A 56190-nucleotide genomic window follows, 5' to 3' on the forward strand; every position below is an offset into this window, starting at 1 on the left:
CGGTCCTCACGTCTCTCCTAGCATATCTGGTCATTTCAGATGCCATTCTCATCAAATTAATGGGTCCTGACCCTAAGTGAATGCTTTCATAATGAAAGCGAAAAAACTTTAAAAAAATACCCGGTCAGCCTTGATGACAAACCGGGTGTTTTAATTTTGTCAGAACCGAAGCTCAGATCAATCAATCATGAAACGGATCGGTTACAAGAATCGTATCTTCACGCTCCGGGCTGGTTGAAAGCATCGATACAGGTGCACCGATCAGCTCTTCAATATGCCGGACATATTTGACCGCCTGTGCCGGAAGTTCATTCCACGAACGCGCACCGGCTGTGGTTTCCGACCAGCCCGGCAGCGTTTCATAAATTGGCTTCACACGCGCCTGCGCGCCCATCGATGATGGCAGATAATCGATACGCTTGCCATCAAGCTCATAGGCAACGCAGATCTTGATTTCTTCAAGTCCGTCAAGAACATCAAGCTTGGTCAGGGCAATGCCGGTAATCCCCGAGGTGCGAACCGTCTGGCGAACGATAACCGCATCAAACCAGCCGCAACGACGCTTGCGCCCCGTGACAACACCAAATTCATGGCCCTTGGTGCCTAGGAATTCGCCGATTTCATCATTCAACTCGGTCGGGAACGGACCCTCGCCAACGCGGGTGGTGTAAGCCTTGGTGATGCCGAGAACATAACCGATTGCTGTCGGGCCAAGACCTGAACCGGCAGCAGCCTGACCCGCAACCGTGTTTGATGAAGTCACGAACGGATAAGTGCCATGGTCATTATCAAGCAATGCCCCCTGCGCACCTTCAAACAGAATGCGATCACCAGCCTTGCGGCGTTCGTCCAGAACACGCCAGACCTGATCAATATAGGGAAGAATCTTGTCGGCAACCGAAGTCAGCTCTTCAAGGATCGTTGCAACCGCAATTTCTTCAAGCCCCATACCGCGACGCAGCAGATTATGATGGGCAAGCAGACGCTCGACTTTCGGCTCCAGCGTATCCGGCTCGGTCAGATCAATAACGCGGATTGCACGACGGCCAACCTTGTCTTCATAAGCAGGGCCGATACCGCGCTTGGTGGTGCCGATCTTGAGTCCTTCGGTAGCACCTTCACGCATCGCATCAAGTTCACGATGAACCGAAAGAATCAGCGGAGCATTTTCTGCAATACGCAGAACATCCGGCGTGATTTCAATGCCCTGCCCGCGCAGTTTCTCGACTTCCATGACGAAATGATGCGGATCAACCACAACACCATTGCCAATCACACTCAACTTTCCGCGCACAAGGCCGGAAGGCAGAAGCGAAAGCTTGTAGCTGACGCCATCGATGACAAGTGTATGACCCGCATTATGACCGCCCTGATAACGCACGATGACATCGGCGCGTTCGGACAACCAGTCAACGATCTTTCCCTTGCCCTCGTCGCCCCATTGCGACCCGACGACAACTACATTAGCCATTGAGAAAACTCCTCGGTCCGGCATTTCAGCCGTAATGATAACCCAAGGATCGCAAGCAGCCCCGACAGTTTGACGCGAGGTGCTGATCCCTCGTCTCTATACAGAGAGAATCCTGCTTGCGCGACTCTTTCATGCGTAAAACACGATTATTTTTAGTAAAAACGTGGAAAACCAGCGTCAGATCGTCTGAGATTCTGGATATGGTGAGGCGAAAATGGTGTTATTCGAGAACCGGAGCGGAGTGTAGTTTTGGGTACATGAGCACCGGAAGTGAAGAAAAATGCCATTTGCAGACCGCCATAGCCGGAATATCGACGATCTAACCGGCTCTGACCATATATAGCGCCTCATCCGAATAGCCTTTCAGCTTTTCTGCAAGTTCGCTCACCTCACGGGTAACAAAGCCTTTTTTCTCCCAGAAACCCCGGGAACCGTTGACTGCAACGAGTGCCATAGTCGCAAAACCATCACGCTCTGCCTGCGCACCCATCAGTTCAACCACCCGCGACGCCTGTCCGCCGGATCGCGCTTCAGGCAGAAGCGCAATATCGTGAATATAATAGGTGCCGACATCTTTGGGCAATTCACCAAGAACAAAATTCAGTGCGGGAACCGAATCAAGCTGCCACGGATGGCTGATACCGTAGCCCAGAATTTCATGGCCATTTGCCAGCACAAAACAACCAGCAGGATAGATTTTAAAGCGGTCCCGGAAGACCGCTTCATCCTCAAAAAAATCGGGATGAACGACATTGGCCACGGCTGTTACCTGCGCTATATCCTGCGCTTGCATCCGCCGCCATGCTGCCTGTTCAATCCCGTCTGTCATCTTGCTCAAGCTTCCTCGATGTTAAATTCCAAAGGTCTTGCCGCCTTGATTGCCTCTTGAGCAATCAGTTCGTCAAGGGCTGCCTGTGGAATCCTGTCATCGACATAAAGCATCGCAATCGCATCACCGCCCGGATGATTACGTCCAAGAGCGAAGTTTGCGATATTGATATTGTGCTTGCCGCAGATCGTTCCAAGCAGACCGATCATGCCCGGAATATCAACATTGGTGACATAAAGCATATGTGGGCCGACTTCCGCATCAAGGTTGATTCCCTTGATCTGGATGAAACGGGCCTTGCCATCCGAGAAGCACGTTCCTGCAATCGAGCGTTCACGTTCGGTGGTCTTCACGGTCAGCTTGATATAGCCATCAAAGATGCCTGACTTGTCACGCTTGATCTCGGAAACGATGATTCCACGCTCTTTGACCATGATCGGTGCGGAGACCATATTCACATCAGCCACCTGCGGACGGATCAGACCAGCAAGAGCTGCACTGATCAAGGCGCGTGTGTTCATGCTGGCGGTGGCGCCATCAAAAAGCACTTCCACTTCCTGAATAGGCTCATCCGTCACCTGACCAACAAAAGCGCCAAGCACTTCTGCGAGCTTGACAAATGGTCTGAGACGCGGCGCCTCTTCCGCCGTGATCGACGGCATGTTGATCGCGTTGGAAACAGCACCCTTGACCAGATAATCCGACATTTGCTCGGCGACCTGAATGGCAACATTCTCCTGCGCTTCGGAAGTCGAAGCACCAAGATGCGGCGTGCAGACCACATTCGGCAGATTGAACAGCTCATTCTCTGTGGCAGGTTCTGTCTCGAAAACATCAATGCCAGCACCGGCGACATGGCCGGATTTCAGCGCTGCAACCAGATCCTTTTCAACAATCAAGCCACCGCGGGCACAATTGATAATGCGAATACCCGGCCTGGTCTTGGCCAATGCTTCTGCATTGATGATACCGCGTGTTTTATCGGTCAAAGGCGTGTGAAGCGTGATGAAATCGGCACGCGCCAGAAGCTCATCAAGCTCGACCTTCTCGACACTAAGTTCCTGCGCCCGCGCTTCCGATAAAAACGGATCAAACGCAACAACATGCATTTTCAGACCAATAGCGCGGGAAGCAACCACTGCGCCAATATTGCCGCAACCGACAACACCGAGCGTCTTGCCGGTAATTTCCACACCCATGAAGCGGTTCTTTTCCCACTTGCCAGCCCGTGTGGAACCATCAGCTTCAGGCAATTGACGCGCCACAGCAAACATCAGTGCAATGGCATGTTCTGCCGTGGTGATCGAATTGCCAAAAGGCGTATTCATCACGATAATACCACGGCGCGATGCTGCCGGAATATCGACATTGTCAACGCCAATACCGGCACGGCCAATGACCTTGAGCTTCGTTGCCGCTGCAATCAGCTTTTCGGTTGCCTTGGTGGCAGAGCGGATAGCGAGACCATCATACTGGCTTATCACTTCCAGCAGTTTTTCTTTGTCCTTGCCAAGATCTGGCAGGTAATCAACTTCAACGCCGCGGTCTTTGAAAATCTGAACGGCGGTCGGCGACAATTTATCGGATACGAGTACGCGAGGTGCCATAAGGGCCTCCTTCGGATTGTACGATAATAAAGGGCAAGCAGGCCATGGCCGTCCCAACTCCGGCCACAGCTCGCTCATCGCTTGCGATCAGGCTGCAGCCTTAAGCGCTGCTTTCTGTGCGTGAAAAGCCCAGTCGAGCCAGGCAGTCAGAGCTTCAAGATCAGAAGTCTCAACCGTTGCACCCGCCCATATGCGCAAGCCCGCAGGGGCATCACGATAGGCACCGATATCAAAGGCTACGCCTTCCTTTTCAAGGGCTGATACAATGCCCTTAACGAAAGCTGCCTGCGCATCCGCAGACAATGCAATCACATCCGGGTCGACAATCGTCACGCATACCGATGTATTTGAGCGTGTTTCCGGCTTTTTCGCCAGATTTGCAATCCATGGCGTCTTCTCGATAAAGCTATTGAGCACGGCAAAATTTGCATCAGCGCGTCCGACAAGCCCATCAAGACCGCCGATTGAACGCGCCCAGCTCAGTGCATCGAGATAATCTTCAACGCAGAGCATGGAAGGCGTATTGATGGTTTCACCGACAAAGATGCCTTCAATCAGCTTGCCACCGGAGGTCAGCCGGAAAATCTTTGGCAGCGGCCATGCCGGCTTATAGCTTTCCAGACGCGCAACAGCGCGTGGCGAGAGAATGAGTATGCCATGCGCACCCTCGCCGCCCAGCACTTTCTGCCAGGAGAAGGTAACAACATCAAGTTTTGCAAAATCAAGACGTTGCGCAAATGCAGCCGAAGTCGCATCGCAAATGGTAAGCCCCTTGCGGGTTGCCGGGATGAAATCTGCATTGGCTACGCGAACGCCGGATGTGGTGCCATTCCATGTAAAAACGACATCACGGTCGAAATCCACTTCGGCAAAATCAACCAGCTCACCATAAGGCGCAACAAAGCTGCGGGTGTCTTCGAGTTTCAGCTGCTTGAGCACATCTGTGACCCAGCCGGAACCAAAGCTTTCCCAGGCAACCATATCAACGCCACGCTCACCAAGCAGTGACCACAAGGCCATTTCCATCGCACCCGTATCAGATGCTGGCACAATACCAATGCGGTAATCTGCCGGAACGCCAAGAATTTCGCGGGTAAGGTCGATGGCTTCTTTCAGCTTGTTCTTGCCGATTTTTGCACGGTGCGAACGGCCAAGTGGCGCATCGGCAAGTGCTTGAAGCGACCAGCCGGGGCGTTTTGCACAGGGACCTGAAGAAAAATTAGGGTTAGCCGGGCGAACTGCCGGCTTCGCAATCGTCGTCATTTTGTTTCCTATCCTCACAGATAGCACGCGCCTCGTTGGGGAGGCGTGGCCCGTGGATGAGCATATCGGAAATCAAAAAAAGAACAATATGGATGGAAGCATATTTTATACAACCCGCCGGACTGATCCGGCGGGTTGAAAACTATTATCACTTTCAATCCGTAGATTTGTCTTTCATGCGTGCATAATAGCTCGCAATCAGCGCGCCGGAAACATTATGCCAGACACTGAAGACTGCACTTGGCACCGCTGCCAGAGGTGAAAAATGTGCATTGGCCAGCGCTGCACCAAGTCCGCTGTTCTGCATACCGACTTCGATACTGATCGCTTTGCGTTTAGCCAGTGACAGACCGGCAAAACGTGCTGCAAAATAGCCAAAGAGCAGCCCGCAACTATTATGCAAAACGACCACAGCAAAGATCAGCAAGCCGGAGTGAGCAATAGCGGTTTTGTTGACAGCAACAACTGCCGCAACAATCAATACAATTCCTATAACAGAAACCAGCGGCAACATCGGAACCGCTGCTTTCACCAATCCAGGCATCAACTTCTGCAAAACAAAACCAAGCGCAAGTGGCACCAGAATGACTTTGATAATGCTGATAAACATGCTCATCGCATCAACCGGCAAATACTGGCTGGCAAAGAACCAGACAAGAAAAGGTGTAACCAACGGAGCCAGCAAGGTCGTAACACTTGTGCAGGCCACGCTTAAAGCGACGTCACCTTTGCTGAGATAAGTCATCACATTGCTGGCCGTGCCACCCGGGCAGCAACCAACCAGAATAACGCCGGCAGCAACCTCAGGTGACATCGGAATCACCCGCGTCAATAAAACCGCCAGAAGCGGCATGATGATAAACTGCGCCAGCACACCAATCAGAACCTCAAATGGCCGTCTCGCAACTTCGGCAAAGTCCTTCGTCGAAATCGTCAGGCCCATGCCGAACATGATGATACCGAGCAAGACCACAATCCACGGTGCAAAAATGCTGAATGTCGATGGCAGCAAGAAACCAAGCACCGCAAAAACGATAACCCAAATAGCAAAAGAGCGTCCGACAAAATCTGACAAGGCTGTAATAGCTTTCATGTCACTACCTTTCCAATATAATACAGGCTGACCAATCTGGTCTGCCCAATCTGGGCCGGCCAATCTAGACCATGCCTGTCTCTTGCGGTCTTCTATGCGCTATTGGAAATATTTGAAACAAAAAATGGGGGATGCACTAATTTATGCATCATCAGCGCAATATATTCAGACATAAAGCAAAAGGCCCGGAAGCCCGGGCCTTTTGAAAACTCTCATATTCAGTATCAACCGCCGAACATATACCGAAGCCCAACCCTTATATCGTGAGCGTTTATTCCTTTATCACTGACAGCGCCAATATCAGAGCCACCTTCAAGCATAGTGCCACCATTCATGTGACGGAAACGATAGCTGGCATCAAGCTTGAGATTATGCGTCAGTTCAACCGATGCACCGGCCATCAGCGCATAGGTAAAACGCCAGTCAGCCTGACCGCTCAGTTCATGGCCATTGGCTGCGACAGCCATATCATCCCACTTCACACGAGTGGCGCCAAGACCGGCGCCAATATAAGGCGTCACACCGCCAAAATTGGCGAGATCAACATAGGCATTTGCCAGAACTGATAGCCCGCTCATCCGGCTTTCATCATAATCAGTCGTGAATTTCGCACGCGTTAAATAATCCAGCGTCAGATCGGTACGCAAGTAATCTGTGATCTGATAACCAATACCGCCGCCCAGCACGAATGAGCCATTCAGATCGCCATCAAACCTGTTGCCGTTTAAATCCGGGAGTTCAAAATCTGCACGTCTGAACCGATTCCACGAATAGCCAATATCCCCACGCAAGTACCAGCCGCTTGTCACCATAGGTGCAACAACCACTTCCGGCACCACTTCCAGATCGTCGGCAGCCAATGCTGCGGAAGTAAAAACCGCCAATGCAGCCGATAAAGCAAGGCTGGCGCAAAGGTTTTTAATAAGACTATTCATTCATATTTCCCATCAGCCTGTCTTGTCGCAAACGCGGCAAAACGGAATTCTGGGAGATAGTCTATCGATGAAAAGTTAAGTACAATTTAACCATATTTATTAAACCTCTTTAAAGTATAAACCTTCCCTCACTGCCACAAAAAAAGCGCGGAAAATCCGCGCTTTTTTTAAAGATATGCCGCTCTGTCAGGCAGCGGCGCTTTCCGAGGCAATCACATTGATAATATCATTAACGACCTTTTCAACCAATGCGCGGTCATCACCTTCCGCCATCACGCGGATAAGCGGCTCAGTTCCTGATGGACGGATGACAAGACGTCCCTGTGCGCCAAGACGATCTGATGCTTCGTCAATTGCACTCTTGACCTTCTTGTTTTCAAGCGGCTTGCCGCCAGCGGTGCGCACATTCTTGAGCAATTGTGGCACAGGTTCAAATTTACGGCACAAATCGCTCAAAGGCTTATTCTCCTGCTGGGCAACAGCAAGGATTTGCAAAGCCGATATAAGCCCATCGCCAGTCGTGGCAAAATCCGACATGACAATATGGCCGGACTGTTCACCGCCGACATTGAAACCATGCTGCCGCATGTGCTCGACAACATAACGATCTCCGACCTTGGTACGGGCGAGTGTCATATTGTGATCATGCAAGAAACGCTCAAGGCCGAGATTGGACATGACTGTCGCAACAATACCACCGCCCTGCAACCGGTCTGATTTCGCCCATGATTCGGCAATCACCGCCAGAAGCTGATCGCCATCAATGACGGTTCCGTTTTCATCAACAAGCAAAACCCGGTCCGCATCACCATCAAGGGCAATTCCGACATCCGCCCGCACCTCATGAACCTTTTTCATCAGACCAATCGGATGGGTCGAACCGCAATCCTCATTAATATTGATACCATTCGGCTCATTATTAATGGTGATAACTTCCGCACCCAGCTCCCAAAGTGCAGATGGCGCAACCTTGTAGCCAGCGCCATTGGCGCAATCGACAACAACGCGCAGACCATTGAGCGAGATATTGCGTGGAAGCGTTCGCTTCGCAAACTCGATATAGCGATAAATATCGCCATCAACGCGCTTGGCCTTGCCCACTTCACCATGGGTCGCAAGATGGGCGGACAAGTCACTGTCGATCAGGCTTTCAATCTGCAATTCAATTTCATCAGAGAGCTTAAAACCATCAGGACCAAACAGCTTGATGCCATTATCATAAAAAGGATTATGCGAAGCTGAGATCATCACGCCAATATCTGCGCGAAGCGAACGGCATAACATGGCAACCGCAGGTGTCGGAATCGGACCAAGCAGAAAAACATCCATGCCCGCAGCAGTAAAACCCGCTACAAGCGCATTTTCCAGCATATAGCCCGAACGGCGCGTATCCTTACCGATCACAACACGCGAAGCCTGCCCCTTACGACGAAAAATATGCCCAACGGCCATGCCAACTTTCATGGCAATATCAGGCGTCATCGGAAAACTGTTCGCCTTGCCGCGAATTCCATCGGTTCCAAAATACTTGCGTGTCATATTCTTAGCCTTGCGTTGCGCCATATAGCTCTCTCGTAGCAATCAATATCTGCCATTTATAAGAATGCGAAACAGCGAAGTTCGACCACCCCATTTCAGAAGTGGAAAATGAATTGCGTTATTATCCCAAATTGACCAGCAATTGCAATTTCACCTTTCAGGCAATCAAATCACCTTGCCTTTAGAACAGTCCTGTTGGTCTCTATGATGCGCTGAAATCCTTAACCGAGCCTTTCAGAGCAAGTGACCATAAAAGGAAAAGCCGGGCATATTGCCCGGCTCCCCGATTTTATCACTTATACTTATTGCGGCTGGGGATTAGGTTCCATCCCGGGTTCGCTACCCGGTTCCTCCCCTTTTTTCTTGCCGGTTCGTCCGGCTTTTGGCACGCCTGAACCGCGCGATGGCGTATCATTGCCCTGATCACGCGATGGCTTGTTGCCTGCAATCAGTTCCTTGATTTCATCACCGCTGAGCGTTTCATATTCAAGCAGACCTTCGGCCAGTGCAATCCAGTCCGCACGCTTCTCAGTCAAGATGCGGGTTGCTTCTGCATAGGCTTCATCAACCAGACGGCGTACCTCGGCATCAATGATCTGCGCAGTTGCTTCCGAAATATTCTGCGTGCGCGAAACCGAATGACCCAGGAAAACTTCTTCCTGATTATCACCATAGGCCACACGCCCAAGCTTGTCGGAATAGCCCCACTGCGTCACCATCGAACGTGCGAGCTTTGTGGCCTGCTGAATATCGGAAGACGCACCGGAGGTGATGTTTTCCTTGCCGAACTTCAGCTCTTCCGCAACGCGGCCACCCATTAAAATCGCAAGGCGCGACACCATCCAGGTATAGGTTGCCGAATAGCGATCGCCTTCAGGCAACTGCATCACCATACCCAGCGCACGACCGCGCGGAATGATCGTGGCCTTATGGACAGGGTCAGACTTCGGTACATTAAGCGCAACAATAGCATGACCAGCTTCGTGATAGGCTGTATTGGCCTTTTCTTCCGGCGTCATGGCAGAGCGGCGTTCCGCACCCATCATGATCTTGTCCTTGGCGTCTTCAAATTCCTGCATGGTCACGAGACGCTTGTTGCGACGCGCAGCCATAAGAGCCGATTCATTGACAAGGTTTGCAAGATCGGCACCGGAGAAGCCCGGCGTACCGCGTGCAACAATCTTGAGATCAACATTGGGTGCAAGCGGCACATTGCGCACATGCACTTTGAGAATCTGTTCACGACCGACAATATCCGGGTTCGGAACCACGACCTGACGGTCGAAGCGGCCCGGACGCAAGAGTGCAGGATCAAGCACGTCAGGACGGTTAGTCGCAGCAATCAGAATGATCGATTCATTGGCTTCAAAACCATCCATCTCGACCAGAAGCTGGTTAAGCGTCTGTTCGCGCTCGTCATTACCGCCACCAAGACCGGCGCCGCGATGGCGACCAACAGCATCGATTTCATCGATGAAGATAATGCAAGGCGCATTCTTTTTGGCCTGTTCGAACATGTCGCGGACACGGCTTGCACCAACACCGACAAACATTTCAACGAAGTCAGAACCGGAAATCGTGAAGAATGGAACATTGGCTTCACCGGCAACGGAACGTGCAAGCAAGGTCTTACCGGTTCCGGGAGGGCCAACGAGCAGAACACCGCGCGGAATCTTGCCGCCCAGACGCTGGAACTTCTGCGGATCACGCAGAAATTCTACGATCTCTTCCAGATCCTGCTTGGCTTCTTCAACCCCGGCAACATCCTGAAAGGTGATACGACCATGCGCTTCGGTCAAAAGCTTTGCCTTTGACTTGCCAAACCCCATCGCACCGCGCGAGCCACCCTGCATCTGACGCATGAAGAATATCCACACGCCGAGAATGAGAATCATCGGCAGCCATGAAAGCAGAATACCGAGAAGTGAGCTGGAGCCGTCGCTTTCAGGACGGGCAGTAATCGTTACGCCCTTCTCTTCAAGGCGGGAAACCAGCCCGGCATCACCTGGTGAATAAGTCTGGAAAGTTGACCCGTTATCGGCAAGCGTACCACTGATCCGCTCACCAGTAATCGTTACCGACTTAACGCGTCCGTTCGACACGTCATCGATAAACTGGGAGTAGGAAATTTCACGGGAATTGGAGCGCTGACCAGGACTCTGGAACAGGTTGAACAACGCTATCAAAAGTAGGGCAATGATCGCCCAGAGGGCGAAGTTGCGATAGTTCGGATTCATATCGGGTCCAATCGATACCACGGCCACCCGAAAAGGGCGGTACGATGTTTCAACCTAACATAGGATCGAAGCATGGCCTTGCCAAGGCGCGAGATGCCCCTCAGCTTCGATTCTTGTAAAACTGGTTTATAAAATTAGGACATTCGCGCCCAAATCGCGCTTCAATGGCCTTAGCCAACCCGAAATCATAACCGTGAAGCACATGATCAAAGATTGCAAAGTGTTTTTCGATAGTGATTCCTGCTGGCAATTGTTGCCCATCAACAGCCGGAACGCACAGCAATTTGCCATTTTCATAAATGGCAGGCAGAACGAGCAAGCCTTCACGCTGCAAGAAATCAACGTCAATTGCGCTCTCTTCCATGAAACCGGCCAGTTCCTGCCTCTCAGGTGCAGCCACTTCAAACATCTTTTCAGTTTCATTCTTCAGGCGATAGCGCCCATCCCAGATGATGGCTTCACCCGGATCAAGCTGCATGACAGGAAGATTGCGGCGCTCACGACGAAACCTGTGTGGCTCACCGTTTTTACCAAGCTCCACGAGTGCACCAAAAACTGTGAGGCGCCCAACCTTTTCCTGCCCCGATAAAAGCCGTTCTATCCGCGACCGCTCAGTTTCGCCGGGAAGGAAGCGTCGACCACCCGCAAGCGAAGCAAGCAGCCCCGCAAACAGACGGCGAACATTTTCCGGCAGCATTGAATAAATAGATGCATCGACCAAAATCGTGCCAAATGCGTTCATTTGCAAACATGTACGAGCAGAAAGCGCCGCAATAAGCGCCGCATTATCGCGTTTGCGCGCCATAGATGCCAAAGCGATCTGAGCCAGAACCTGATCAGGATTGGCCTCCGCAGCAGATGTAAATCGCACCCGCGGACGCTCATAATTGGTGTTGACATTGCTGGGATCATCAAACCAGACAACCCCTCTTGCGCTGAGTTCCTGCCGCAGGCTTGAACGGGATGTTTCCAGCAATGGTCTCATCAAAACAACGGAGTTTTCCAGTCTTGACCGGGGCGCCATTGCAGCAAGCCCCCGCGCTTGCGAATGAGAGCTACGCTCTTTTCGCATCAAAAATGTTTCAATCTGATCATTGCGCGTATGCCCGGTCACAATGAAATCGGCACCCGCCTCACATGCAGCCTGCACCAGCAATCGATAACGGGCAGAACGGGCCGCCGCAGCGACTCCGGTTTTCGGTTTAACCTCTTCCCATGCAAGAATACGATGAGCGATACCGTTTTGCTTGCAAAGCTGCCCCACGCTTTCAGCCTCAAGGGTCGATTCATCACGCAAACGATGATCAATGGTAACAGCCGTCAGCGGCGGCGGATTATCCATCGTTGCAAGATAGTCCTTCAGCAGAAACAGCAAAGCAAGGGAATCACTGCCACCCGAAACAGCAGCAATAATTCCTTTTGCATTTTCCAGTCTGAAAGGCTCAAAAATATCGGTCGGGGAAAGCCCCACAAATGTTCTCCAATATCAGCACTTGATACGCAATTGCTCATCACTCACCCGCTTCAAAACGGCAGGTGCAGCATTCGGATAGCGCTCCGGTATCTGCTTGAATGTCGCGCAGGCAACATCATGATTATCCATTTTTTCAAGGGTCATACCAAGCTTGAACATATTTTCCGGCGCTCGTCTGGAATCTGGATAATCGCGCTGCGTATCGATAAAAACTGTTGCAGCGTCTGGATAGCGTGACTGACCATAAAGTGATTCACCCAGCCAATAGCGTGCTTCCGCTGTCGACGGATCAGCCGGATAACGCTTGATATGTTCACGAAACCCGGTTTCAGCCGCTTTATAATCACCTGAAAGCAGATATTGATAGGCTGCCTGATAAAGCGAATTCGGATTATCATCCGTCGGCAATGAGGCAACAGTCTGCCCGGCAGCCTGACTTGCAGAGCCCTGATCTATCGCACCTGGCTGAATATTTATCGTTTCGCCGATTACATTGCCATTGTTGTCAAAGCGGATAGAGCCGAGGGTTTTCGGCGGCTCTCCACGCTGTGGGCCACCTTGTGCAGCACCATCAGAACCAATAGCCATGGAATCGGCGCCCGCTACATTATTGGCCGCCGTCTGTGTGTTGGAAGATCCGAAATTTCCATCCTGTGCAACCTCACCAGAAACCCCGTTATCGGGGACTCCGGCAGAGGACGCATTGGCAAGCGAGGTTTCACCAGATGCATTTCCGGCATCCGCCCGACCACCTTCCAGTTTCTGGAAACGACGCTCATTTTCTTCCTGCATTTTCTGCATCTGGTCCTGCAATTCAAGGACCTGAAAATTCATGGCTTCAGCACGATTACCAAGCCGATCCGCCATATTGACCGGATCGCCTGTGCCTTGTGCACAAAGATCACTGCCTGGAGGCGGGCTTATCTGGGCGCTCTGTGCTGCATTCGACTTTGCCGGCGCAGCAATACCCTGCTTCTTTTCCAGCTCTTCAAAGCGGAAATCATTATCATCCTGCGTCTTCTGCAACAGCTCGTTGGTAAAGGAAATCTGCGCGTCAACATCCTCAACCTTGCCGGTGAGGTTGCGGATCAATTCCTGCTGTAAACCGGGGCTTTGCTGATAGCCACCTTGTCCACCCGCACCACTATCGTGCATGGCATCATCAAGAATTGCTGTCGAACCAATTTTCACATTATTCTGTGCACCACCATTGCCTTTTTCCAACGCCCGAAACCGGGTTTCATTATCGCGTTGAATTTTGAGCATATTGTCACGCAGTTGCATGATACGGACATAGGACTGCGCATTCTGATGTGCCAGATTACAAACCTGCTGCAAAAACTGATCACTACCAGAGCTCCCCACCTGCGCCAGCTGGATAGCCCCCTGTTGCGAAACACCAGACGCTGCCAGAACCGGAGTACCCACCAAAAGCGGCAACATGGCAATTGCCAGCGTCACTTTCCTCATTGGTTGCCTCATTCTCTCTTGCCCCTATCGCTCACTCGTCGAAAAATGATTATGCCCTGAAACTATGAACCGCAACCACAATGGTCTGGATAATGAATCAGACACAATGCCTGAACATTTTCTGAACACCTGATTTTTCACGCTTCATTTCAGCTTTTAGAGAAAAATCATAAAAAGCATAGATGCTTTCCCTAAGGTCCTGCCCCTAAGACACAGGTGAGTTCGGCCAAAATTTGTCAAAAACCCCAAATACTGCCGCCAAAATGAAAAAAAGCGGCCCGAAGACCGCTTTTCTCTGATCAGGTTCAGACTATAGGCTGAAATTTAGCTGCCTGCACCGTTAAGAACGGTAACTGCACGACGGTTTTGCGACCAGCAAGAATTGTTGTCACAAACAGCGATCGGACGCTCATTACCGTAAGAGACTGTGCGCATACGGCTGGTTGGAACGCCACGTGCTGCAAGGAAATCTCGCGTTGCAGCAGCACGGCGCTGGCCAAGCGCGAGGTTGTATTCACGTGTACCGCGTTCGTCCGCATGGCCTTCGATCGTGACCGAATATTGCGGATAGCGCTGCAGCCACTGTGCCTGTTTGGAAAGCGTCTGCTGTGCATCAGCACGAATCAGCGAAGAATCAAGATCAAACAGAATACGATCGCCGACATTTACAGTGAAATCCTGAGCAGAGCCGGGGGTTGCAGCACCACCAGCCAGACCAAGATCACCGGCATTGTTCGGAAGATTCTTTTTCGACGCACAGCCTGCAATGGCGAGCGACATGAAAAGGGCAATAGCGATCGGGTTTCGTGCAATCGACTGGATACGGCGCATGGGCCGGAGCTCCTTAAGATTTGATGTTCCTGCGTAACCATCCAATAATCATATCTGGGTTAAAACAGGCTCAAGAAGTGTGGTTAATGATTTCTTTCGACCATCTGCAAACCGTTTTTCTCCGGTAGCAATACTGTTTTAGCACTGAAAGCTAAATGCGGCAGAAACACGGCTCAACTCTGTTATTATGGCATATTGCCATGAAAAAGGCACAAAATCGAGATTCGCGCCTTTTTATCTCAATCACATCAATCAGATTATTCGAGCAATGGCGACCAGGCCGGGTCGGAAGCAAAGTTCGGTGTCTGAATCTGGCGCTCATTGCGTCCAGTCAGATCAATACTGAAAAGCTTTGGTCCACCCGCGCCTGCGGCTTTGCGGAAGAACATCAGAACCCGACCATTGGGTGCCCATGTCGGACCCTCATTATGGAAGCCTGATGTCAAAAGACGCTCACCTGTTCCATCAGTCTTCATCACACCAATAGAAAACTGTCCCTGCGACTGTTTGGTAAAGGCGATGAGATCGCCACGCGGAGACCAGACAGGGGTCGAATAACTGCCATCACCTGACGATATCCGGCGTGGATTGGAACCATCAGCACCCATAATATAGAGCTGCGGACGTCCGCCACGGTCAGATGAAAACACAATCTGCGAACCATCGGGTGAGTAAGACGCACTTGTATCAATCGCCTGACTGCTGGTCAGGCGCGTCGTTGTGCGGTTGCGCAAATCCATCGTATAGATATTTGCACTGCCATCATCTTGCAAAAGGCTCATGACGACCTTCTGGCCATCGGGCGAAAAGCGCGGTGCAATCGACATTCCGGGAAAGTTGCCAACCAGTTCACGCTGGCCTGTTTCAAGCTGCAACAGATAAACGCGCGGCTGACCGCCAGCAAAAGACATATAAGTCACTTCCTGCCGGTTGGGTGAAAAGCGCGGTGTTAAAGCCATGTCACGACCATCCGAAAGATAGCGGACATTGGCGCCATCCTGATCCATGATCGCCAGACGTTTGACACGCTTTTGCGCAGGACCGGATTCATCGACAAAAACGACGCGGGTATCAAAATAGCCTTTTTCACCCGTCAGGCGTTCATAGATTGCATCAGCAATAATATGAGCCACCCGACGCCAGTTATCCGGCGTGGTAAAGAACTGCTGACCAATCAGCTGCTGTCCGCCAAATGTATCCCACAGGCGGAATTCTGCTTTCAAACGACCATCCGGCTGCTTGGTGATCCGCCCGGTCACAAGTGCCTGCGCATTGATGACCTTCCAGTCGTCAAAACGTGGCGCTGCATCAGGGTTGGAAATCTTTTCAATGAATGCGCCTTTGTTGATTGGCGCAAAAAGACCCGAACGCTCAAGATCGGCTGCAATCACCGAAGTGATATTTGCCCCAAGCTGATCGCCTGAAAGGAAATCAGTTATGGCAATCGGCAAAGGCTCGACAACACCCTTGTTGATGTTGATTTCAACCACGGCATGCGCAGGAGCGATTGCAACAAAACTTGCAGCAATCACGCAAGCCAAAGCCGACAACGTCGCCCGTATCTTTGTTTTCATAATGCCCGTTTTCATGTCTTTAGGGACCTCTTTTGTCCTTGGCACTGAACTTAAACGTGACCGAAATCCAGTCAGAACATTTCGCTTGGGTCGAAATTGACAATCACTTCCGACCATGAATCATATTTATCCGCAGGCAGATTATAGGGCGCACAGCGTGCAACAGCGCGACGTGCGCTTTCCGCGGCCGCTCTGCCCACCCCGTCACTGCCGCCACCCGATGTCACCTGCGGAGACCCCTGAATGGAACCATCCTGATTGAGATGCATCTTGACCGTCACAACAAGTCCGGGCGCATCGGCAACACCGGCGGGAACATTCCAGCATTTGGAAATTGCCCCCCGAAGGGCATCCATTTCACTCTGGCTGAGCTTTGAGCCACCAGTATTCTTCTTGCCACCCAATGATGCCTGATCATTTGAACGTTTTGCACCGCCGCCTGAAGCCTTCTGCTTGTTAAGAAGGGCTGCAACCTCATCTGCAATCGCATCATTTTTCGACTGCGATGTTTGTGATGCGGACTGCGTCGGTTTCTTCTCCTGCACAGGCTTGCGATCTGGCGTCTTTGCCGTCTGCGCCTGCGGCGGCTTTGGTTTTGCCTGTGGTGCAGGAACATTATCCGGCAGTTTCGGTGCACTCTGATCCGGCGCTTCCGCCTGCTTCTCAATCGCCTCTGCAACCGGATCAGGCTTCACTTCCTGCTTTTCCTCCGGCCTGGTCTGAACTTCCGTCGCAGGCACCGGCAGCGGTTTTTCCTGTGGCTTTGGCTCAGGCTTTGCTTCCGGCTTCTTCACCGGCTCCGGCTGCGCCTTGGGTTCCTCTGCCGCCTCAATCGGCTTGGCCTTGGTATCAGGTTTTGGAGGTGTCTGAAGATCGACATCATTGTCACCAACATTTTGCGCATCAGGCACAATATTTGGCTTTTTCGTCGGAATCGGTGCCGACTTTTCTTTCATAGGCGCGGTTTTGTCGCCCTGCTGGATTTGTGTGATTGATTCAATCGGAACGATGTCGACCGGAAATGACTCCGAATCCTGCACATCAAAAGCTTTGGGTGCAGAAAACGAAACCACCGCCAGCGCAACCGCCACGGCATGCAATGCAACAGAAGATGTCAGGCCAACCTTCATAATGCCGTCAGCTATCCTGCTCCTGGAGGGTCACAAGGCCGATATTCTTGAAACCGGCGGCGGAAATACGGGCCATGACCTTCATGACTGTGCCATAATCGGCAGCCTTGTCACCGCGCACAAAAATGCGCTCCTCATAACCCGTTTTGGCAATGGCCTGTAATTTCGGAACCACTTCCTCAATCGGAATTTCGGTTTCCTGAATATAAATCCTGCCTTCATTATTGACCGACACTGTGATCGGCTGCGTATCGGCATTCATCGATTTTGCCTGCGTATCAGGTAAATCAATGGGCACACCCACGGTCAGAAGCGGTGCAGAAACCATAAAAATGATCAGCAATACCAGCATCACGTCCACGAATGGCGTAACGTTGATCTCGCTCATCAATGCCTTCCTGCGGCCCCGTCTGCGACGGCCACCTGACTGCATTCCCTGATTTCCAACTGACATGCCCATTGCAAATTTCCCGAAGGCTTGATTTCAACCGTTAAGTGCCGGAACGCTTTACTTTTTGTTTTCACACAGGTCGTTATCGGAAAGCCGGTTCCCAGTTTTCCGCGACATGTTTTAACTGCGTGGCGTCAGCTTCTCATCAATTTGGCGCGACAGTATGGCAGAAAACTCATCCGCAAAACCTTCAAGCTTTCCGCTGATCTTGCCCGCATCACTTGAGAGCTTGTTGTAAGCGATAACAGCCGGAATAGCTGCAAGAAGACCGATTGCTGTCGCAAGCAATGCTTCCGCAATACCCGGTGCCACAACCGCAAGACTGGTATTTTTCGATGCTGCAATGGCCTGGAACGAGGTCATGATCCCCACAACCGTTCCAAACAAACCCACAAATGGCGCAGCCGAACCGGTTGTTGCAAGAAAACCAAGACGCGATTCCAGTTTCTCACCTTCACGCGCAAGCGCGACATCCATCGCCTTGTCGATACGCATCTGCAAGCCAATCGGCGAGCGCGCACCTTTCTCAAAAGATTTTTTCCATTCACGCATCGCAGCAATGAAAATGGAAGCCATGCCCGTTGTCCGGCGTTCATTCAGCGTACGATAAAGCTCTTCCAGCGACTGCCCTGACCAGAAAGCCTGCTCAAAACGATCAATCGCACGGCGGGCGCGGCCATAGGAAACAATCTTGTCCACGATGATTGCCCAGGTCCAGACCGATGCACCTATAAGGCCGAGCATCACGAGCTTGACGACCCAGCCCGCATGCATAAACAAACCCCAGAGGGTAATATCGGCGGCGGGGGCCGCGAGAGCAACATTTTCCATCGATCTACCGTCCTCGAATCCAAACGCCCGGCATTGTGACCGGGCGGTATCGCAAATTACTCGTAAAACGTCCGCTGCCGAACGTCCCAACCGCCATAACCGGATTTTAACTATAAATCCTCAAGCGCTTGTCATGGTTAATTTTGGTGAAAGGAAGGCGTTACATCGTAACGAACCTCTCAACCGAATCCGTCAGCATGATTAATCCAATATTATGGTTAAAGATGCGTTAGCATTTACTGAGAAGAAATATATGCCCGTTATTTTTTGCAGGATATTTCAAAATATCAGCCAGCTTTCGTGAAAGCCTCGCGCCATTCATCCGGTATACGACGCGGATGGCCTTGCTTGGTGATCATCACGGCCTCGACTTTCGCTTCCGAAAGCAGTCTTTCCTCACACGTGATCTTCTGCGCCATGATCACACGGGCCCCGCGGATTTCGCTCACACGGGTTTCAATCAAAATCAGATCATCCATTTTTGCAGGTGATTTATATTCAATCTCCATACGGCGAACGACCCAGACCATTTCTTCGCCAAGCGAACCTTCTGCAAGCTCAATGTGATGCACATCCTGAAGCCGCAGAAAATCCGTACGGCCACGCTCGTAAAATTCCAGATAGCGACCATGATAGACAAAGCCGGAAAAATCCGTGTCGGCATAATAGATACGGGCATAAAGATAATGGGTGCCGTCTTTGAGTTCACCTGCAACCTGTGCATCATTCATATCTGGTCGTCTTCCGTGAAAAGGCCGAACTGCGACTGCTGCGTTGCTTCAGCAGGTGCAGCAAGCCCCAGATGCTGCCATGCAAGATTAGTCAAAACGCGACCACGCGGTGTGCGCTGCAAGAAACCCTGCTGGATCATATAGGGTTCAATAATGTCTTCAATCGCATCCCGCGGTTCAGACAAACCCGCTGCAATGGTTTCGATACCAACCGGACCGCCGCCAAAATTACGGGCAATCATGTCAAGATAACGCCGGTCAAGCTGGTCGAAACCGCGATTATCCACTTCAAGCCGCGACAGGGCTTCATCGGCAATCTTGCTGTCGATCACATCCGCACCTGCCACCAGCGCAAAATCGCGAACGCGGCGCAACAGGCGTCCAGCAATGCGCGGTGTACCACGCGAACGCCGCGCCACTTCAAGCGCCCCATCGGGTGAAATGCCCATCTGCATGATACGTGCACCACGGCGCACAATATATTCAAGCTCTTCAACCGTATAGAAATTGAGCCGAACCGGAATGCCGAAACGATCCCGCAATGGCGTGGTCAGAAGCCCAAGCCGTGTGGTTGCCGCAACAAGCGTGAATTTCGCAAGATCAATCTTTACCGAACGCGCCGCCGGACCTTCACCAATGATAAGATCAAGCTGAAAATCTTCCATCGCCGGATAGAGAATTTCTTCTACAGCCGGGCTGAGACGATGAATCTCATCGATAAACAGCACATCGCGATCTTCAAGATTGGTCAGAAGTGCTGCAAGATCACCCGCTTTTGCAATCACCGGACCGGATGTCGAGCGAAAATTGACACCAAGCTCCTTGGCCATAATCTGCGCGAGCGTGGTTTTACCCAGTCCCGGAGGGCCGACAAACAGCACATGATCAAGTGCTTCACCACGAACCTTTGCAGCCTCAATAAAGACCTTGAGATTGGCGCGTGCTTGCGCCTGCCCGACAAAATCATCCAGCGTTTGCGGACGCAATGTCGTATCACTGTCTTCACTACGCAGATCAGCGTCAATCAATGGGTTGCGCTCGCTCATGCCTGTCCTCTCGCATGAACACTGATCCGTGACAAGTATCTCACCGCGACAGCTCCTTCAAACCAAGGCGGATAAGCTTGGCTGAATCAGCGCCCTCCCCGGCTTCACGCAATGCAGCAGCCACCGCATTTGCCGCCTGATCGCGCGAATAACCAAGATTGGAAAGGGCAGACACGGCATCACTAACCGGAGCAGAAGCAGCACCCGCACCAATTTCCTGTTTAAGCCCGATTGTGCCGCTGGCATCCCCCGCAAAAGCCGGTGCCTTGTTTTTCAACTCCGTGACGATACGTTCAGCAACTTTTTTGCCAACACCCGGCGCACGCGAAACCATCGCAAGATCACGCAATGCAATCGCATTGGCAAGTTCAGCTGGTGCTAAAGTTCCAAGAACCGCAAGCGCCACTTTTGCACCCACGCCCTGCACATTCTGCAACAGGCGGAACCATTCGCGCTCAAGCTGTGAACCAAACCCATAAAGGCGGATCATATCCTCGCGCACATAGGTTTCGATCAACAACACGGCCGCCTCACCTTCGCCGCCCAGATTGCCAAGCGTGCGCGAAGAACAAAAGACAACATAGCCAACGCCATGCACATCAATAACGGCATGATCATCAGCAATTTCGTCGATCACACCCTTAAGCTTACCGATCATTCTGGTTTTACCCCGCTAAAAGCGCATCCCGAAAAGTGTGTAACGGTTTTAGGAACAAGATGCGCGTCAACTTAGAAGCGCTTGCATGCGGCGTGCGCTGACAATGCTCTGACGATGATGCGCATGGCAAATGGCAATGGCAAGTGCATCGGCCGCATCGCTCGTATCAAACGTTGCACGCGGCATCAAAACCTTCACCATCATGTGAATTTGCTGCTTTTCGCCATGGCCGACACCAATTACCGCTTTTTTGACAGCATTCGGCGCATATTCGGCAACCGGAAGCCCGGCCTGAGCGGGTGCGAGAAGCGCTATGCCCCGGGCCTGACCAAGCTTGAGCGTAGCTGTTGCATCCTTATTGACGAATGTATGTTCAACAGCCGCTTCATGCGGCACATATTCATGCAAAACCCTGGAGAGCCCTTCATGCAACTGGCAAAGCCTTGAAGCGAGATCCATCTCGGCATTCGAGGTTACAGTCCCCGAGCCAATAAAATGCAGCGAATTGCCAAGCGATTCGACCACGCCCCAGCCGGTACGGCGAAGCCCTGGATCAATACCAATGATGCGAATCGTTTCTTTCATAGTGAAACCCTATCCTCAGACGGGTTCACTTGACAGCATAAAAGTGAACAAAAGAGAAACATATACGCTGGAAAGCATATATGAATGAAAGATCAGGACGCTCCGAACGCCGTCTTCAACAAAACAATCTGATCCGTCACCGGATTGCCTTGTGGCGCATTCTGCAAAGCAACCACTTCACCATAAATATTGCGATCCATACGGCGCACACGTGCCTGAAGACGGATTGAACGCTCCACCAGCTCAATGAAAGCATGAGGCAATTCATTCCAGCCGCTAGCCGCATCACCGGCTGAAGGCGTATCAAGACGCACTTTGGCCTTTTCAGCTTCCACCTGCTTGCGCGACATCTCTCCGTTACGGGCGGCACGCTGCAACAACAACCACGAAGCAACCTGCATGAGCCGCGTGGTCAGGCGCATTGATTCAGCAGCATAAAGAGTGGCGGCAACACGCGAAAGGTTGCGTGCTTCTTCACGGCCTTCACCGTCAAGATAGCTTGCAACTTCTTCAACCATGTCCATGCCTTCACTGTAAATCGGCTTGAACATATCCGAGAAAACCATGTGCTCAGCAAGGCTGATCATATTGCCCGGCATTTGTCCCTGTTCGCTAATCACTGCTCTGCCACCTTACATGCCATCTGGAATAAACGCATCTGCGATCATTTTTTGTTCGCACATCGTCAAATGTGCACAAAAGAAATTGTTGAACCGCTGTTCGACCATGGTGAACGCTCAGACGAAACAGCTCTATCGGACAAGTCCACGATAAACTGCACCTTCATACACCGTCGCGCAAGATTATGTTTAATTTTCGGTTAATTTTTACAGCTGGTTTTGAATAATTTCTGAAAAGCATTGACGCGGAATTTGCCAGAAAACAGGCGATTCCCTGAAAAGAACAAAAAAAGAGCCGCAAAGGCGGCTCTCAGGAGTTTAACAGGGAGGCGTCAAACAGAGTGGCTTCACCACTCGGTAAGAATCCAGCCGAACTGGATGTAAAGCAGTTAACGCGATTAAGATTAATGAATGGTTAATTTCACGAGCCACCTGTGGAAAAATCACAAACAAAAAGCCGCCCGAAGGCGGCTTTCAATCATATTTACTGCAAGGCAGGTTGCGGATTGACCGCAATTTGGGCCTTGGCTCCTTGGGCCACAACCGGCTTTGCGGCAGGCTTCTTGCCCCAGCCGATTGTCGGCAGCCATTCAAGATAATAGGCCAGTGCAAACTGCATCACCACGCCTGTTGCAATCAGCAGCGCATCATAAGGCAAACCACCCGGATTAACCAGTTTCATCACCTGCGCCACCATCGCCAGAAGAGTCCCGGCAATAAACACCGGCAGCGAATGCTTGCCCAGAATTGCAAGCGGATTATCCGGCGATGTACGGGCAATACTGTTGAGCGTCGGCACGACTGCAATCAGATAGGCTATAGCCAACATATGCAACAGACGCGGAGCCGAAAGGTAAGTCTTGTCAAAGCCTGTCAGAACAGCAGGCATCCCCATCGATACATCAATCCCCCAAAGCGGGATACGCACCCATGCCAGTGAAAGAACCAGATAGCCGATAGCTGCTGCAATCAATATTGGATTTGCAGGTATTTTCCCACCCCGGCGAACCTGAATCGTACCTGCAATACCGATAGCAAACAAAAACTGCCATGACAGCGGGTTCAAAAACCATACACCTTCAGTCGGATAATTGACCGGCGCCACATGATAAAGGCCCGATAACAACCAAACCATGCCTGATACGCCAAGCATCAGTGACAGGCTGACCCGGGCAAGCAAAAGCAATAGCGGCGTCAGCAAAAGCACCACTGCATACATCGACAGGATATTATTATAACCAAGCTGATGACCAAGCGTGACCAGACCAAGCAGCGCCTCAACCGGCTGTTTGACCAATGGTCCGATATTGATCTGGGTCAGAAGCTCACGATGCTTGAGGAAAATGGCCGCGGCAGCAAAAATACCGATGGTCGCAAGCGTTGTCATAATGTGGGCAATATAAAGCACGCAGGCACGACGCCACATTTTCAGTGTCAAAACCAGACGGTTGCCCGGCCCGAACTTTGATCCATAAGCAAGCGCAACCGCCATGCCAGAAATCAGGACAAAAGCTTCTGCTGAATCCGAAAAGCCGAGATTCTTATGGGTGAAGTGCTCGAAAATGGTTCCGGGCACATGATTGATAAAAATCGTAAGCAGTGCCAGTGCACGAAATACATCAATGCGTGTGTCACGCATCTTTGGCACTATTTTCGCCGTTTCATTTGTCATTTCGCCTGCCTGCCATTTGTTTTTTCTGCAATAGCGCAGCTGTCATTTTCGCCTGTATAAAGGTTAATTCGGGCAGAAAGCGGTTGGTTCCAATCAACTTTCATTCCAGTGGATAACATAATGCCAGCAACAGACTTCATGACTCCCGGACCAGGCAGAAAATGCAAAGGGACTGTTCAATCAACTCCTGTTACTCTATGCCCGAATTCCATCAACATTTTTCGCTAGGTCTGGTTTATGAACGCGCCAACTGCACAACAAAACAATGATCGCTGCCGCCTTTTACTGGTTGCGCCACCGCTCAAGGACGGTGATGCACTGGCAAAACTGTTATCGGCAGCCCTGTCGGGCGGTGACGTTGCAAGCGTGATTCTCGACAATACAGATCTCGACGAAGCCACATTTCAGACATCCGCTCAAAAGGCCGTTGCTGTCATTCAGGAAAAAGGCGCTGCCGCAATTATTTTAAATGACACCCGCATCGCGGGCCGTGTTGGTGCCGACGGCATTCACATTGAAGGCAAACCGGCAGAGCTTGCCGAAGCCATTGAAAAACATACGCCAAAGTTCATCATTGGCACGGGCAATCTGCGGGACCGTCACACCGCAATGGAAATTGGCGAATTGCAGCCCGACTATGTTTTCTTCGGCAAGATTGGCGCTGATAACAAGCCTGATGCCCATCCGCGCAATCTCTCATTGGCGGAATGGTGGTCAGAATTGGTTGAAATTCCGGGCATAGCTCAGGCTGGCAATACAATTGAAAGCGTCATTGCAGCCGCAAAGACAGGCGCAGATTTTGTTGCTCTTGGCCGCGCTGTCTTTGAAGCTGAAGATCCGGCAAAAGCTGTTGCACTGGCCAATCAGCTTCTCGATGAACACGCGCCCCGTTTTGAAAACTAGGGTCTGGACCCTAAATCCGGCAAGGTTTTGTACGCCTCATGAAGAACAAAATTCTTCTCACCGCTGCTTTGATATTCACTGCATCTGCTCCAGTTGCCATAGCCGCCGAAACAACAGCCAGTGAACCGGCAGGCGTGCAAAAAAACCTTGGCAACAGCAAGGATGCCAAAAATGGTAAGGATGGCAAGGGCGACAAGCCCGTTGAACATCTGACGGAACAATCAAAGATGCTGCCGCAGCCAGCTTCAACAAGCTCTTTGCCAGCGATTGATCCAAGCCGGTTTGGCGACAAACCCGCCGATGAAGCTTTCGGCGCATATCAACGCGGGCTTTATCTGACGGCATTCAATCTGGCAAAACCAAAGGCGGAGCAAGGCGATCCGGCGGCACAGACACTGATTGCAGAAATCTATGCCCGTGGTCTGGGCGTTCCGGCAGATCAGAAAAAAGCCGCTGAATGGTATGCTAAAGCCGCAGAACAGGGCGTGCATGAGGCCGAGTTTCGCTATGCAGCACTGCTGCTTCAGGGCCGTTACGTCAAAAAAGACACAGCCAAAGCAACACAATTGATGCAAAAGGCCGCTGAAAGCGGCAATGCCATGGCCCAGTTCAATTATGGCCAGCTGGTTATGATGAAGAATACCGGTGCTGCTGGTCTGGATGAGGCTTTTCCCTGGTTTGAAAAAGCCGCAGCGGCCCGTCTGCCTGATGCCGAATATGCCTTGAGCCAGATTTACGCCAATGGCACCAGCAAAATCCCGAAGGACGACAAAAAAGCGCGTGAATATTTGCTGCGCGCAGCACGCAAGGGCTATGACACTGCGCAATATGATCTGGCCCTTTGGCTGGTCGAAGGCCGTGGCGGTGATCGCAATTACGAACAAGGTTTTGGCTGGATGCAGATCGCAGCCCAGCGTGGTATGGTTCTGGCGCAGGCATGGCTTGCCCGGCTTTATCGCGACGGCATCGGTACCGATGGCGATCTGGTAAAAGCGGCGGCATGGTACATTGTTGCGAAACGGGCCGGTTATCGTGCGCCAGACCTCAATGACATGATGGATGGCCTGGCAGACGATCAGCTCAGGCAGGCGGTGCAAAGCGCAAACAATCTGCGGATACGTTAAACCAGACAGTTTTTTATATGTCTCGCAAGCTGATTTACGGCTCAGACTTGCACAAAGCGCTATTTTATGGTCTTGGAGAGCCCGATTATCGTGGTTCGAGTTTAAAGATGGACGCAATCCCTGTTGAGAGACATCGATTGCCTTTCTGTCGTGATGCACCGGGCCGCAACAGTTTCACATCTACTCCCGGATTAATCTTATGAAGATCAATGGTAACGAAATCCGCCCAGGCAATGTCATCGAGCATGATGGCGGCTTGTGGGTTGCGGTTAAAACCAATGCGGTCAAGCCTGGCAAAGGCGGCGCTTACAATCAGGTTGAACTCAAAAACCTTATCACCGGCACCAAACTCAACGAACGTTTCCGCGCGGCCGAAACCGTCGAGCGCGTTCGTCTGGAACAGAAGGATTTCTCGTTCCTCTACGAACAGGGCGAAGCGCTGGTTTTCATGGATACCGAGACCTATGAACAGCTTGAACTTCTCAAAGATTTCGTTGGCGACCGCTCTGCATTCCTTCAGGACGGCATGATGGTCACTGTTGAACTCTATGAAGAAAAGCCGATCGGCATTCGTCTTCCAGAACAGGTTACACTGGCAATTGTTGAAGCCGATCCGGTTGTGAAGGGCCAGACTGCTGCATCATCCTACAAGCCGGCAGTTCTGGAAAACGGCATCCGTATCCTCGTTCCACCATTCATCGAATCCGGTGAGCGCGTGATCGTTGATACCAGCGAACTGACCTATATCAGCCGCGCATAATATTTCCAGAAATCATGCGGCGCCTGTAAATTTGGGCGCCGCAGTCCATGCTCTTTAAAGAGAAATGTGACAGTTCTTTCTCAGTAAGCTCAGTTTCATGTGTTACAGGTCTGATCCTATCAGATCGACACATTTAAGTTTAATTACGCGCTTCTATCAAAAACCGGCTCACAGGTTTTGGAATGCGCTCTCAAAGGACGATCAGATGGCCCGCTCAGCCCTCCTCAATGTTATGGTTCAGGCCGCTATGAAAGCCGGACGCGGCCTTGCACGCGATTTCGGTGAAGTGCAAAATCTTCAGGTTTCTCTTAAAGGTCCAGGCGATTACGTCAGCCAGGCCGACCGCAAAGCAGAAAAAGTTATCTACACAGAACTGAGCCGCGCCCGCCCGGATTTTGGCTTTCTGATGGAAGAATCGGGTGAGATTGAATCAAAAGACGGACAGCATCGCTGGCTGGTTGATCCCCTCGACGGCACCACGAACTTCCTGCACGGCATTCCTGTTTTCGCAGTTTCCATCGCACTTGAGCGTCAGGGACAGATCGTTGCAGGCGTCATCTACAATCCTGCCATGGACGAGCTTTACACCGCTGAACGCGGTGGCGGCGCATTCCTCAATGATCGTCGTCTGCGTGTTGCAGCCCGTAACAAGCTGGTTGATTGCGTTATCGGCACAGGCATCCCGCATCTAGGTCGCCCTGGCCACGGGCAATATCTTGTCGAACTGCGCAATGTCATGGGTGAAACATCCGGTATTCGCCGCATGGGTGCCGTTGCGCTTGATCTTGCCTATGTCGCAGCAGGCCGTCTTGACGGCTTCTGGGAAGACGGCATGCATCCTTGGGATCTCGGCGCAGGCATGCTGATGATCCGCGAGGCCGGTGGCTTTGTCTCCGACAAAAAGGGTGGTCAGGACATTTTCGGCACCAAGACCATTGTTGCAGGCAATGAAGTCATTCAAAAAGCATTGCTCAAGACAATTAACAAGCCAATCTGACCCGTCTCAGATTTCAGACTTGTTCTGCGCCCCGGCTTTAAAACCGGGGCGCATTATTTTTTCGCTTTAAGCGATTCCGCTTCGTCAAATTATGAAGTAGGCTCCCCGCGACAGATTATTCCTTCGCATATCCATGGAGCGAAACGCATGAGCGATCTGAGACCTTCACGGGAACGCCTTGACGATACACGGGACTATGATCCCTACCGCCTGAGCAGCCCGAGAATTGTCATTCTTTCCATGGTGATCTTTCTCATCATCGTTGCATTCCTTGCAGCAGTGCTGATGCGGCAGATTCATATATTCTTCATCACCAATCCCGGCCTCAACGGCCTGATATTCGGTGTTTTGCTGGTTGGTATCCTGCTGGCCTTCGGACAGGTTCTGCGGCTGCTGCCGGAAATCCGCTGGGTTAATTCCTTTCGTGAAGGCGAACGCGACGGCGCCACCCGCCCACCTGTCCTCCTTGCGCCTATGCGGGCCTTGATCGGACGCAGACAATCCATGGCACTGACGACCACTTCAACCCGATCCATTCTCGATTCGATTGCCACCCGCCTTGATGAAAGCCGCGATATTTCGCGCTATCTCATCGGACTTCTGGTGTTTCTCGGCCTGCTTGGTACGTTCTGGGGCTTGCTTGAAACAGTCGGCTCCATCGGCCAGACTATCCAGTCGCTGGATCCCGGCTCAGGCAGCACAACCGATGTGCTTGATTCGCTTAAAGCCGGGCTGCAAGCGCCCCTTTCGGGCATGGGAACGGCCTTCTCGTCCTCCCTGTTCGGCCTTTCGGGATCACTTATTCTCGGCTTCCTCGACCTTCAGGCGGGACGCGCACAGAACCGCTTTTACACAGAACTGGAAAACTGGCTCTCATCCGTCACCGATCTTGGCTCGGATCTCAGCACAGACGAGCAAATTGGCGATATCCGTAATCTTGCAGAGCGTATGCAGAACCTGCAAGGCGGTGAAGCATCAAGCCAGCGCACAACGGCCGCGCTTGCCAATCTCGCAGAAGGTATTCAGGGACTGGTCAAAAGCATGCGCAATGAACAACAAATGATGCGCGACTGGATTGAGAAACAGGCAGACGAGCAAAAAGCGATTCGCGAAACACTTGAACGTCTCAATGAGGCCATTGCGTCCAGAGCCCCTGCCGAAGCCTCTCCAGAACGCCCCATTGATAGAAGAAGGCCGGAGTAATCCTCATGGCACTTGGCCGAAACCGACGCCCCCAACGCCATATTGATTACTGGCCAGGCTTTGTCGATGCGCTGACCACCCTGCTTCTCGCAATCATGTTTCTGCTTACAGTCTTCGTGCTGGGGCAGTTTCTGTTAAGCCGAGATGTTGATAGCAAGGACACCGCGCTTGCACGCCTGAACAGCCAGATACAGGAACTGACACAGCTTCTTTCGCTGGAAAAAAGCAATTCGCAGGATATGCAGGACACGATTGCCAATCTGCAAGCCTCGCTGTCAGGGGCGGAAAGCGAACGTTCCCGCTTGCAAGCCCTGCTCAATGAAGGCAGCGGTGCAGGTGCTGCGGCTGAAAAACGCGCCGGTGAACTCAGCCAAAGCCTGGATGCAGAAAAACAGGTAAGCGCACGGGCGCTGTCGCAGGTCGAACTGCTTAATCAGCAGATTTCGGCATTGCGCCGCCAGATCGCAGCGCTTGAAGATGCGCTCAATGCATCTGAATCGCGTGATCGCGAATCAAATGCCAAGATTGCCGACCTTGGCCGCCGTCTTAATGTGGCGCTTGCACAGCGCGTACAGGAACTCAACCGCTATCGCTCAGACTTCTTTGGCCGTTTGCGTGCAATCCTGTCAGACAAGGAAAATATCCGCATTGTCGGCGACCGCTTCGTATTCCAGTCGGAAGTGCTTTTTCCAACCGGCTCGGCTGATCTCAATCCTGCCGGTCAAGAGGAGATGAAAAAGCTTGCTCAGGCGATCATCACCCTTGATCAGGAAATACCGGATGACATCAACTGGGTTTTGCGCGTGGATGGCCATACCGATAATGTACCGCTCGCTGGTACTGGCCGCTTCCGCGACAATTGGGAGCTTTCCTCGGCACGCGCAACTGCCGTGGTCAAAGACCTGATCGCCAATGGTGTTCCACCCAACCGTCTGGTTGCAGCAGGCTTTGGCGAATATCAGCCGCTCGATAATACAGATACGCCTGATGCCCGTGCCAGAAACCGCCGTATCGAGTTGAAACTCACTGAAAGATAATGAAGCGGTTTTCGGATAAGATGCGCGCAAGATAGAAAAAGGGGCTAATCGCCCCCTTTTTTATTTTCCGAAAACACCGGAACCGGCTTCAAATTGCAGCTTGGCAAGGCGGGCATAAATCCCGCCCTTTTCAACCAGCGTCTGATGGGTGCCCTCTTCCACAATCTGCCCTTTGTCGAGCACCAGAATACGGTCGGCTTTGAGAACGGTCGCCAGCCGATGCGCCACAACCAGCGTCGTGCGATTATCCATCAGGCTATCAAGTGCCTTCTGCACCAGCATTTCGCTTTCCGCATCAAGGGCTGAGGTTGCCTCATCCAGCAAGAGAATCGGTGCTGAACGTAAAATTGCACGTGCAATGGCAATGCGCTGACGCTGGCCACCCGAAAGGGTTACGCCGCGTTCACCAACTTGCGTGTCATAGCCTTTGTCGAGTGCGAGAATAAAATCATGCGCAAGGGCTGCTTTGGCCGCAGCTTCAATTTCCGCATCACTCGCACCCGGCTTGCCAAATCCGATATTGTCGCGAATAGTTGTTGCAAAAATCACCACATCCTGCGGCACTACGGCGATACGTTCACGCAACTTCACAGGATCCGCATCCGGCAAAGCCACACCATCTATAAGCACGCAACCGGTCTGAGGATCGTAATAACGCATCACCAGTGAAAAGATCGTGCTTTTGCCGGCACCAGATGGGCCAACAATGGCAACCGTCTCACCGGGCTTTACAGCAAAGCTTACTCCATTAAGTGACGGCGCATCAGGACGGGTCGGATATGAGAAATACACATTCTCAAAGCTGATCTCGCCACGAGGCGGTTGCGGCAAGACAACAGGATTAAGAGGTGCAGTGATGCCCGGATTTTCATCCAGAATTTCTGCAAGGCGTTCAGTAGCACCCGCTGCCTGTGCCAGTTCGCCACCAACTTCCGAAAGTGCACCAAAGGCACTTGCCGCAAACACGGCATAAAGAACAAACTGGCCAAGCGTGCCAGCGCTCATTGTGCCTGAAAGCACATCACGCGAACCAAACCACAGCACGGCAACAACGCTTGAAAAAATCAGGAAAATCGCAAAACCGGTCAGAATGGCGCGGGCCTTGATTGACGAACGCGCTGCCTGATAGGCTTTTTCAACGGCGCCTGCAAAACGCCCCACCACCATATTTTCATTGGTAAAAGCCTGTAATGTACGCATGGCACCAATCTGCTCGCTGGCATAGGAATTGGCGTGCGCAAGCATATCCTGTGTCATGCGCGAACGTCGGCGGACCGAGCGGCCAAAGGCAATCAGTGGAATCACAATCAGCGGAATTGCAGCAATCACCAGCGCGGAAAGCTTGGGACTGGTGACGACCATCATGATCAATGCACCAATACCAAGTATGATATTGCGCAAGGCAACCGAAGCTGTTGCACCGACAACCGACTTGATCTGCGTTGTATCAACTGAAAGCCGTGAAACGATCTCGCCTGATTGCGAGCGGTCGAAAAACTCAGGCGACAGGCTGGTGACATGCGAAAAGACTGCATTTCGTAAATCAGCCACCACCCGCTCGCCCAAGGAGATGACAAAGAAATATCGAAGCCCTGATGCAATTGCCAGAATCAGCGCCAAAGCAACAAGCATACCGAAGTAATTATTGACGAAAATCGCATTCGCGCCTGTAAAGCCATGATCGATCATACGGCGAACAGCAACAGGCACAGCAAGAGTCGTCACAGCAGCCAGAACCAGAGAGAACAGTGCCCCGATAACCAGCGGCTTGTAGCGCGAGAGGAACGGAAGCATACGCTTGAGCGGCTTCAATGAGCGGCGTTTACGCTCTCCTTTGCCATCTGGATCGGGATTCATACGAATTTGACTGTCTGTGCTGGCCATTCTTGAGATTGCGCCCTTGTTATTGCCGTGCGCCTGATGTATAGGCTCGCCAACCCTTTTGGAAGCCGTTGCCGTTGGTAACGTGTCTTCATATCGATCATCGGGCGAAAGTGCCGCAGTTTTAAACATTAGAGCTGGGCTTTTCCTCCCAGACTTTCAGGATTGAAAAGATGAAAGCTGATATCCATCCCGACTACCACACCATCAAGGTCGTGATGACCGATGGCACCGAATACACAACCCGTTCCACATGGGGCAAGGAAGGCGATACGATGAACCTCGATATCGACCCATCCACGCATCCAGCATGGACCGGCGGTTCGCAGACCCTGCTCGACCGCGGTGGCCGCGTTACCAAGTTCAAGAACCGTTTCGGCAATCTCGGTATTTAAAGTATAATCCCGAAAAGTTTTTCGACTTTTCGGATGAGATTATACTGTGAAATAAGCCAGCATGGCCCGTTATTGATGGACTTACGAAAAACCTCGCTCTGGCGGGGTTTTTTGTTGCACTGATTTTTGGCAAGCGCCCAATAAAAAACTCCCGGGCAAGCCGGGAGTTTTCATGATCTGAACTGAAGCTTTTAATCAGGCGCTCAGCTTTTCCATGATTTCATCACTCACTTCGAAGTTGCTATAGACATTCTGAACGTCATCATCATCTTCGAGAACATTGAGAAGCTTCAGCACGGAGCGGGCCTTTTCCTCATCAAGTTCGGTATTGGTCTGGGGTTTCCAGATTGTTTTGATCGATTCGGCTTCACCAAGGGCAGCTTCCAGCGCTTTCGACACTTCACCAATGTCTTCAAAGGCACAAAGGATCACATGCTCTTCTTCACCCGACTGAACGTCATCGGCACCCGCTTCAATGGCCGCTTCCATGATCTTGTCGGCATCGCCAACTTCAGCCTTGTAAATAATTTCGCCAACACGATCGAACATGAAAGCTGCGGAACCCGTTTCACCCAGCGCCCCGCCTGACTTTGTGAAAGCTGCGCGAACATTGGAAGCCGTGCGGTTACGATTGTCGGTCAGCGCTTCCACAATAACCATGACACCACCGGGTCCACGGCCTTCATAACGCACTTCATCATAATTTTCGCCGTCATTGCCAGCGGCTTTTTTGATAGCGCGTTCGATATTGTCTTTCGGCATCGATTGCGCCTTGGCGTTCTGGATCGCCAGGCGCAAGCGCGGGTTCATCAATGGATCAGGCAAACCCTGCTTGGCCGCAACGGTAATTTCGCGTCCGAGCTTGGAAAACATTTTTGACCGCACGGCATCCTGGCGCCCTTTGCGGTGCATGATATTCTTAAACTGTGAATGGCCAGCCATAACACCCCTGTTCTGTTCCAATAAAGCGCACGGAAAAAGCGTCACTAGAAATAAAGGGCAGGCCACAAGCTCGGGCCAGCGTGCTTTCCGTGCATAATGGGCGCGTTATAAGGAATTAAGGCTCATTCGTCCAGTACAAGCGCCCAGTTACAAATTCCACCGACAATAACAAGATTATTGTCGACGCACCGACCCGAACACTATTATCTATAAAATCATGAAACAAAGTTCCAGCAATCTACCCGGCGAGACAATTGCAGCGCGTATCAGCCGCATTCTTGCCGACCGCATCATTGCAGGCGAGATTGAGCCGGGCGTGAAACTGCGCCAGGATCATATTGCCGAAGAGTTTGCAACAAGCCATGTGCCTGTGCGCGAGGCTTTTCGACGGTTGGAAGCGCAGGGACTGGCAATTTCAGAGCCGCGACGTGGTGTCCGGGTCGCCTCTTTCGACATCAGCGAGATTCAAGAAGTGGCAGAAATGCGTGCAGCCCTTGAAGTTCTGGCATTGCGTCATGCAGCGCCACACATCACAAGAGCGACACTTGACGCGGCTGAACAGGCAACCCTTGAAGGCGATAAATCCCGTGATGTCAGAAGCTGGGAAGATGCCAATCGCCGTTTTCACCGGCTGATTCTCGAACCGTGCAACATGCCGCGCCTTCTGGCAACAATCGATGACCTGCACGCAGCCAGTGCACGCTTTTTGTTTGCCACATGGCGCTCGGAATGGGAAACCCGCACCGATCACGATCACAGGGCAATCCTGACAGCTCTTCGTGAGAACGATATTGAAGCTGCAACCACCATTCTCGCCCGACATGTGCAATGGATTGGTCATCGCTCTGTCAAGACAGCATCTGGCAAGACCCGCGATTCATTCGCAATCGTTGGCTGAAGCGCTGAATATACAGGCTTTTCGCTTTGTTTTGAGGGCTTTTATAATTTCTCACTTGCCAAAGACATATATTCTCTGGAATTAATAGATCAGATAAGAATTTTATCTATAAATTGAGGAAGCCATGACAAGCATCACACAAACGCGCCCGACCTATAGCCCTCTGAACCTTGAATCCCGCTCCCCTGCCCTGCGCATTGCAGCGGTTGTTTTTGGAACATTGGTTCTGGCAATCTCATCGCAGATTGAAGTTCCGATGATTCCCGTTCCTATCACGCTTCAAACTCTGGTCGTGCCATTGATCGGCGCCCTCTATGGCTGGCGTCTTGGCCTTGCCACTGTCCTTGCATGGCTCGGTCAGGCCATGATTGGTCTTCCTGTTCTCGCAGGCGGTGCCGGTGGGCTCCCTCATTTTGCAGGTCCAACAGCCGGTTATCTCGCAGCATTCCCGATTATCGCAGCATTCACCGGCTATCTTGCTGAGCGCGGCTGGAACGGCAAGAACATTGTTCTCGCCTTCACCTCGTTCATCGCCGCCAATGCAATCTGCCTTGCACTGGGTGCATTATGGCTTTCAAGCGTGATCGGTATTGAAAAGGCCGTTGCCTTTGGCGTAACGCCATTTATCATCGGCGCAGTGATCAAGTCGGCACTGGGAGCCGCAATTCTTAAAGCTGCAACGCGATAAGCAGATTATGACGGTACGCTTACGCGGCCATCATCTTCTCTGTATGCTGACCTATATCGGCAAAGGCTACAGCCCGGCTTTCGTGGAAAACTATGAAACGATTGCCGGGCGCCTGTCTGATGGAGAAGACATCGCACTTGTCGATGGGCCTGATGATATTTGCCAGCCGCTGCTTTGCACAAAGGATTGCCATTGCTTCAACGAAAGCGTGGTTATGCGCGACAGGCTGGCTTTGAACTCTGTCTCTGATTTATTTGAAACGAAGATTACTACAGGGTCTGATTTCAAGCTGGATGTAAAACGGCTTGCCTTGATGCGTTCTGCATTTGCAGCAGGAACCATCCGCAAAGCCTGCAAATCTTGCGAATGGTCAGATCTGTGCACCCGCATAGCTGTCAGCGACAATTACGCGAATGTGAAAATCACATTATAAAAAAATTAGCGCCAGAACTCTGGTAACGTCTCTTCCAGCCTTGCACCGATGCGTAAAGGTGCAGCCTTCTCGGCGAGCCCTGTACGGTCAGAAATCTCTATCCCCACACCACAGACCGTTGCCGGACCGCTGGCTGCTTCAAAACGGCCCTTCGGCACTTTAGACAAAAAGCGGTTAAGCGGCTCTTCCTTGTCCATACCAAGGGACGAATCATAATCGCCGCACATGCCTGCATCAGACATATAGGCCGTACCATTGCGCAAAATCTGGCAATCGGCAGTGGGCACATGCGTATGCGTTCCCACAACAGCGCTGGCGCGGCCATCAACAAAATGACCAAAGCACTGCTTTTCACTGGTGGCTTCCGCATGAAAATCAAAAAACACGGCATCAGCCTGCTCACCAAGTGGACAAGCTTCAAGAATTTTCTCGGCTGCAATAAATGGATCATCAAGATCGGGATGCATGAAAACGCGCCCCATCACATTGGAAACCAGCACGCGCGCACCGTTTTTAGCGATATAAAGCCCCTCGCCCTTACCCGCGGTTCCTTTCGGAAAATTCGCCGGACGTAAGAAACGGTCTTCACGCTTGGAGAAATCCAGCGCCTCGCGCTGATCCCACACGTGATTGCCAGTCGTCACCACGTCAGCGCCTGCGCGAATCGTATCGTGAAAAATCTCTTCGGTAATACCGAAGCCGCCAGCGGCATTCTCACCGTTGACGATCACGAAATCCAGCTTGAGATCGGAAATCAATCCTGGCAGCTTGTCATAGACTGCCATACGCCCCGATCGGCCCACCATATCACCAAGAAAAAGTAATCTCATAATTCCGTCTTTATCAGCCCTGATCAAAGGAGCGCAAGCCGGTCTCTGTCAGTATCTGGTGAAGAGCAATATCATGCGGCTCATTGGGTACATGTGGCACTTCCTGACAGTCAAATGCCATGCCAATCAACAGTGGTTCCAATCCACGCTTTGTGAAGCGCGAAAGTGCGCGGTCATAATGTCCGGCACCATAGCCCAGCCTGTGGCCGCGTTTGTCGAAACCAGCAAGCGGCATCAGCATGATAGCCGGATCGACCAATGGTGCATCCTTATCCGGCCCCATAGTGCCAAAACCCGTCTGGACCAGTTCCGCATCCGGCAGAAACTCGCGAAATGCAATTGTCTCCTTGTCGAGAACCACAGGAAGACACAGCCGCACACCCTGATCGCGCATGAAAGACAAAAGCGGACGCGGATCAATCTCCGAACGGATTGGCCAATATCCTGCAATCATAGCCCCCTTGGGAATATGAATGGCAGCTTCAGCCTTTTTAGCAGCGGACAAAGAGGCTTCATAACGAAATCGCGGATCAAGCGCATCACGGCGTGAAAGCACTGCCCGTCTCACCGCCTGCTTGTCATCACCTTGTGGCTGTCCGGTATCATACATCAAACACCTCCAACAATTGTTGACAGTGGAACCGGAATGAACTCGCCCGTCAAGCGGCAGTTGCAATTCTCTCTGACCGCTCCCGAATGACTTTCAGCACAACCCCATGAAAATCATTTAGAAAAACTTTGCCCCAAAAATCACAATAGAAATTGATCGGAGTGGCAATCCGGTAGCGCGTGGTCAGTGTGAGGCGTGTGTGGCCATTTGGCAATGTTTCAAGCTGATAATCACCATTGGTAAGCTTTAGATAAGAGCTATCCACATTGATATGGGCCTCAACAGCCGCAGGTATCGATTCCGGCCCAAAATTAAAGTCCCATGCCAAGAGACGATTTTCTTCCCACTGCGTTATAATTTCCTGAAATTTTACGCCGCGCGTCCATTCAAGCTGACGTAGCGCACCAACACCCGCACCCTCAAGCCGCGCATCGACAGGCTGCGGTACACCAACAATCCCGTGGCTGAAAGTCCATGATAATTCATCCGCACGAACATTGCGGATTTCAGCAGTCTGCTGCCACACAATCTCAGGCGAAGCTGCAATATCGATAATTGTTGTAACCATCCCCTCATGTGGTTCATAACTCAGCAACGGCTCAAGCGGGTAAAACATCAACGGAAGCGCAACCACCAGCATTGTCGAGCGTGGTGTACGAAAACGACGAATAAGCGACAGCGTAATCCATGATCCCAAAGCCGAAAAGATAGCAAAAAACGGCGCGGCCATGATCACGCAAATCCCGCCTTCTTCGAACAAGACCACACTGATAACAATTAGGCCTGAAATGATCATCCAGCTCATTTTTACATGGCGCCAGAGACCCTTTTGTGCACGTGGATCGCTGAGGCTGGATGCAAGACTGGCTATCCCCATTGGTAAAAGCATAAGCCCAGCGATAAAGGGCATCATATCCGAGGCCGGCGTCAACCAGATGAGAACATAAAGCACAAGCCCGTAAACAATCGCAACAGGGACAGCTACGCGCAGACGTTCAGAAAAAGCAGGTAAATCAGGAGGAGAAAATGTCATCAGCAAACGCACATATCTTTAAAGCTATTCTATAAAGCTAGAAGGCGTTTTAAAACATGTTTGCCTTAAATAACAAACAGCTTTGCGCCCGAAAGCGCAAAAGCAGAAAAGTGGCGACCACGACGACCGATGGTAGTGTTTGATCCCGGGAACCTACAAAGTAGGTGGGCGCCATATGCGAAAGCCCACAGGCCTTCACAGGGACAGCTCCCTTAGAGATCAATAAGGCCCCGGGGATGCTGTTACACCTGTCGGGAAGCGCAGTACGCCAAGAACCTATATAGGCTTACTCGCAAGGGAGCGCCAGAGGCGTGAGCACTGGATTTAAAAACTTTTTATTATTCAGGCCGAACCGGGACGCGGCGCAATTTTCGATGCAACCTGTTCAATGCGCTCTGCAAGTTCGCTCAGAACGCCGGTAATTGCAGCATCATTCTTATCCGCACTTGTCAGCGCTTCATCGTGGGAACGACGCAAGGCTTCGATTTCTTTTTCAAGACCCTTGATGCGCTTTTGCATTTCCGTCAATTCGTCCATGACCATAATACCGGCCATAACGGTTAAACGCAGATCACCAATTTCGCCAAAAGACGATTTGAGATGCGTGACATATTGATCAAACCGATCAGCAAGGCCAGTAAGATGCTCTTCCTGCCCTTCGTCACAGGCCATACGATAGGCTTTGCCATCAATGGTAACAGTTACAGTCGCCATGCTTGTATCCTTTATCGATCCAGAACGGCGCGGATGGTTTCCATAGCAGTCACCAGACGTCGTGAAACCTCGCGGTTTGCAGCCTCAAGCCGCTCTGCACGCGCCTCAGATTGATCAAGTTCCTGAGCGAGTTTGCTACGGTCAGCGTTCATACGCTGCACCTCTTCCTCGACTTCGGCAAAATCGCCTTCCTTGTCCAGCCGCAGATCAACCGCTTGTTCAAGCGTATCAAGTGCCTTTTCCAGCCGTTCAAGAACTTGCCTGAGGGTCGTATCGGGTGCCATCCATATCCTTTCCAATGCCAGATCACAGACCCAGATTTCAGACTTCGAATCGCGCCTGCCGGACGAGCATCTTTAAAAAGACTGTAATAATCGTGAGCCCGATAAGCAACAAATGAGGGGGCTTTGAGGCGATTCATACACCGTTATCAGCGCAAAAAGGGCTTTTGCGTGATAAAGATCGCAAAGATTGCCCGCATCAAGTGTATAATCGCAAAGTGTTTATTGTCGAATAAGCTATCGTTTTGTTGACTCCTCGGTCGCAGGTGCTATGTGTCCCAAAGCCTTCTGCAGCGCGAGCATCTGATGCATTTAATCGGTTTAAATAGATTAAATCGTTTAGTATAAGAAATTCGTGCTTCAGTCCCGAGGCATCGCCGCAACCCCGTTCAAACCACTCTGGAAAGACGGCTGAGACCATGACGAATTCCGATAAACAAAATCAGTTGGCCAATGCAATCCGCTTCCTCTCGATTGATGCGGTTGAAAAAGCCAATTCCGGCCATCCCGGACTGCCGATGGGTGCAGCCGATATTGCGACCACGCTTTATACGCGTTTTCTCTCACATGACCCGCAGAACCCGCATTGGCCGGACCGCGACCGCTTCGTGCTTTCTGCAGGCCACGGCTCGATGCTTCTTTATTCGCTGCTCTATCTTTCGGGCTACGAAGACATCTCCATTGAGGAAATCAAGAATTTCCGCCAGCTTGGCGCACGCACGGCAGGTCATCCAGAATATGGTCATGCAGCCGGCATCGAAACCACGACCGGCCCACTCGGTCAGGGCATTGCCAATGCTGTTGGCATGGCGCTTTCCGAGCGCATCCTCAATGCACAGTTTGGCGACAGCCTTGTTGACCACTACACCTATGCGATTGTTGGTGACGGCTGCCTCATGGAAGGCATCAGCCAGGAAGCGCTTGCCCTTGCCGGTCACCTCAAGCTCAACAAGCTGATCGTTTTATGGGATGACAACAACATCTCCATCGACGGCCCGATTACGCTGTCTGATAACACGGATCAACCTGCACGTTTCGCCGCTTCCGGCTGGAACACACTGGCTGTTGACGGTCATGATCAGGATGCGATTGCCAAGGCGATTGAACTGGCCAAGGTTTCCGACCGCCCGACCTTCATTGCATGCAAGACCACAATCGGCTTTGGTTCGCCAAACAAGGCTGGCACCAACAAGGTTCACGGCTCGCCACTCGGTGCGGAAGAAATTGCCGCAACCCGCAAGGCGCTCGGCTGGTCGGCTGAACCTTTCGTCATTCCTGCCGAGGTGCTCGACGCATGGCGCGTTGCTGGTCTCAACGCTGCAAAGAAGCGTCAGGAATGGGAAAAGCGTCTTGCCGCTGTCGATGCTGAAACCCGCGCAGAATTTGAACGTCGTATGCGTGGCGACCTGCCAGCAAACTTCGATGACGCGATCAACGAATACAAGAAGAAGCTTTCCGCTGAAAAGCCAAAGGTTGCGACCCGCAAGTCGTCCGAAATGGCTCTGGAAGTGATCAACGGCGTTGTGCCTGAAACCCTTGGCGGCTCTGCCGACCTGACCGGTTCCAACAACACCAAGACCAGCCAGACCAAGGCTGTTACGCCGGAAAACTATGGTGGTCGTTACATCCACTATGGTATCCGCGAACACGGCATGGCTGCTGCCATGAACGGTATCACACTGCATGGCGGTCTGATCCCTTACTCAGGCACTTTCATGTGCTTCTCGGATTATTGCCGCCCGGCCATGCGTCTGTCGTCGCTGATGGGCATCCGCGTTGTTTACGTCATGACCCATGATTCGATCGGTCTTGGCGAAGACGGCCCGACCCACCAGCCGGTTGAGCATCTGGCAGCTCTGCGCGCCATTCCAAACCATAATGTCTTCCGTCCGGCAGATGCTGTGGAAGTTGCAGAATGCTGGCAGCTTGCCCTGCATTCAAAGGGCACGCCTTCGACGCTCGCTCTGACCCGTCAGAACCTGCCTGTCGTTCGTACCGAACATCGTGAAGAAAACCTCTCCGCATTCGGCGCTTATGAACTGGCTGCTGCAAGCAATGATGCAAAGGTTTCGATTTTCGCAACCGGCTCGGAAGTTGAGATCGCACTGAAAGCGCGTGACCTTCTCGAAGGCAAGGGCATTGCCACCCGCGTTGTTTCGGTTCCATGTTTTGAGCTGTTTGAAGCACAGAGCGACGCTTACAAGCAGGCAACGCTTGGTGATGCTTCCGTCAAGGTCGCAATCGAAGCCGGTCTTTCGATGGGCTGGGAACGTTTCATTGGCGAAGACGGCATCTTCATCGGCATGAAGGGCTTTGGCGCTTCGGGCGAGATCAATGATCTCTACAAGCATTTCGGCATCACAGCAGAACATGCTGCTGAAGCTGCGGAAAAGAAGCTCAACGCCGCATAATGATCAAACGCCGGCGCTCAACACGCCGGCGTTTACCTTTCCAGCTAGGGCTTTTTGATCTTAGCTGTTTTATCAAGCCACTGCATAGGCAGAACCCTTTCGGGAGAATGAGAGAAAATGGCAGTTCGCGTTGCAATCAATGGTTTTGGCCGCATTGGCCGTAATGTCCTTCGCGCTATCGTCGAATCGGGACGCACCGACATTCAGGTCGTTGCAATCAACGATCTCGGCCCTGTAGAAACAAATGCGCATCTTCTGCGCTATGACAGCGTACATGGTCGCTTTCCAAAGGAAGTGAAAGTCGTTGGCGACACCATCGACGTCGGCTACGGCCCGATCAAGGTCCATGCTGTTCGCAACCCGGCTGAACTGCCGTGGAAAGAAGAAAACGTCGATATCGCTCTGGAATGCACCGGCATTTTCACATCGCGCGACAAGGCAGCCCTTCATCTTGAAGCCGGAGCCAAGCGCGTTATCGTTTCGGCTCCTGCTGACGGCGCTGATCTGACTGTCGTTTTCGGCGTCAACCACGACAAGCTGACGAAGGACCATCAGGTCATTTCCAATGCTTCATGCACCACCAACTGCCTTGCGCCAGTGGCCCAGGTTCTCAACGATGCAATCGGCATCGAAAAGGGCTTCATGACCACGATCCACTCCTATACAGGCGACCAGCCAACGCTGGACACCATGCACAAGGATCTCTACCGTGCACGCGCAGCAGCTCTTTCGATGATCCCGACTTCAACGGGTGCAGCCAAGGCTGTCGGTCTGGTTCTGCCAGAACTCAAAGGCAAGCTTGACGGCGTTGCAATCCGCGTTCCAACCCCGAATGTTTCGGTCGTTGACCTGACCTTCGTTGCCAAGCGCACCACCACTGTTGAAGAAATCAACAATGCGATCCGCGAAGCTGCCAATGGCCGACTCAAGGGCATTCTTGGTTACACTGACGAGAAACTCGTCTCGCACGACTTCAACCATGATTCGCATTCATCGGTCTTCCACACCGACCAGACCAAGGTCATGGATGGCACGATGGTACGCATTCTGTCGTGGTACGACAATGAATGGGGCTTCTCCAGCCGCATGAGCGACACGGCTGTTGCTTTTGGCAAGCTGATCTGACGACTGACAACGCCCCTTCAACCATGAAGGGGCGTTGTCAATTACATATTCAAAACTGAGAGAAGAAAAATGGCTTTCCGCACCCTTGATGATGTCGACGTCAAATCAAAGCGCGTTCTGGTTCGCGTAGACCTCAACGTGCCAATGGCAGAGGGCGAGGTAACTGACCTCACCCGTATCGAACGCATTGTTCCAACCATTGCTGAGCTCTCGAAAAAGGGTGCCAAGACTATCCTGCTCGCTCATTTCGGTCGCCCGAAGGGTGTGGCATCGGATGAAAACTCATTGAGCCACGTGGTAAAGCCCCTTTCGAAAGTGCTTGGTCATCATGTCCATTTTGCGCAAGACTGCATCGGCGACAAGGCTAAGGCGGCAGTCGATGCGCTGAAAGATGGCGATGTTCTGCTGCTTGAAAACACCCGCTTTCACAAGGGTGAAGAAAAGAACGATCCAGAATTCGTGGCCGCTCTTGCTGCAAATGGTGACATCTTCGTCAATGATGCTTTCTCGGCTGCACACCGCGCCCATGCTTCGACCGAAGGTCTCGCGCATGTTCTGCCAGCCTATGCTGGCCGTGGCATGCAGACAGAACTTGAAGCGCTTGAAAAAGGCCTCGGCCAGCCAGCGCGTCCTGTTGTTGCAATCGTTGGCGGCGCCAAGGTTTCAACCAAGCTTGACCTGCTTTCAAACCTCATTGAAAAGGTTGATGCTCTGGTGATTGGCGGCGGCATGGCCAATACCTTCCTTGCAGCTCAGGGCCATAATGTCGGTAAATCGCTTTGCGAACATGATCTTGCGCCCACCGCACGCGAAATCATGGCCAAGGCTGAAAAAACCAAATGCGCGATCATCCTGCCGGTTGATGCGGTTGTGGGCTGGCATTTTGCTGCCGATACACCAAACCAGACCTATGGTGTGGATGCCATTCCAGCCGACGGTATGATTCTCGATGCTGGCGCATTGTCGACCGACCTGATTGCTTCTGCCATTGATGATGCAGCAACGCTGATCTGGAATGGCCCGCTCGGTGCGTTTGAATTGCGTCCGTTCGATGCAGCAACTGTCAAAACCGCAAAACATGTTGCAGCCCGCACCAAAGCTGGCAAGCTGGTTTCGGTCGGCGGTGGCGGCGATACGGTTGCAGCGCTCAACCATGCAGGCGTAGCCGACGACTTCACCTATATCTCGACCGCTGGTGGCGCATTCCTTGAATGGATGGAAGGCAAGCCCCTGCCCGGCGTTGATGTCCTGAAGAAGTAGAATTAACAAGCCCCGGAAATCCGGGGCTTATACATTGAGAGGCTTTTTATTTATGACCTGGGCGTGAGTTTTAACAATCGTCCCGGATTATCGTCTTCGATCACCCAGATCGCACCATCGGGGGCAATTGCCACATCGCGGATACGTTTTTCCATTGCAAAACGCTCTGCTTCATCCGGCTGACCATCGCTGTTGATGGTTACGCGGATCAGTGCCTGTGATGAAAGCCCGGCAATCAGTGCGGAACCATTCCAGTCCGAAAACTGCTTGCCCCTATAAAAAGCAAGTCCACCCGGCGAAATCACCGGCGTCCAGAACAGCATCGGCGCTTCAAATTCCGGTCGGGTACTATGTCGTGGAATAGGCCTTCCGCTATAATTGTCACCATTGGAAACGATCGGCCAGCCATAATTCAGGCCCGGTTTGATGAGATTGAACTCATCACCACCGCGCGGCCCCATCTCATGCTCCCAAAGTTTTCCATCAGCCGCAAATGCAAGCCCATAGGGATTACGATGCCCTGTACTCCATGTCAGCGCCTTCACACCATCTTCTGACGCATGAGGATTATCTTTTGGCGTTGAGCCATCAAGATTCATACGCAGAATCTTCCCCATTGGCGCATTTTCATCCTGCGCAGTGGCAGGAATCATCCGATCCCCCACCGAGAGAAACAGATGCTTTTTATCTGGCGCAAAAGCGATCTTGCCGCCCGGTTGCCCACCCTTGGCAATGGTCGCCTGCCGCCAGATTATCTCAGGATTTTTAAGCTCGGCCTTGCCTTTGCTTTCAGACAATTTAGCTCGCGCCAGAACAAGGCTTCCACCACCGTTTTCAGGCATGACATAGGTAAAATAAATCCTTTTGCTCTTGGCAAAATCGGGTGCAGGAACCACATCCAGAAGACCACTCTGTCCACTGAAAAACACTTCCGGCACGCCTGAAACTTCAATCTTGTCACCCTTTTGAGAAACGACAAAAATCTTGCCGCCTTTCTCGGTAAGGATCAATTTTCCATCCGGCAGAAATGCAATCGCCCATGGGGTGTCAAACTCTGCCACGGCTGCGACATTAAAGGGTAATTCTGTGGTCGCTTGCCTGCTTCCTGCATTGATGCTTTCTGCAAACGCATTGTTAACAGGAAGCGCGATCATTGATGCAGCCAGCATGAATGGCAGGCTTAAAAGGGCACGTCGCATCTCTCCTCCTATAACTGATAGTCTTTAGATGGGATTTTTCATCGCCATTTCAAAACCTGATTATGGCTAAAATCACTGTCAAGCTGCGAAAATAACGTTAAGAAACTTGCTTCAGGTTAGAAATTTAGCTTTCAGAGAAATGAAGCCCGACGACCAGCGCCATAGCAAAAATTGCAATGGCGGCAATTTTCCAGAAATCACTACGCTTTTTCAACCCAGGCAAGCCAAGCGGTTTGATAATATGCAAAGCCATCAGAGCCAAAAGCAGCAGCGGCAAGATTTTACTCAAAAAACACCTCGCATCCCGCCATGTGAACCAGCGATTCGCATCCTGTACTCCCCTTCGGTGCTGTCCAACAGTGGCAAGCTTATTCATCTTTAGTTTCATGGACGAGACTTTAATGCTCAGCATACACTCAGCACCGGAGAAGAAGAAAATTGTGCGCTTCTGGGAGGAACAGCATGACATCAAAATATGCGCAAACCTATGCTGCATGGCAGAACGATCCGGCAGCCTTCTGGGCTGAAGCCGCTCAAGCTATCGACTGGTTCAAGCCATGGGATCAGGTTTTTGCAAGCGATGAAGGTGTCTATGGCCGCTGGTTCAAAGGGGCCGAATGCAACACCTGTTACAATGCGCTCGACCGTCATGTCGCCAACGGACGCAGCAATCAGGTCGCCCTCATTTATGAAAGCCCGGTAACGGGTTCAATGCGCAAATTTACCTATCGTGAATTGCTCGAAGAGGTTGAAGCGCTTTCCGCTGTCATGCTCGACAAGGGCGTGGGTAAAGGCGATCGCGTCATCATCTATATGCCCATGATACCCGAAGCTGCCATTGCAATGCTGGCTTGCGCCCGTATTGGCGCTGTTCATTCGGTGGTCTTTGGTGGCTTTGCCGCCAACGAACTTGCAACCCGCATCGATGATGCAAAGCCGGTCATGATTATCGCCGGCTCATGCGGTATCGAGCCTTCCCGCATCGTGCCCTATCAGGAAATGCTCGATCAGGCGATTGCCTCAGCCCGTCATAAGGTCGAAAATTGCATTATTCTCCAGCGCGAAGAACATCCACATAGTCTTGTTGAAGGCCGCGACATTGACTACCGGACCTCTGTCAATGCCGCACGCGGTCGTCATGTTCCATGCACCCCGGTTGCAGCCACTGACCCGCTTTATGTGCTTTATACATCAGGCACTACGGGCGAGCCTAAGGGTGTTGTGCGCGACAATGGCGGTCACATGGTGGCGCTTTCATGGTCAATGAAACATGTCTATGGTGTCGAACCCGGTCAGGTTTTCTGGTCTGCATCCGATGTGGGCTGGGTCGTTGGCCATTCCTACATCGTCTATGCACCGCTTATTGCCGGTGCGACCACAATCGTGTTTGAAGGCAAGCCCATTGGCACACCGGATGCCGGTACCTATTGGCGCATCATCGAAGAACATGGCGTGGAAGTGCTTTTCACCGCCCCCACAGCACTGCGTGCCATCAAGAAAGAGGATGCAGACGGCGCTTTTATACGCAAATATGATCTCTCCAGACTCCGTGCACTCTTTCTTGCAGGCGAACGCGCCGATCCTGATACAATCCGCTGGGCCGAAAACCTGCTCGATCGTCCTGTTATCGACCATTGGTGGCAGACAGAAACCGGCTGGCCGATTGTGGCCAATCCGCTGGGCCTCGGTCAGCTTGACACCAGATATGGCTCACCTGCGGTCTGCCTGCCCGGCTATGACATCCAGATCCTCGATGACGCAGGCCATGAGCTTGAGCGCGGTCAGCTTGGCAATATTCTTATAAAGCTGCCTTTGCCGCCCGGTTGTCTGCCAACCTTGTGGAATGCAGATGAGCGCTTTCGCAAAGCCTATCTCGACGAGTTTCCAGGCTATTATAAAACGGCCGATGCGGGCTATATGGATGAGGACGGCTATCTTTATATCATGAGCCGCACAGACGACATCATCAATGTCGCAGGCCACCGTCTCTCAACCGGTGCCATGGAAGAAGTGCTTTCCAGCCATCCCGATGTTGCGGAATGCGCAGTGCTCGGGATTTCGGATTCGGTAAAAGGCCAGGTGCCTTGTGGCTTCCTTGTGCTCAAATCCAATATCGACCGCGACCCACGAGAAGTCGAAAAAGAATGCGTGAGCATGATTCGCAACGCCATTGGTCCGGTTGCCGCGTTCCGATTGGTGCTGACGATAAAACGTCTGCCCAAAACCCGTTCAGGAAAGATATTACGCTCTACGATTCAGAAAATTGCAGATGGCGTGGAATGGAAAATGCCGGCCACCATTGATGATCCGGCAATTCTTGACGAAATCAGCACGGTCCTGCGCGAACGACATATCGGTCTCGCTTACGCCTGAACATTTCCTGTCGTTCTTCAACTCTTGACCGGCGAAAATCGCCGGTCCACTCTCCGCTCAAATCTGGAGAGTGATAAATGCAGTTAGAAGGCAAGGTTGCAATCATCACGGGGGCTGCACGTGGCATTGGCTATGCCATAGCAAAACGCTTCCTGATGGATGGTGCGAGTGTCATTATATCGGATATTGATGGTTCAGCCGCAGCAAAGGCCGTCGAAGATTTGCAGCAATATGGCAAGATTCTGTCAATTGCCTGCGATGTCGGTGACAAGCTCGATATTCATAATCTGCTAACCTATGCGACAACCAGTCTTGGCGACATTGATATTCTCGTCAACAATGCCGCCATCGTGCATCAATCCGATTTCCTCGACCTCAAGGAAGAGGATTTCGACCGGGTGATACGCGTTAATCTCAAGGGTGCTTTTCTTTGTGCACAAGCAGTCGCAAAACGCATGGTGACGCGCGTTGAATCAGGCGGAGATGCAGGCAGGATTATCAATATCTCGTCGATCAATGCGATTTTGGGTCTGCCTGATCAGCTTGCCTATTGCGTCTCCAAAGGCGGTATGAACCAGCTGACACGCACAATGGCGGTCGCACTCGCCAGATGGGGTATCCGTGTCAATGCCATTGGTCCCGGTTCAATTGAGACAGATATGTTGTCCGCCGTGGACAACGATATGGACGCACACAAGAAAATACTTGAGCGGACACCACTGGGACGAATCGGTCAAGCTGCGGAAATTGCAGCAATTGCTTCATTTCTGGCTTCCAGCGATTCCAGCTACATCACCGGACAGACTATTTATGCTGATGGCGGCCACTTACCTTTGAACGACACGGCGGCACCACAATTCAGAGGCAGCACCCATTAATTGTGAAAACCAGACTTGCTCCTGACAGAGAGCTGTCAGGAGGACTGTGTCATAGTGTATTTCTGAAGATGAGGGATAGACCATGGCATTCGCAATCGCACCACTTCTCGCAATTCTGAAAGAATACAGGCGCCGGAAGAATGCACGCAAGCGCTTTGTACTTACACAGCGTACACTCGACAATCTCCCAGGTGAACTGCGTAAAGATATAGGCTGGCCGGAACGTTATCTGGAGCAACAACAACAACGCAACGGAGAATAAGCCCGGAATGCGCCGCGCAGACCGCCTTTTTCAGATTGTTCAGCACTTGCGCGGTGGCAGGCTTGTCACCGCACGTAAGCTAGCTGAACGGCTGGAAGTATCCGAACGCACCATCTATCGCGATATTGCTGACCTGCAATCGACCGGCGTACCGATCGATGGCGAAGCCGGTGTCGGTTATATTCTGCGTCAGGGCTTTGAACTGCCACCGCTGATGTTCACCCGCGATGAAATCGTGGCTCTGGTTGCAGGCGCACGCTTGATCCGCGCATGGGGTGGCATTTCCATGGCGCGCGGTGCCGAAGAAGCACTGGTAAAAATCGAAGCCGTCCTGCCCAAGGAAGAGCGTGCACGCATTACCGGCACGCAGATTCACGCACCTTCCGCATCAATCACTGTCGATGAGCGACGTATCATCGACACCGTTGAGCGGGCCGTCGATGAGGCGACGGTTCTCAAGATCCGTTATCGCGACCTTGAAGCGCGTGAAAGCCAGCGTAATATTCGCCCGCTTGGTCTGTGGTTCTGGGGCAAGGTCTGGACAGTTATCGGCTGGTGCGAATTGCGCAATGCTTTCCGTACATTCCGTACCGACCGTATCATTGCCGTCGATAAAGCGGATCGCACGTTCCGATCCGAACGCGGCAAGACGCTGGCCGATTTCTATCGGCTGATGGAAATGAGCGAATGGAACTCTTTTAAAGATTGACGCATTCCAGCAAAACAAAACCCACCAGAGCGGCGGGTTTTTTATTTTCAATTGAATGAAATCTTATTCTTCGTCTTCATCAGGATTTTCGCTCTTCAGCGAAGAAAGCTTTGCGAAAACCTTATCCGCATCCAGCTCTTCTTCTTCAGCGACTGCATCGCGATAATCAAAGCCTTCTGTTGCCGATGCTGGCAGAAGCGTGTTGTCAGCTTCAACAACAGGCCGGTTGCGTGCTGCACGTTCAACCTCAAGATCAAGATCAATCTGCGAACAAAGTCCCAGTGTAACCGGATCCATTGCGGTCAGGCTTGCCGAATTCCAATGGGTACGATTGCGAATCTGCTCAATAGTCGACTTGGTCGTGCCGATCAGACGTGAAATCTGCGCATCCTTGAGTTCAGGATGATTGCGCACCAGCCAGAGAATCGCATTTGGACGATCCTGACGCTTGGAAAGCGGCGTATAACGTGGGCCTTTACGCTTGGCTTCCGGTACGCGAACCTTTGGCTCAGAAAGCTTTACACGATGATATGGGTCTTTTTCGCCCTTCGCGATTTCTTCACGCGAAAGCTGTCCGGTGATCACCGGATCAAGTCCCTTGATGCCCTGCGAGGCCTCACCGTCCGCAATTGCCTTCACTTCGAGCGGATGCAGCTTGCACAGAGCCGCAATCTGATCAAAGGACAGGGCCGTATTATCAACGAGCCAGACTGCCGTTGCCTTCGGCATAAGAAGCTGGGTGGCCATTAGATATAATCCTCTTGTTCGTCCGCTCCGGTAGGGCGGGCCGTGGGAAAAACCACAAATTCCGGGAAATCACCGTCTATATATATTTTTTTTAAGCACAGAGCAAGAAACTGCTGCCATGCCATCCCATCTTCTCTTGTGATTGCGTAAAATCAGACGACATCAAGTACAATTTTGCCGATATGCTGGCTGGCTTCCATACGATCATGGGCACGCCAAGCATCTTTCAATGGAAAGACCATATCCATCACAGGCGCAACACGGCGTTCTGACAAAAGCGGCCAGACTTTTGTTTCCAGTTCACGCGCAATATCTGCCTTGAACGCAACCGATCGCGCCCGCAATGTCGAGCCGGTATGGGTAAGGCGTTTGGTCATCAGGATTGCAAAATTCGTTGTAGCTTTTGCACCATTGAGAAAAGCGATCTGCACGATCCTCCCATCTTCAGCCGCGGCCTTATAGTTGCGCTCAACATAATCGCCACCAACCATATCAAGGATAACATCAGCACCCCTGCCGCCAGTCATTTCTTTTACAGCGGCAACAAAATCCTCATTGCGATAGTTCACAGCATAATCAGCACCAAGCCTGAGACAGGCCTCGCATTTATCAGTCGAACCCGCGCTAACAATCACCTTCGCACCGAAAGCCCTGGCAAGCTGAATGGCCGTGGTGCCTATGCCTGACGACCCACCATGAACAAGCAATGTCTCGCCCTGCTTCAGGCCGCCGCGCTCAAAAACATTATGCCAGACAGTGAAAAATGTCTCGGGAATGGCCGCCGCTTCAATATATCCATAGCCTGTTGGCAATGGCAGCGCATTGCTTTCATGCACCGTCGCATATTCCGCATAGCCTCCCCCGGCAAGCAGCGCCACAACGCCATCACCGACACGATAACGTCCAACATTTTCGCCTAATGCCACAACATCACCGGCAATTTCCAGTCCCGGTATATCCGATGCTCCAGATGGCGGGGCATAAAGGCCTTGTCGTTGCAGGACATCAGGACGGTTCACACCCGCCGCACGCACGCGCACCAAAAGCTCACCAGCTTTCGGTTGAGGAACTGCCCGCTCAACAGGTCGCAATAGCTTTGCATCACCCGGTTGTGTAATTTCGATTGCCGCCATCAAGGAGGGCAATTCCACCATCATCATCAAAACTCCTGCTTAATCTCTCGTCGCATAAATGCCGCACATAAAAGCATCATACTCACTTACGAAGAAATCATCATCGATTTCTGAAAAGATATATGCGAAGATTCAAGGTGTTAAATCTTTTCTCTCTTTATAAACGCATCATAGACTCCGGAGGAAGGCCATGGGCGGTTTTGATGAAGATGATATAAAGCCACAGGAAGTTGTGGTTCTGAGCGATGATGAGCTGTCACTGCTATCGGTGATCGAAATCGATCAACGCATCGCATTACTCCAATCAGAAATCGAGCGCCTGCAAACCGAGAGGCATAAAAAGGGAGACAGCCGCGCTGCGGCGGAAGCTCTTTTCCGCTAAAACCAACCTATTCAAAATCAATGATACAGGGAAGCCGTGATCATAAGGCTTCACAGAATAGTAAACAGTCTCACTGGGAACGTAATCTTGCGCATTTATATTCAGGTTCTGGCGCTGCTTTGCGGCACAGCCTTTCTGTTGATGGCCTCGGGTCTGCATGGCCTGCTTCTACCGTTGCGCGGTGGGCTGGAAGGTTTTTCCGTCGCCTCTCTTGGTATGCTGGGCACCACATGGGCAGGTGGTTTTGTCGCTGGTTGCCTTTTTGCTCCGCGTCTCGTGCGTCGTGTCGGCCATGTGCGTGCCTTTGGCTGTTTTGCTTCATGCGCTGCCATTATTGCACTTTTGTCTGGCATTTATATTGATGCTGTTTCATGGATCATCCTGCGCACATTCACAGGCTTTTCCATGGCCGGCGCCTTCATGGTGATTGAAAGCTGGCTCAACGAACGCGCCACCAATGAATCTCGCGGCAAGATTTTCGGCCTTTATATGATGGTCAATTATGGTGCGACCATGAGCGGCCAGATGATGGTGGCAAATGGTGATATTCGTTCTGATCACTTATTTATGATCACCGGCATCCTGTTCTGCCTGGCGCTGATCCCGACCGCCATGTCAACAGCTGTCAGCCCGAAACCGCTGACTGAAGTGCAGCTTGACCTCAAGGCGCTTTACCGCAACTCTCCTGCCGCCTTCGTCGGCTGCATATTGATCGGTATTGCCAATGGTGCATGGGGCACTTTGGGCGCGGTATTTGGCGCCAAATCAGGCATTTCAACAACAGAAATAGCGGTGATGGTCAGCGTGACCATTGCTGCCGGCGCCTTGATGCAAATCCCTGTCGGGCGAATTTCCGACATGGTTGACCGACGCTATGTGCTGGCAGGAGTCGCTTCGCTTGCAGCCCTTGTTGGCTTGATGGCTTTCATCATCGGCCCGACAAACGGCACGGTCATCATCATCATGACCGGCTGTTATGGGGCACTCGCCTATGCGCTTTATCCGGTGGCAGTTGCCCATGCGAATGATCATGCATCATCGGAAAGCTTTGTAAAAGTATCGAGCGGTTTGCTTCTGCTTTATGGCTTTGGCACCATGCTCGGACCTCTGCTTGCAGCCGCGGCGATGGATATATTCTGGCCGGCAGGATTATTTGCCATAACGGCCCTGTCGCATATTTCGATCACAGCCTATGCATTGTTCCGCTCACGCAGACGCGCATCCATACCAAAATCTGAAAAAGACCAGTTCAAAAGCATGCCATCGGTAAAAAGTGCAACCCCGGAAGCGATGCAGCTTGATCCAAGAGCAGAAGTTGAAAACTGATTACAGAAAGAAGTTCGGCGGCTGGAACACAGCCGCCACTCACTGAGGGGATAATTATCTGGCATTGCTTTTGCGGTATAAGCCGAAAGAAAAGCGATGCCCTATCAGCAATATCAGGCTTTTATTTCACTATCTGAGGGTTAGTGACGCGTCACCCGGGTTCTTAGTTTTTCAATCTGCTCTTTGAGAGCAAGTTTTCTTCGCTTGAGAGACGTAACATGCAGGTCATCAATTGCCGGCGACGCCAAAGCCTCGGAGATTTCCTCTTCCAAAGCGCCGTGCTTCTGTTCCAGCGTGGCAAGATGGGACTCGATAGCCATCATCAATTCTCCTTTGATTGATCTACCCAAAGGACAAAGCCATGTCGCGTTTTGCCAACAAATGGCTCTATCCGCTCTCACCTGCGCAAACGCCCGGTATGCCTCCTGCTATCCGGGCCAGTTACGCAGTCCCGGCTGCCATGCAACAGTTTTTCAGTCTAGATATCCTGGCAACCGTTGTTCATGACAGAACAATGACACTGTGGCATGAGTTTGATGTAAAGTCGAATTTGTTTTGGTAGCATTTTCCAATCACAAAAAATGTGATAAAGGCTTCGCCTGAAATGGGTTTGCACCACTCTGGAGCAGCTCGTAATCGTATCATGAAAAAATGGGGCAAACCGCATGTCCGATCAGGATCAGGCCGAAATCAGATTGGCCGTCGCACGTCTGAAACAGGAACACGCGGATTTTGATGCAGCCATAAATGCCATGATGGAAGTGGGCTGCGATCAGCTGCGCATTCAGCGCATGAAGAAGAAAAAGCTCGCAATCAAGGATAAGCTTCAGGAAATGGAAGATCAGGTCATTCCTGACATTATTGCCTGAGAATCCTGTAAAAGATGTTTCAAAGCCGGGGTCGCCCGGCTTTATTTTTCAATCCATGAACTAAACAGGCAGGACCGGTCAATGAGCACAAGTGCAGATGTCGCAATCATCATGGGAAGCCAATCCGATTGGGAAACAATGCGCCATGCCGCCGATACGCTGGACGCTTTGGGAATTTCCTTTGATGCGCGTATCATCTCCGCTCACCGCACACCCGATCGTCTGGTCACTTTTGCCAAGGGCGCGAAGGCAGAAGGCTTCAAACTCATAATCGCAGGTGCCGGCGGTGCAGCCCATCTGCCCGGTATGGCCGCCGCCATGACACCGCTTCCGGTCTTTGGCGTGCCGGTCCAGTCAAAGGCGCTTTCCGGTCAGGATTCGCTTCTTTCCATCGTGCAGATGCCAGCCGGTATTCCAGTCGGCACATTAGCTATCGGTCGTGCCGGTGCCGTTAATGCAGCCCTTCTTGCCGCAGCAGTGCTTGCCCTTTATGACGACGCGCTTGCAGCCCGCCTTGACGAATGGCGCACAGCACAAACCGAAAGCGTTGCCGAACGCCCATCCAATGAGGTCTGATATGGTACATCAAGCACTCAAAGCAGGCTCGGTAATCGGCATTATCGGTGGCGGTCAGCTTGGCCGTATGCTGGCAATGGCAGCCGCACGCCTTGGCTATGAGACCATCATTCTGGAGCCACAGCCCGATTGCCCGGCAGCGCAGGTGGCAAACCGTCAGATCATTGCAGCCTATGATGATCCGGCAGCCCTTGCAGAACTTGCAGCAGCGTCTGACGTCATCACCTATGAATTTGAGAACGTGCCGGTATCAGCCGCCGATAAGCTTGCAGAATCAACACTCGTCTTCCCGCCACCAGCGGCCCTTGAGATTTCACAGGACCGCTTTACCGAAAAGCAGTTCCTCAATGAAAGCGGTATCGAAACCGCCCCATGGCGGCTTGTTGATGATGAAGAATCGCTCATTGCAGCACTTGGCGCACTTGGTGAGCGCGGTATTCTGAAAACCCGCCGTCTTGGCTATGACGGCAAGGGGCAGGTCCGTCTCACATCGCTTGATGAAAAAGAAGCAAACAACGCTCTGCATGCAATCAGGCACGCGCCTGCAATTCTTGAAGGTTTGATCGCATTTGAACGCGAGGTCTCGGTGATTGCAGCCCGTGACCGCAGCGGCAATGTTGCAATCTTCGATATTGCTGAAAACGTTCATAAGGACGGTATTCTCGCAACCTCGACGGTTCCCGCAGCAATCTCAGCCCATACAGCTGACACTGCCAGCAAAGCCGCTGAGAAGCTCCTCCATGCGCTTGATTATGTCGGCGTGCTGGGCCTTGAATTCTTCGTCCTCGCTGACGGTAGCTTGCTTGCCAATGAATTTGCTCCACGTGTGCATAATTCCGGTCACTGGACGGAGGCCGCCTGCGCAATATCGCAATTTGAACAGCATATTCGTGCAATTACAGGTCTGCCGCTTGGCAACACAATGCGTCATTCTGATTGCTTAATGGAAAACCTGATCGGCGACGATATTGAGCAAGTGCCAGCGATTCTCTCAGAATCAAATGCCGTGCTGCATCTCTATGGCAAAAAAGAAGCGCGACCGGGCCGCAAAATGGGTCATGTGACCCGCATTCACCCGCGTGCACACTAAGCATTGCAGAGGAATCCACCGGATTCCTCTATTAACCACCTCTGCAACGCAATTTTCGGGACCAGACTTCGTGAATCTGCGGTGCAGGAGTTGACATTTGTCTGAAATATTGTGTATTTCGGCCAACCCTTCGGGCAGGAATACTGCCTGTAAACCAATTGGCGCCTTGGGCGCCTGTTTTTATGCAGCCCGACGGCATGTCCTGTCGATGGGCCAACCAAGACCGGTGATTGACATGAAGATCAAGAATTCGCTCAAGGCGCTCAAGGCCCGTCATCGTGACTGCCAGCTCGTTCGCCGCAAGGGCCGCGTTTACATCATCAATAAGACTGCTCCGCGCTTCAAGGCACGTCAGGGCTAATCTTATTTCTGATTTTGCATTTGACGTTTCGCTGCGCATGATAAAGATTATGCGTATGCGGAACGTTTTTGCTTATCAAAATTACCCATGGCTTCTATCGGCCTTCAGCGCAGCACTGCTCGTTGCAAGCCCTGCTTTTGCCGATATAAAACCTTCGCTCACTGCCCCCGTTCTGCCTGTACAGACTGGCATTCACAGCGAACAAATGCCTGTTCCCAAGGCACAGGATCCGGCAGATCTGTCCCCGGAAGAGCGTCTCGACAAGCTTTTCGCCGATCTCAAGCGCACCTCCAATGAAACCAAAGCGCGTCGCCTGACAGTTCAGATCAATCAGCTATGGCAACAATCCGGCAGTGCAACAATTGATCTTCTGGTCCAATGGGCCAATTCAGCGATGCTTGAAAAGCGTTACACGTCGGCGCTTGATTTTCTCAATGAAGCCATTGCGATCGATCCCGACTATGCAGAAGCATGGAACCGTCGTGCGACGGTCTATTACCTGCGCAATGACTATGCACATGCCATGTATGACATCAATCGGACGCTTGAACTTGAGCCACGTCATTATGGCGCCCTGACCGGCATGGCCGATATACTGCGTGCACGCGGTCTCAAGCAACAAGCCCTCAAAGCCTATGAAAAGGCACTTGAGATTAATCCGATGATGCGTGATGCGCAGAAGAACCTGCTCGATCTCACGGACGAGCTGAGCG

General features: G+C 51.9%; 59 protein-coding genes and 1 other RNA gene (1 of these 60 only partly in view). 25 read left to right on the forward strand and 35 right to left on the reverse strand.

The window, feature by feature from the left end; genetic code table 11:
• Positions 1–181: 181 nt before the first annotated feature.
• From FHY56_RS11195 to FHY56_RS17805, 22 genes are all read right to left on the reverse strand, one after another.
• A complete protein-coding gene (locus FHY56_RS11195; protein WP_140905259.1) occupies positions 182–1471 on the reverse strand; it encodes an adenylosuccinate synthase in 1290 nt (429 codons plus the stop codon).
• Between the two features lie 319 nt (positions 1472–1790).
• The gene (locus tag FHY56_RS11200) at positions 1791–2300 is read right to left on the reverse strand and encodes a GNAT family N-acetyltransferase (RefSeq protein WP_140905421.1); all 510 of its coding nucleotides are present in this window, start codon (positions 2298–2300) and stop codon (positions 1791–1793) included.
• A gap of 5 nt (positions 2301–2305) precedes the next feature.
• Entirely contained in the window at positions 2306–3907 is a 1602-nt protein-coding gene (serA, locus tag FHY56_RS11205; RefSeq protein WP_140905260.1) for a phosphoglycerate dehydrogenase, read from the reverse strand.
• An 87-nt stretch (positions 3908–3994) separates the two neighbouring features.
• Positions 3995–5170 carry a phosphoserine transaminase gene (locus FHY56_RS11210; protein WP_140905261.1) on the reverse strand — a complete coding sequence of 392 codons (1176 nt, stop codon included), beginning with the start codon at positions 5168–5170 and terminating at the stop codon, positions 3995–3997.
• Between the two features lie 154 nt (positions 5171–5324).
• The gene (locus FHY56_RS11215; protein ID WP_140905262.1) at positions 5325–6263 is read right to left on the reverse strand and encodes a bile acid:sodium symporter family protein; all 939 of its coding nucleotides are present in this window, start codon (positions 6261–6263) and stop codon (positions 5325–5327) included.
• A gap of 224 nt (positions 6264–6487) precedes the next feature.
• Positions 6488–7198, reverse strand: coding sequence for an outer membrane protein (locus FHY56_RS11220; RefSeq protein WP_140905263.1), 711 nt, complete (start codon positions 7196–7198; stop codon positions 6488–6490).
• 186 nt (positions 7199–7384) lie between these two features.
• Positions 7385–8737, reverse strand: a complete 1353-nt coding sequence (gene glmM / locus FHY56_RS11225) for a phosphoglucosamine mutase (RefSeq protein ID WP_193556781.1) — start codon at positions 8735–8737, stop codon at positions 7385–7387.
• A 302-nt stretch (positions 8738–9039) separates the two neighbouring features.
• Positions 9040–10974 (reverse strand): ATP-dependent zinc metalloprotease FtsH, encoded by a 1935-nt coding sequence (gene ftsH, locus FHY56_RS11230; RefSeq protein WP_140905265.1) that lies wholly within the window; start codon positions 10972–10974, stop codon positions 9040–9042.
• A 100-nt stretch (positions 10975–11074) separates the two neighbouring features.
• Positions 11075–12445, reverse strand: coding sequence for a tRNA lysidine(34) synthetase TilS (gene tilS / locus FHY56_RS11235; RefSeq protein ID WP_140905266.1), 1371 nt, complete (start codon positions 12443–12445; stop codon positions 11075–11077).
• A 15-nt stretch (positions 12446–12460) separates the two neighbouring features.
• Complete coding sequence (gene ybgF, locus FHY56_RS11240; protein WP_140905267.1) at positions 12461–13930, reverse strand: tol-pal system protein YbgF; 1470 nt, start codon at positions 13928–13930, stop codon at positions 12461–12463.
• 312 nt (positions 13931–14242) lie between these two features.
• Positions 14243–14749, reverse strand: a complete 507-nt coding sequence (gene pal / locus FHY56_RS11245) for a peptidoglycan-associated lipoprotein Pal (RefSeq protein ID WP_140905268.1) — start codon at positions 14747–14749, stop codon at positions 14243–14245.
• Between the two features lie 257 nt (positions 14750–15006).
• On the reverse strand, positions 15007–16338 hold the full coding sequence (tolB, locus tag FHY56_RS11250; protein WP_140905269.1) for a Tol-Pal system beta propeller repeat protein TolB: 1332 nt from the start codon (positions 16336–16338) through the stop codon (positions 15007–15009).
• 56 nt (positions 16339–16394) lie between these two features.
• Entirely contained in the window at positions 16395–17453 is a 1059-nt protein-coding gene (locus FHY56_RS11255; RefSeq protein ID WP_140905270.1) for a hypothetical protein, read from the reverse strand.
• A 7-nt stretch (positions 17454–17460) separates the two neighbouring features.
• Positions 17461–17913 carry a protein TolR gene (tolR, locus tag FHY56_RS11260; RefSeq protein WP_140905271.1) on the reverse strand — a complete coding sequence of 151 codons (453 nt, stop codon included), beginning with the start codon at positions 17911–17913 and terminating at the stop codon, positions 17461–17463.
• A gap of 111 nt (positions 17914–18024) precedes the next feature.
• On the reverse strand, positions 18025–18735 hold the full coding sequence (tolQ, locus tag FHY56_RS11270) for a protein TolQ (RefSeq protein WP_140905273.1): 711 nt from the start codon (positions 18733–18735) through the stop codon (positions 18025–18027).
• Positions 18736–19022: 287 nt separating this feature from the next.
• Entirely contained in the window at positions 19023–19466 is a 444-nt protein-coding gene (locus tag FHY56_RS11275; protein WP_140905274.1) for a YbgC/FadM family acyl-CoA thioesterase, read from the reverse strand.
• Positions 19463–20512: a Holliday junction branch migration DNA helicase RuvB gene (gene ruvB, locus FHY56_RS11280; RefSeq protein WP_140905275.1), complete on the reverse strand. Its 1050-nt coding sequence runs from the start codon at positions 20510–20512 to the stop codon at positions 19463–19465. The genes FHY56_RS11275 and ruvB overlap by 4 nt, the downstream gene beginning before the upstream one ends.
• A gap of 40 nt (positions 20513–20552) precedes the next feature.
• Positions 20553–21170 carry a Holliday junction branch migration protein RuvA gene (ruvA, locus tag FHY56_RS11285; RefSeq protein WP_140905276.1) on the reverse strand — a complete coding sequence of 206 codons (618 nt, stop codon included), beginning with the start codon at positions 21168–21170 and terminating at the stop codon, positions 20553–20555.
• A 66-nt stretch (positions 21171–21236) separates the two neighbouring features.
• Positions 21237–21755 (reverse strand): crossover junction endodeoxyribonuclease RuvC, encoded by a 519-nt coding sequence (gene ruvC / locus FHY56_RS11290; protein ID WP_140905277.1) that lies wholly within the window; start codon positions 21753–21755, stop codon positions 21237–21239.
• 92 nt (positions 21756–21847) lie between these two features.
• On the reverse strand, positions 21848–22354 hold the full coding sequence (gene rcdA / locus FHY56_RS11295) for a protease adaptor protein RcdA (RefSeq protein WP_140905423.1): 507 nt from the start codon (positions 22352–22354) through the stop codon (positions 21848–21850).
• A 505-nt stretch (positions 22355–22859) separates the two neighbouring features.
• The gene (locus FHY56_RS11300; protein ID WP_140905278.1) at positions 22860–24047 is read right to left on the reverse strand and encodes an OpgC family protein; all 1188 of its coding nucleotides are present in this window, start codon (positions 24045–24047) and stop codon (positions 22860–22862) included.
• Complete coding sequence (locus FHY56_RS17805; RefSeq protein ID WP_158447757.1) at positions 24044–24187, reverse strand: hypothetical protein; 144 nt, start codon at positions 24185–24187, stop codon at positions 24044–24046. The genes FHY56_RS11300 and FHY56_RS17805 overlap by 4 nt, the downstream gene beginning before the upstream one ends.
• Before the next feature lie 97 nt (positions 24188–24284).
• Here FHY56_RS17805 and FHY56_RS11305 point away from each other — a divergent pair, with 97 nt between their 5' ends.
• The 6 genes from FHY56_RS11305 (at position 24285) to FHY56_RS11330 (ending at position 30071) form a co-directional block, all read left to right on the forward strand.
• Positions 24285–24950, forward strand: coding sequence for a thiamine phosphate synthase (locus FHY56_RS11305; RefSeq protein WP_140905279.1), 666 nt, complete (start codon positions 24285–24287; stop codon positions 24948–24950).
• Positions 24951–24988: 38 nt separating this feature from the next.
• The gene (locus FHY56_RS11310) at positions 24989–26074 is read left to right on the forward strand and encodes a tetratricopeptide repeat protein (RefSeq protein ID WP_140905280.1); all 1086 of its coding nucleotides are present in this window, start codon (positions 24989–24991) and stop codon (positions 26072–26074) included.
• Positions 26075–26273: 199 nt separating this feature from the next.
• Positions 26274–26834, forward strand: a complete 561-nt coding sequence (gene efp, locus FHY56_RS11315; RefSeq protein ID WP_140905281.1) for an elongation factor P — start codon at positions 26274–26276, stop codon at positions 26832–26834.
• A gap of 205 nt (positions 26835–27039) precedes the next feature.
• Entirely contained in the window at positions 27040–27831 is a 792-nt protein-coding gene (locus FHY56_RS11320) for an inositol monophosphatase family protein (RefSeq protein ID WP_140905282.1), read from the forward strand.
• Positions 27832–27978: 147 nt separating this feature from the next.
• Positions 27979–29034, forward strand: a complete 1056-nt coding sequence (locus FHY56_RS11325; RefSeq protein WP_140905283.1) for a MotA/TolQ/ExbB proton channel family protein — start codon at positions 27979–27981, stop codon at positions 29032–29034.
• A gap of 5 nt (positions 29035–29039) precedes the next feature.
• Positions 29040–30071 (forward strand): peptidoglycan -binding protein, encoded by a 1032-nt coding sequence (locus FHY56_RS11330; RefSeq protein ID WP_140905284.1) that lies wholly within the window; start codon positions 29040–29042, stop codon positions 30069–30071.
• Positions 30072–30131: 60 nt separating this feature from the next.
• Here FHY56_RS11330 and FHY56_RS11335 read toward each other — a convergent pair whose 3' ends face one another.
• Positions 30132–31928, reverse strand: a complete 1797-nt coding sequence (locus FHY56_RS11335; RefSeq protein WP_376890322.1) for an ABC transporter transmembrane domain-containing protein — start codon at positions 31926–31928, stop codon at positions 30132–30134.
• Between the two features lie 197 nt (positions 31929–32125).
• Here FHY56_RS11335 and rpmE point away from each other — a divergent pair, with 197 nt between their 5' ends.
• The gene (rpmE, locus tag FHY56_RS11340; RefSeq protein WP_140905285.1) at positions 32126–32347 is read left to right on the forward strand and encodes a 50S ribosomal protein L31; all 222 of its coding nucleotides are present in this window, start codon (positions 32126–32128) and stop codon (positions 32345–32347) included.
• Positions 32348–32542: 195 nt separating this feature from the next.
• On the opposite strand, the gene FHY56_RS11345 is transcribed toward rpmE, so the two are convergent.
• Positions 32543–33289: a YebC/PmpR family DNA-binding transcriptional regulator gene (locus FHY56_RS11345; protein ID WP_140905286.1), complete on the reverse strand. Its 747-nt coding sequence runs from the start codon at positions 33287–33289 to the stop codon at positions 32543–32545.
• Positions 33290–33506: 217 nt separating this feature from the next.
• Here FHY56_RS11345 and FHY56_RS11350 point away from each other — a divergent pair, with 217 nt between their 5' ends.
• The 3 genes from FHY56_RS11350 (at position 33507) to FHY56_RS11360 (ending at position 35308) form a co-directional block, all read left to right on the forward strand.
• The gene (locus tag FHY56_RS11350; protein ID WP_140905287.1) at positions 33507–34187 is read left to right on the forward strand and encodes a GntR family transcriptional regulator; all 681 of its coding nucleotides are present in this window, start codon (positions 33507–33509) and stop codon (positions 34185–34187) included.
• Between the two features lie 124 nt (positions 34188–34311).
• Positions 34312–34875, forward strand: a complete 564-nt coding sequence (locus FHY56_RS11355) for a biotin transporter BioY (RefSeq protein ID WP_140905288.1) — start codon at positions 34312–34314, stop codon at positions 34873–34875.
• 7 nt (positions 34876–34882) lie between these two features.
• Entirely contained in the window at positions 34883–35308 is a 426-nt protein-coding gene (locus FHY56_RS11360; RefSeq protein ID WP_140905289.1) for a DUF1284 domain-containing protein, read from the forward strand.
• Between the two features lie 5 nt (positions 35309–35313).
• On the opposite strand, the gene FHY56_RS11365 is transcribed toward FHY56_RS11360, so the two are convergent.
• The 6 genes from FHY56_RS11365 to FHY56_RS11390 form a co-directional block, all read right to left on the reverse strand.
• The gene (locus FHY56_RS11365; protein ID WP_140905290.1) at positions 35314–36138 is read right to left on the reverse strand and encodes a TIGR00282 family metallophosphoesterase; all 825 of its coding nucleotides are present in this window, start codon (positions 36136–36138) and stop codon (positions 35314–35316) included.
• Between the two features lie 13 nt (positions 36139–36151).
• Complete coding sequence (locus FHY56_RS11370; protein WP_140905291.1) at positions 36152–36748, reverse strand: 5-formyltetrahydrofolate cyclo-ligase; 597 nt, start codon at positions 36746–36748, stop codon at positions 36152–36154.
• Between the two features lie 49 nt (positions 36749–36797).
• Positions 36798–37781, reverse strand: coding sequence for an SRPBCC family protein (locus FHY56_RS11375; RefSeq protein ID WP_140905292.1), 984 nt, complete (start codon positions 37779–37781; stop codon positions 36798–36800).
• 111 nt (positions 37782–37892) lie between these two features.
• Positions 37893–38051: non-coding RNA, 6S RNA (gene ssrS, locus FHY56_RS11380), on the reverse strand.
• 72 nt (positions 38052–38123) lie between these two features.
• The gene (locus tag FHY56_RS11385; protein WP_140905293.1) at positions 38124–38495 is read right to left on the reverse strand and encodes a cell division protein ZapA; all 372 of its coding nucleotides are present in this window, start codon (positions 38493–38495) and stop codon (positions 38124–38126) included.
• An 11-nt stretch (positions 38496–38506) separates the two neighbouring features.
• Positions 38507–38779, reverse strand: a complete 273-nt coding sequence (locus FHY56_RS11390; protein ID WP_140905294.1) for a DUF4164 domain-containing protein — start codon at positions 38777–38779, stop codon at positions 38507–38509.
• A 416-nt stretch (positions 38780–39195) separates the two neighbouring features.
• On the opposite strand from FHY56_RS11390, the gene tkt reads away from it, so the two are divergent.
• The 3 genes from tkt to FHY56_RS11405 all read left to right on the forward strand — a co-directional run bounded on the left by tkt (position 39196) and on the right by FHY56_RS11405 (position 43572).
• Complete coding sequence (gene tkt, locus FHY56_RS11395; protein WP_140905295.1) at positions 39196–41187, forward strand: transketolase; 1992 nt, start codon at positions 39196–39198, stop codon at positions 41185–41187.
• Between the two features lie 117 nt (positions 41188–41304).
• Entirely contained in the window at positions 41305–42312 is a 1008-nt protein-coding gene (gap, locus tag FHY56_RS11400) for a type I glyceraldehyde-3-phosphate dehydrogenase (protein WP_140905296.1), read from the forward strand.
• Positions 42313–42381: 69 nt separating this feature from the next.
• Positions 42382–43572, forward strand: coding sequence for a phosphoglycerate kinase (locus FHY56_RS11405; RefSeq protein ID WP_140905297.1), 1191 nt, complete (start codon positions 42382–42384; stop codon positions 43570–43572).
• Positions 43573–43622: 50 nt separating this feature from the next.
• Here the strand turns inward: FHY56_RS11405 and FHY56_RS11410 are convergent, their stop codons facing one another.
• Positions 43623–44771: a PQQ-dependent sugar dehydrogenase gene (locus FHY56_RS11410; RefSeq protein ID WP_140905298.1), complete on the reverse strand. Its 1149-nt coding sequence runs from the start codon at positions 44769–44771 to the stop codon at positions 43623–43625.
• Positions 44772–44895: 124 nt separating this feature from the next.
• A complete protein-coding gene (locus FHY56_RS11415; RefSeq protein ID WP_140905299.1) occupies positions 44896–45147 on the reverse strand; it encodes a hypothetical protein in 252 nt (83 codons plus the stop codon).
• Between the two features lie 86 nt (positions 45148–45233).
• Here FHY56_RS11415 and FHY56_RS11420 point away from each other — a divergent pair, with 86 nt between their 5' ends.
• From FHY56_RS11420 to FHY56_RS11435, 4 genes are all read left to right on the forward strand, one after another.
• Positions 45234–47144, forward strand: a complete 1911-nt coding sequence (locus FHY56_RS11420; RefSeq protein ID WP_140905300.1) for a propionyl-CoA synthetase — start codon at positions 45234–45236, stop codon at positions 47142–47144.
• Between the two features lie 77 nt (positions 47145–47221).
• Positions 47222–48022 (forward strand): SDR family NAD(P)-dependent oxidoreductase, encoded by an 801-nt coding sequence (locus tag FHY56_RS11425; RefSeq protein ID WP_140905301.1) that lies wholly within the window; start codon positions 47222–47224, stop codon positions 48020–48022.
• An 82-nt stretch (positions 48023–48104) separates the two neighbouring features.
• Positions 48105–48284, forward strand: coding sequence for a hypothetical protein (locus FHY56_RS11430; protein WP_140905302.1), 180 nt, complete (start codon positions 48105–48107; stop codon positions 48282–48284).
• Positions 48285–48291: 7 nt separating this feature from the next.
• A complete protein-coding gene (locus FHY56_RS11435) occupies positions 48292–48993 on the forward strand; it encodes a helix-turn-helix transcriptional regulator (protein WP_140905303.1) in 702 nt (233 codons plus the stop codon).
• Positions 48994–49056: 63 nt separating this feature from the next.
• Here FHY56_RS11435 and FHY56_RS11440 read toward each other — a convergent pair whose 3' ends face one another.
• Both FHY56_RS11440 and FHY56_RS11445 read right to left on the reverse strand, forming a co-directional pair.
• Complete coding sequence (locus FHY56_RS11440; RefSeq protein WP_140905304.1) at positions 49057–49740, reverse strand: DUF1013 domain-containing protein; 684 nt, start codon at positions 49738–49740, stop codon at positions 49057–49059.
• Positions 49741–49892: 152 nt separating this feature from the next.
• Positions 49893–50897 (reverse strand): NAD(P)H-quinone oxidoreductase, encoded by a 1005-nt coding sequence (locus tag FHY56_RS11445; RefSeq protein ID WP_140905426.1) that lies wholly within the window; start codon positions 50895–50897, stop codon positions 49893–49895.
• A gap of 166 nt (positions 50898–51063) precedes the next feature.
• Here FHY56_RS11445 and FHY56_RS11450 point away from each other — a divergent pair, with 166 nt between their 5' ends.
• Positions 51064–51255 carry a DUF1192 domain-containing protein gene (locus FHY56_RS11450; RefSeq protein WP_140905305.1) on the forward strand — a complete coding sequence of 64 codons (192 nt, stop codon included), beginning with the start codon at positions 51064–51066 and terminating at the stop codon, positions 51253–51255.
• An 87-nt stretch (positions 51256–51342) separates the two neighbouring features.
• Complete coding sequence (locus FHY56_RS11455; RefSeq protein ID WP_140905306.1) at positions 51343–52581, forward strand: MFS transporter; 1239 nt, start codon at positions 51343–51345, stop codon at positions 52579–52581.
• 140 nt (positions 52582–52721) lie between these two features.
• Here the strand turns inward: FHY56_RS11455 and FHY56_RS11460 are convergent, their stop codons facing one another.
• A complete protein-coding gene (locus tag FHY56_RS11460) occupies positions 52722–52904 on the reverse strand; it encodes a YdcH family protein (RefSeq protein WP_193556782.1) in 183 nt (60 codons plus the stop codon).
• 38 nt (positions 52905–52942) lie between these two features.
• Between FHY56_RS11460 and FHY56_RS17810 the strand changes: the two genes are divergently transcribed.
• From FHY56_RS17810 to FHY56_RS11490, 6 genes are all read left to right on the forward strand, one after another.
• Positions 52943–53143, forward strand: coding sequence for a hypothetical protein (locus tag FHY56_RS17810; protein ID WP_158447758.1), 201 nt, complete (start codon positions 52943–52945; stop codon positions 53141–53143).
• A 103-nt stretch (positions 53144–53246) separates the two neighbouring features.
• On the forward strand, positions 53247–53450 hold the full coding sequence (locus tag FHY56_RS11465) for a YdcH family protein (protein WP_140905307.1): 204 nt from the start codon (positions 53247–53249) through the stop codon (positions 53448–53450).
• A gap of 81 nt (positions 53451–53531) precedes the next feature.
• Positions 53532–54026: a 5-(carboxyamino)imidazole ribonucleotide mutase gene (purE, locus tag FHY56_RS11470; RefSeq protein WP_140905308.1), complete on the forward strand. Its 495-nt coding sequence runs from the start codon at positions 53532–53534 to the stop codon at positions 54024–54026.
• Between the two features lies 1 nt (position 54027).
• Positions 54028–55116: a 5-(carboxyamino)imidazole ribonucleotide synthase gene (locus tag FHY56_RS11475; protein ID WP_140905309.1), complete on the forward strand. Its 1089-nt coding sequence runs from the start codon at positions 54028–54030 to the stop codon at positions 55114–55116.
• A gap of 235 nt (positions 55117–55351) precedes the next feature.
• On the forward strand, positions 55352–55477 hold the full coding sequence (gene ykgO, locus FHY56_RS11485; protein ID WP_002967908.1) for a type B 50S ribosomal protein L36: 126 nt from the start codon (positions 55352–55354) through the stop codon (positions 55475–55477).
• A gap of 37 nt (positions 55478–55514) precedes the next feature.
• A protein-coding gene (locus tag FHY56_RS11490; protein ID WP_140905311.1) for a tetratricopeptide repeat protein crosses the window boundary here: on the forward strand, positions 55515–56190 show its 5' portion. 14 nt of this gene lie beyond the right edge of the window; only the first 676 of its 690 coding nucleotides appear in the window; it begins with the start codon at positions 55515–55517; its stop codon lies off the right edge, out of view.

Source organism: Brucella gallinifaecis (genome assembly GCF_006476605.1).
Taxonomy (GTDB): domain Bacteria; phylum Pseudomonadota; class Alphaproteobacteria; order Rhizobiales; family Rhizobiaceae; genus Brucella; species Brucella gallinifaecis.

What these genes read in the sequence shown, in the direction of transcription:
- FHY56_RS11195 (WP_140905259.1), bottom strand. Translation starts at nt 1,471, where the DNA reads ATGGCTAATGTAGTTGTCGTCGGGTCGCAATGGGGCGACGAGGGCAAG.
- FHY56_RS11200 (WP_140905421.1), bottom strand. Translation starts at nt 2,300, where the DNA reads ATGACAGACGGGATTGAACAGGCAGCATGGCGGCGGATGCAAGCGCAG.
- serA (WP_140905260.1), bottom strand. Translation starts at nt 3,907, where the DNA reads ATGGCACCTCGCGTACTCGTATCCGATAAATTGTCGCCGACCGCCGTT.
- FHY56_RS11210 (WP_140905261.1), bottom strand. Translation starts at nt 5,170, where the DNA reads ATGACGACGATTGCGAAGCCGGCAGTTCGCCCGGCTAACCCTAATTTT.
- FHY56_RS11215 (WP_140905262.1), bottom strand. Translation starts at nt 6,263, where the DNA reads ATGAAAGCTATTACAGCCTTGTCAGATTTTGTCGGACGCTCTTTTGCT.
- FHY56_RS11220 (WP_140905263.1), bottom strand. Translation starts at nt 7,198, where the DNA reads ATGAATAGTCTTATTAAAAACCTTTGCGCCAGCCTTGCTTTATCGGCT.
- glmM (WP_193556781.1), bottom strand. Translation starts at nt 8,737, where the DNA reads ATGACACGCAAGTATTTTGGAACCGATGGAATTCGCGGCAAGGCGAAC.
- ftsH (WP_140905265.1), bottom strand. Translation starts at nt 10,974, where the DNA reads ATGAATCCGAACTATCGCAACTTCGCCCTCTGGGCGATCATTGCCCTA.
- ybgF (WP_140905267.1), bottom strand. Translation starts at nt 13,930, where the DNA reads ATGAGGCAACCAATGAGGAAAGTGACGCTGGCAATTGCCATGTTGCCG.
- pal (WP_140905268.1), bottom strand. Translation starts at nt 14,749, where the DNA reads ATGCGCCGTATCCAGTCGATTGCACGAAACCCGATCGCTATTGCCCTT.
- tolB (WP_140905269.1), bottom strand. Translation starts at nt 16,338, where the DNA reads ATGAAAACGGGCATTATGAAAACAAAGATACGGGCGACGTTGTCGGCT.
- FHY56_RS11255 (WP_140905270.1), bottom strand. Translation starts at nt 17,453, where the DNA reads ATGAAGGTTGGCCTGACATCTTCTGTTGCATTGCATGCCGTGGCGGTT.
- tolR (WP_140905271.1), bottom strand. Translation starts at nt 17,913, where the DNA reads ATGGGCATGTCAGTTGGAAATCAGGGAATGCAGTCAGGTGGCCGTCGC.
- tolQ (WP_140905273.1), bottom strand. Translation starts at nt 18,735, where the DNA reads ATGGAAAATGTTGCTCTCGCGGCCCCCGCCGCCGATATTACCCTCTGG.
- FHY56_RS11275 (WP_140905274.1), bottom strand. Translation starts at nt 19,466, where the DNA reads ATGAATGATGCACAGGTTGCAGGTGAACTCAAAGACGGCACCCATTAT.
- ruvB (WP_140905275.1), bottom strand. Translation starts at nt 20,512, where the DNA reads ATGAGCGAGCGCAACCCATTGATTGACGCTGATCTGCGTAGTGAAGAC.
- ruvA (WP_140905276.1), bottom strand. Translation starts at nt 21,170, where the DNA reads ATGATCGGTAAGCTTAAGGGTGTGATCGACGAAATTGCTGATGATCAT.
- ruvC (WP_140905277.1), bottom strand. Translation starts at nt 21,755, where the DNA reads ATGAAAGAAACGATTCGCATCATTGGTATTGATCCAGGGCTTCGCCGT.
- rcdA (WP_140905423.1), bottom strand. Translation starts at nt 22,354, where the DNA reads ATGCCGGGCAATATGATCAGCCTTGCTGAGCACATGGTTTTCTCGGAT.
- FHY56_RS11300 (WP_140905278.1), bottom strand. Translation starts at nt 24,047, where the DNA reads ATGACAAATGAAACGGCGAAAATAGTGCCAAAGATGCGTGACACACGC.
- FHY56_RS17805 (WP_158447757.1), bottom strand. Translation starts at nt 24,187, where the DNA reads ATGAAGTCTGTTGCTGGCATTATGTTATCCACTGGAATGAAAGTTGAT.
- FHY56_RS11305 (WP_140905279.1), top strand. Translation starts at nt 24,285, where the DNA reads ATGAACGCGCCAACTGCACAACAAAACAATGATCGCTGCCGCCTTTTA.
- FHY56_RS11310 (WP_140905280.1), top strand. Translation starts at nt 24,989, where the DNA reads ATGAAGAACAAAATTCTTCTCACCGCTGCTTTGATATTCACTGCATCT.
- efp (WP_140905281.1), top strand. Translation starts at nt 26,274, where the DNA reads ATGAAGATCAATGGTAACGAAATCCGCCCAGGCAATGTCATCGAGCAT.
- FHY56_RS11320 (WP_140905282.1), top strand. Translation starts at nt 27,040, where the DNA reads ATGGCCCGCTCAGCCCTCCTCAATGTTATGGTTCAGGCCGCTATGAAA.
- FHY56_RS11325 (WP_140905283.1), top strand. Translation starts at nt 27,979, where the DNA reads ATGAGCGATCTGAGACCTTCACGGGAACGCCTTGACGATACACGGGAC.
- FHY56_RS11330 (WP_140905284.1), top strand. Translation starts at nt 29,040, where the DNA reads ATGGCACTTGGCCGAAACCGACGCCCCCAACGCCATATTGATTACTGG.
- FHY56_RS11335 (WP_376890322.1), bottom strand. Translation starts at nt 31,928, where the DNA reads ATGAATCCCGATCCAGATGGCAAAGGAGAGCGTAAACGCCGCTCATTG.
- rpmE (WP_140905285.1), top strand. Translation starts at nt 32,126, where the DNA reads ATGAAAGCTGATATCCATCCCGACTACCACACCATCAAGGTCGTGATG.
- FHY56_RS11345 (WP_140905286.1), bottom strand. Translation starts at nt 33,289, where the DNA reads ATGGCTGGCCATTCACAGTTTAAGAATATCATGCACCGCAAAGGGCGC.
- FHY56_RS11350 (WP_140905287.1), top strand. Translation starts at nt 33,507, where the DNA reads ATGAAACAAAGTTCCAGCAATCTACCCGGCGAGACAATTGCAGCGCGT.
- FHY56_RS11355 (WP_140905288.1), top strand. Translation starts at nt 34,312, where the DNA reads ATGACAAGCATCACACAAACGCGCCCGACCTATAGCCCTCTGAACCTT.
- FHY56_RS11360 (WP_140905289.1), top strand. Translation starts at nt 34,883, where the DNA reads ATGACGGTACGCTTACGCGGCCATCATCTTCTCTGTATGCTGACCTAT.
- FHY56_RS11365 (WP_140905290.1), bottom strand. Translation starts at nt 36,138, where the DNA reads ATGAGATTACTTTTTCTTGGTGATATGGTGGGCCGATCGGGGCGTATG.
- FHY56_RS11370 (WP_140905291.1), bottom strand. Translation starts at nt 36,748, where the DNA reads ATGTATGATACCGGACAGCCACAAGGTGATGACAAGCAGGCGGTGAGA.
- FHY56_RS11375 (WP_140905292.1), bottom strand. Translation starts at nt 37,781, where the DNA reads ATGACATTTTCTCCTCCTGATTTACCTGCTTTTTCTGAACGTCTGCGC.
- FHY56_RS11385 (WP_140905293.1), bottom strand. Translation starts at nt 38,495, where the DNA reads ATGGCGACTGTAACTGTTACCATTGATGGCAAAGCCTATCGTATGGCC.
- FHY56_RS11390 (WP_140905294.1), bottom strand. Translation starts at nt 38,779, where the DNA reads ATGGCACCCGATACGACCCTCAGGCAAGTTCTTGAACGGCTGGAAAAG.
- tkt (WP_140905295.1), top strand. Translation starts at nt 39,196, where the DNA reads ATGACGAATTCCGATAAACAAAATCAGTTGGCCAATGCAATCCGCTTC.
- gap (WP_140905296.1), top strand. Translation starts at nt 41,305, where the DNA reads ATGGCAGTTCGCGTTGCAATCAATGGTTTTGGCCGCATTGGCCGTAAT.
- FHY56_RS11405 (WP_140905297.1), top strand. Translation starts at nt 42,382, where the DNA reads ATGGCTTTCCGCACCCTTGATGATGTCGACGTCAAATCAAAGCGCGTT.
- FHY56_RS11410 (WP_140905298.1), bottom strand. Translation starts at nt 44,771, where the DNA reads ATGCGACGTGCCCTTTTAAGCCTGCCATTCATGCTGGCTGCATCAATG.
- FHY56_RS11415 (WP_140905299.1), bottom strand. Translation starts at nt 45,147, where the DNA reads ATGAATAAGCTTGCCACTGTTGGACAGCACCGAAGGGGAGTACAGGAT.
- FHY56_RS11420 (WP_140905300.1), top strand. Translation starts at nt 45,234, where the DNA reads ATGACATCAAAATATGCGCAAACCTATGCTGCATGGCAGAACGATCCG.
- FHY56_RS11425 (WP_140905301.1), top strand. Translation starts at nt 47,222, where the DNA reads ATGCAGTTAGAAGGCAAGGTTGCAATCATCACGGGGGCTGCACGTGGC.
- FHY56_RS11430 (WP_140905302.1), top strand. Translation starts at nt 48,105, where the DNA reads ATGGCATTCGCAATCGCACCACTTCTCGCAATTCTGAAAGAATACAGG.
- FHY56_RS11435 (WP_140905303.1), top strand. Translation starts at nt 48,292, where the DNA reads ATGCGCCGCGCAGACCGCCTTTTTCAGATTGTTCAGCACTTGCGCGGT.
- FHY56_RS11440 (WP_140905304.1), bottom strand. Translation starts at nt 49,740, where the DNA reads ATGGCCACCCAGCTTCTTATGCCGAAGGCAACGGCAGTCTGGCTCGTT.
- FHY56_RS11445 (WP_140905426.1), bottom strand. Translation starts at nt 50,897, where the DNA reads ATGATGGTGGAATTGCCCTCCTTGATGGCGGCAATCGAAATTACACAA.
- FHY56_RS11450 (WP_140905305.1), top strand. Translation starts at nt 51,064, where the DNA reads ATGGGCGGTTTTGATGAAGATGATATAAAGCCACAGGAAGTTGTGGTT.
- FHY56_RS11460 (WP_193556782.1), bottom strand. Translation starts at nt 52,904, where the DNA reads ATGATGGCTATCGAGTCCCATCTTGCCACGCTGGAACAGAAGCACGGC.
- FHY56_RS17810 (WP_158447758.1), top strand. Translation starts at nt 52,943, where the DNA reads ATGTCGCGTTTTGCCAACAAATGGCTCTATCCGCTCTCACCTGCGCAA.
- FHY56_RS11465 (WP_140905307.1), top strand. Translation starts at nt 53,247, where the DNA reads ATGTCCGATCAGGATCAGGCCGAAATCAGATTGGCCGTCGCACGTCTG.
- purE (WP_140905308.1), top strand. Translation starts at nt 53,532, where the DNA reads ATGAGCACAAGTGCAGATGTCGCAATCATCATGGGAAGCCAATCCGAT.
- FHY56_RS11475 (WP_140905309.1), top strand. Translation starts at nt 54,028, where the DNA reads ATGGTACATCAAGCACTCAAAGCAGGCTCGGTAATCGGCATTATCGGT.
- ykgO (WP_002967908.1), top strand. Translation starts at nt 55,352, where the DNA reads ATGAAGATCAAGAATTCGCTCAAGGCGCTCAAGGCCCGTCATCGTGAC.